Annotated in this window: 48 protein-coding genes (2 of these 48 only partly in view); 26 read left to right on the top strand and 22 right to left on the bottom strand. The window is 73.2% G+C overall.

The window, feature by feature from the left end; all coding sequences use genetic code 11:
- The 5 genes from U8525_RS15850 to U8525_RS15830 all read left to right on the top strand — a co-directional run.
- On the top strand, window positions 1-512 hold the end of the coding sequence (locus tag U8525_RS15850; protein WP_374266421.1) for a cytochrome c biogenesis protein CcdA. It extends 691 nt beyond the left edge of the window; 512 of the gene's 1,203 nt are visible here — the last part of the coding sequence; its start codon lies beyond the left edge, outside the window; its stop codon occupies window positions 510-512.
- Window positions 513-637: 125 nt separating this feature from the next.
- A complete protein-coding gene (locus U8525_RS15845; RefSeq protein WP_374266419.1) occupies window positions 638-979 on the top strand; it encodes a rhodanese-like domain-containing protein in 342 nt (113 codons plus the stop codon).
- 86 nt (window positions 980-1,065) lie between these two features.
- Window positions 1,066-2,682, top strand: coding sequence for a bifunctional UDP-sugar hydrolase/5'-nucleotidase (locus U8525_RS15840; RefSeq protein WP_374266417.1), 1,617 nt, complete (start codon window positions 1,066-1,068; stop codon window positions 2,680-2,682).
- Window positions 2,683-2,784: 102 nt separating this feature from the next.
- Window positions 2,785-3,246, top strand: coding sequence for a DsrE family protein (locus tag U8525_RS15835; RefSeq protein ID WP_374266415.1), 462 nt, complete (start codon window positions 2,785-2,787; stop codon window positions 3,244-3,246).
- 237 nt (window positions 3,247-3,483) lie between these two features.
- Window positions 3,484-4,314, top strand: coding sequence for a sigma-70 family RNA polymerase sigma factor (locus U8525_RS15830; protein WP_374266413.1), 831 nt, complete (start codon window positions 3,484-3,486; stop codon window positions 4,312-4,314).
- Between the two features lie 85 nt (window positions 4,315-4,399).
- Here U8525_RS15830 and U8525_RS15825 read toward each other — a convergent pair whose 3' ends face one another.
- Window positions 4,400-5,476, bottom strand: coding sequence for an aminomethyltransferase family protein (locus tag U8525_RS15825; RefSeq protein ID WP_374266411.1), 1,077 nt, complete (start codon window positions 5,474-5,476; stop codon window positions 4,400-4,402).
- 38 nt (window positions 5,477-5,514) lie between these two features.
- Here U8525_RS15825 and U8525_RS15820 point away from each other — a divergent pair, with 38 nt between their 5' ends.
- The 3 genes from U8525_RS15820 to U8525_RS15810 are packed head-to-tail and all read left to right on the top strand — an operon-like array spanning window position 5,515 to window position 7,633.
- Window positions 5,515-5,841: a cupin domain-containing protein gene (locus tag U8525_RS15820; protein ID WP_374266409.1), complete on the top strand. Its 327-nt coding sequence runs from the start codon at window positions 5,515-5,517 to the stop codon at window positions 5,839-5,841.
- A complete protein-coding gene (locus tag U8525_RS15815) occupies window positions 5,838-7,244 on the top strand; it encodes a thioredoxin domain-containing protein (protein WP_374266407.1) in 1,407 nt (468 codons plus the stop codon). The genes U8525_RS15820 and U8525_RS15815 overlap by 4 nt, the downstream gene beginning before the upstream one ends.
- A gap of 11 nt (window positions 7,245-7,255) precedes the next feature.
- Window positions 7,256-7,633, top strand: coding sequence for a translation initiation factor (locus U8525_RS15810; RefSeq protein ID WP_374266405.1), 378 nt, complete (start codon window positions 7,256-7,258; stop codon window positions 7,631-7,633).
- A gap of 63 nt (window positions 7,634-7,696) precedes the next feature.
- On the opposite strand, the gene U8525_RS15805 is transcribed toward U8525_RS15810, so the two are convergent.
- Window positions 7,697-8,704 (bottom strand): isocitrate dehydrogenase (NAD(+)), encoded by a 1,008-nt coding sequence (locus U8525_RS15805; RefSeq protein ID WP_374266403.1) that lies wholly within the window; start codon window positions 8,702-8,704, stop codon window positions 7,697-7,699.
- Between the two features lie 342 nt (window positions 8,705-9,046).
- Here U8525_RS15805 and U8525_RS15800 point away from each other — a divergent pair, with 342 nt between their 5' ends.
- Both U8525_RS15800 and U8525_RS15795 read left to right on the top strand, forming a co-directional pair.
- Window positions 9,047-11,230, top strand: coding sequence for a hypothetical protein (locus U8525_RS15800; protein ID WP_374266401.1), 2,184 nt, complete (start codon window positions 9,047-9,049; stop codon window positions 11,228-11,230).
- A gap of 93 nt (window positions 11,231-11,323) precedes the next feature.
- Entirely contained in the window at window positions 11,324-13,240 is a 1,917-nt protein-coding gene (locus U8525_RS15795) for a HEAT repeat domain-containing protein (RefSeq protein ID WP_374266399.1), read from the top strand.
- A 2-nt stretch (window positions 13,241-13,242) separates the two neighbouring features.
- On the opposite strand, the gene U8525_RS15790 is transcribed toward U8525_RS15795, so the two are convergent.
- Complete coding sequence (locus U8525_RS15790; protein ID WP_374266397.1) at window positions 13,243-14,019, bottom strand: DUF2270 domain-containing protein; 777 nt, start codon at window positions 14,017-14,019, stop codon at window positions 13,243-13,245.
- A gap of 173 nt (window positions 14,020-14,192) precedes the next feature.
- Between U8525_RS15790 and U8525_RS15785 the strand changes: the two genes are divergently transcribed.
- Together U8525_RS15785 and U8525_RS15780 are read left to right on the top strand one after the other, a co-directional pair.
- Window positions 14,193-16,241 carry a response regulator gene (locus tag U8525_RS15785; RefSeq protein WP_374266520.1) on the top strand — a complete coding sequence of 683 codons (2,049 nt, stop codon included), beginning with the start codon at window positions 14,193-14,195 and terminating at the stop codon, window positions 16,239-16,241.
- A 40-nt stretch (window positions 16,242-16,281) separates the two neighbouring features.
- On the top strand, window positions 16,282-17,523 hold the full coding sequence (locus tag U8525_RS15780; RefSeq protein WP_374266395.1) for a tetratricopeptide repeat protein: 1,242 nt from the start codon (window positions 16,282-16,284) through the stop codon (window positions 17,521-17,523).
- 6 nt (window positions 17,524-17,529) lie between these two features.
- On the opposite strand, the gene U8525_RS15775 is transcribed toward U8525_RS15780, so the two are convergent.
- From U8525_RS15775 to U8525_RS15765, 3 genes are all read right to left on the bottom strand, one after another.
- Window positions 17,530-18,861 carry a type II toxin-antitoxin system HipA family toxin gene (locus U8525_RS15775; protein WP_374266393.1) on the bottom strand — a complete coding sequence of 444 codons (1,332 nt, stop codon included), beginning with the start codon at window positions 18,859-18,861 and terminating at the stop codon, window positions 17,530-17,532.
- Between the two features lie 3 nt (window positions 18,862-18,864).
- Window positions 18,865-19,110, bottom strand: coding sequence for a helix-turn-helix domain-containing protein (locus tag U8525_RS15770; protein ID WP_374266391.1), 246 nt, complete (start codon window positions 19,108-19,110; stop codon window positions 18,865-18,867).
- Window positions 19,111-19,230: 120 nt separating this feature from the next.
- Window positions 19,231-19,848, bottom strand: a complete 618-nt coding sequence (locus U8525_RS15765; protein ID WP_374266389.1) for a DUF4230 domain-containing protein — start codon at window positions 19,846-19,848, stop codon at window positions 19,231-19,233.
- Window positions 19,849-19,943: 95 nt separating this feature from the next.
- Here U8525_RS15765 and U8525_RS15760 point away from each other — a divergent pair, with 95 nt between their 5' ends.
- Window positions 19,944-20,546, top strand: a complete 603-nt coding sequence (locus tag U8525_RS15760; RefSeq protein ID WP_374266387.1) for a 2OG-Fe(II) oxygenase — start codon at window positions 19,944-19,946, stop codon at window positions 20,544-20,546.
- Between the two features lie 115 nt (window positions 20,547-20,661).
- On the opposite strand, the gene U8525_RS15755 is transcribed toward U8525_RS15760, so the two are convergent.
- Window positions 20,662-21,198, bottom strand: a complete 537-nt coding sequence (locus U8525_RS15755; RefSeq protein ID WP_374266385.1) for a hypothetical protein — start codon at window positions 21,196-21,198, stop codon at window positions 20,662-20,664.
- 257 nt (window positions 21,199-21,455) lie between these two features.
- Between U8525_RS15755 and U8525_RS15750 the strand changes: the two genes are divergently transcribed.
- Entirely contained in the window at window positions 21,456-22,160 is a 705-nt protein-coding gene (locus U8525_RS15750; RefSeq protein WP_374266383.1) for a hypothetical protein, read from the top strand.
- A gap of 51 nt (window positions 22,161-22,211) precedes the next feature.
- Here the strand turns inward: U8525_RS15750 and U8525_RS15745 are convergent, their stop codons facing one another.
- Window positions 22,212-23,744 (bottom strand): hypothetical protein, encoded by a 1,533-nt coding sequence (locus U8525_RS15745; protein WP_374266381.1) that lies wholly within the window; start codon window positions 23,742-23,744, stop codon window positions 22,212-22,214.
- 161 nt (window positions 23,745-23,905) lie between these two features.
- Here U8525_RS15745 and U8525_RS15740 point away from each other — a divergent pair, with 161 nt between their 5' ends.
- A complete protein-coding gene (locus U8525_RS15740) occupies window positions 23,906-24,652 on the top strand; it encodes a hypothetical protein (protein ID WP_374266379.1) in 747 nt (248 codons plus the stop codon).
- A 52-nt stretch (window positions 24,653-24,704) separates the two neighbouring features.
- Here the strand turns inward: U8525_RS15740 and U8525_RS15735 are convergent, their stop codons facing one another.
- Entirely contained in the window at window positions 24,705-25,262 is a 558-nt protein-coding gene (locus tag U8525_RS15735) for a helix-turn-helix domain-containing protein (protein WP_374266377.1), read from the bottom strand.
- Between the two features lie 90 nt (window positions 25,263-25,352).
- On the opposite strand from U8525_RS15735, the gene U8525_RS15730 reads away from it, so the two are divergent.
- Window positions 25,353-26,069: an SDR family NAD(P)-dependent oxidoreductase gene (locus U8525_RS15730; protein ID WP_374266375.1), complete on the top strand. Its 717-nt coding sequence runs from the start codon at window positions 25,353-25,355 to the stop codon at window positions 26,067-26,069.
- Window positions 26,066-27,088 (top strand): S-adenosylmethionine:tRNA ribosyltransferase-isomerase, encoded by a 1,023-nt coding sequence (locus U8525_RS15725; protein ID WP_374266373.1) that lies wholly within the window; start codon window positions 26,066-26,068, stop codon window positions 27,086-27,088. Before U8525_RS15730 ends, U8525_RS15725 begins: the two co-directional genes overlap by 4 nt.
- Before the next feature lie 6 nt (window positions 27,089-27,094).
- Here U8525_RS15725 and U8525_RS15720 read toward each other — a convergent pair whose 3' ends face one another.
- From U8525_RS15720 to U8525_RS15710, 3 genes are all read right to left on the bottom strand, one after another.
- A complete protein-coding gene (locus U8525_RS15720) occupies window positions 27,095-28,318 on the bottom strand; it encodes a zinc-dependent alcohol dehydrogenase (RefSeq protein ID WP_374266371.1) in 1,224 nt (407 codons plus the stop codon).
- 161 nt (window positions 28,319-28,479) lie between these two features.
- On the bottom strand, window positions 28,480-30,000 hold the full coding sequence (locus U8525_RS15715; protein WP_374266369.1) for an HD domain-containing protein: 1,521 nt from the start codon (window positions 29,998-30,000) through the stop codon (window positions 28,480-28,482).
- 118 nt (window positions 30,001-30,118) lie between these two features.
- Window positions 30,119-30,706, bottom strand: a complete 588-nt coding sequence (locus U8525_RS15710; RefSeq protein ID WP_374266367.1) for a hypothetical protein — start codon at window positions 30,704-30,706, stop codon at window positions 30,119-30,121.
- A gap of 322 nt (window positions 30,707-31,028) precedes the next feature.
- On the opposite strand from U8525_RS15710, the gene U8525_RS15705 reads away from it, so the two are divergent.
- Window positions 31,029-32,042 (top strand): serine/threonine-protein kinase, encoded by a 1,014-nt coding sequence (locus tag U8525_RS15705; protein WP_374266518.1) that lies wholly within the window; start codon window positions 31,029-31,031, stop codon window positions 32,040-32,042.
- Between the two features lie 9 nt (window positions 32,043-32,051).
- Here U8525_RS15705 and queF read toward each other — a convergent pair whose 3' ends face one another.
- Window positions 32,052-32,417 (bottom strand): preQ(1) synthase, encoded by a 366-nt coding sequence (gene queF, locus U8525_RS15700; RefSeq protein ID WP_374266365.1) that lies wholly within the window; start codon window positions 32,415-32,417, stop codon window positions 32,052-32,054.
- Between the two features lie 203 nt (window positions 32,418-32,620).
- Between queF and U8525_RS15695 the strand changes: the two genes are divergently transcribed.
- Window positions 32,621-34,525 carry an ATP-binding protein gene (locus tag U8525_RS15695; protein WP_374266363.1) on the top strand — a complete coding sequence of 635 codons (1,905 nt, stop codon included), beginning with the start codon at window positions 32,621-32,623 and terminating at the stop codon, window positions 34,523-34,525.
- Here U8525_RS15695 and U8525_RS15690 read toward each other — a convergent pair.
- The 3 genes from U8525_RS15690 to U8525_RS15680 are packed head-to-tail and all read right to left on the bottom strand — an operon-like array spanning window position 34,512 to window position 38,479.
- Window positions 34,512-35,252 (bottom strand): carbohydrate deacetylase, encoded by a 741-nt coding sequence (locus U8525_RS15690; protein WP_374266516.1) that lies wholly within the window; start codon window positions 35,250-35,252, stop codon window positions 34,512-34,514. The two genes, U8525_RS15695 and U8525_RS15690, sit on opposite strands and share 14 nt — an antisense overlap.
- A 33-nt stretch (window positions 35,253-35,285) precedes the next feature.
- Window positions 35,286-36,296, bottom strand: coding sequence for a PHB depolymerase family esterase (locus U8525_RS15685; RefSeq protein WP_374266361.1), 1,011 nt, complete (start codon window positions 36,294-36,296; stop codon window positions 35,286-35,288).
- A gap of 8 nt (window positions 36,297-36,304) precedes the next feature.
- The gene (locus U8525_RS15680; protein ID WP_374266514.1) at window positions 36,305-38,479 is read right to left on the bottom strand and encodes a protein kinase; all 2,175 of its coding nucleotides are present in this window, start codon (window positions 38,477-38,479) and stop codon (window positions 36,305-36,307) included.
- A gap of 345 nt (window positions 38,480-38,824) precedes the next feature.
- Here U8525_RS15680 and U8525_RS15675 point away from each other — a divergent pair, with 345 nt between their 5' ends.
- From U8525_RS15675 to U8525_RS15665, 3 genes are all read left to right on the top strand, one after another.
- On the top strand, window positions 38,825-40,105 hold the full coding sequence (locus U8525_RS15675; RefSeq protein WP_374266512.1) for an amidohydrolase family protein: 1,281 nt from the start codon (window positions 38,825-38,827) through the stop codon (window positions 40,103-40,105).
- Window positions 40,106-40,162: 57 nt separating this feature from the next.
- Complete coding sequence (locus U8525_RS15670; protein ID WP_374266359.1) at window positions 40,163-40,726, top strand: peroxiredoxin family protein; 564 nt, start codon at window positions 40,163-40,165, stop codon at window positions 40,724-40,726.
- A gap of 225 nt (window positions 40,727-40,951) precedes the next feature.
- The gene (locus U8525_RS15665) at window positions 40,952-42,019 is read left to right on the top strand and encodes a glycosyltransferase (protein WP_374266357.1); all 1,068 of its coding nucleotides are present in this window, start codon (window positions 40,952-40,954) and stop codon (window positions 42,017-42,019) included.
- A 13-nt stretch (window positions 42,020-42,032) separates the two neighbouring features.
- Here the strand turns inward: U8525_RS15665 and U8525_RS15660 are convergent, their stop codons facing one another.
- Complete coding sequence (locus U8525_RS15660) at window positions 42,033-45,593, bottom strand: hypothetical protein (protein ID WP_374266355.1); 3,561 nt, start codon at window positions 45,591-45,593, stop codon at window positions 42,033-42,035.
- A 72-nt stretch (window positions 45,594-45,665) separates the two neighbouring features.
- Entirely contained in the window at window positions 45,666-47,777 is a 2,112-nt protein-coding gene (locus tag U8525_RS15655; RefSeq protein WP_374266353.1) for a chloride channel protein, read from the bottom strand.
- A gap of 177 nt (window positions 47,778-47,954) precedes the next feature.
- On the opposite strand from U8525_RS15655, the gene U8525_RS15650 reads away from it, so the two are divergent.
- Entirely contained in the window at window positions 47,955-48,395 is a 441-nt protein-coding gene (locus tag U8525_RS15650; RefSeq protein WP_374266351.1) for a peroxiredoxin, read from the top strand.
- 18 nt (window positions 48,396-48,413) lie between these two features.
- Here U8525_RS15650 and U8525_RS15645 read toward each other — a convergent pair whose 3' ends face one another.
- The 3 genes from U8525_RS15645 to U8525_RS15635 are packed head-to-tail and all read right to left on the bottom strand — an operon-like array spanning window position 48,414 to window position 51,298.
- Complete coding sequence (locus U8525_RS15645) at window positions 48,414-49,196, bottom strand: DUF1109 domain-containing protein (RefSeq protein ID WP_374266349.1); 783 nt, start codon at window positions 49,194-49,196, stop codon at window positions 48,414-48,416.
- A complete protein-coding gene (locus tag U8525_RS15640; protein ID WP_374266348.1) occupies window positions 49,193-49,816 on the bottom strand; it encodes an RNA polymerase sigma factor in 624 nt (207 codons plus the stop codon). The genes U8525_RS15645 and U8525_RS15640 overlap by 4 nt, the downstream gene beginning before the upstream one ends.
- A 54-nt stretch (window positions 49,817-49,870) precedes the next feature.
- Window positions 49,871-51,298 carry a site-2 protease family protein gene (locus U8525_RS15635; RefSeq protein WP_374266346.1) on the bottom strand — a complete coding sequence of 476 codons (1,428 nt, stop codon included), beginning with the start codon at window positions 51,296-51,298 and terminating at the stop codon, window positions 49,871-49,873.
- Window positions 51,299-51,395: 97 nt separating this feature from the next.
- Between U8525_RS15635 and dusB the strand changes: the two genes are divergently transcribed.
- Window positions 51,396-52,412, top strand: coding sequence for a tRNA dihydrouridine synthase DusB (dusB, locus tag U8525_RS15630; protein ID WP_374266344.1), 1,017 nt, complete (start codon window positions 51,396-51,398; stop codon window positions 52,410-52,412).
- Here dusB and U8525_RS15625 read toward each other — a convergent pair.
- Entirely contained in the window at window positions 52,391-53,710 is a 1,320-nt protein-coding gene (locus U8525_RS15625) for a glycoside hydrolase family 1 protein (RefSeq protein WP_374266342.1), read from the bottom strand. The two genes, dusB and U8525_RS15625, sit on opposite strands and share 22 nt — an antisense overlap.
- Before the next feature lie 347 nt (window positions 53,711-54,057).
- On the opposite strand from U8525_RS15625, the gene U8525_RS15620 reads away from it, so the two are divergent.
- Together U8525_RS15620 and U8525_RS15615 are read left to right on the top strand one after the other, a co-directional pair.
- Window positions 54,058-54,264 (top strand): hypothetical protein, encoded by a 207-nt coding sequence (locus tag U8525_RS15620; RefSeq protein ID WP_374266340.1) that lies wholly within the window; start codon window positions 54,058-54,060, stop codon window positions 54,262-54,264.
- Between the two features lie 122 nt (window positions 54,265-54,386).
- Window positions 54,387-55,583, top strand: the 5' portion of a protein-coding gene (locus tag U8525_RS15615; protein ID WP_374266338.1) for an NFACT RNA binding domain-containing protein. Its footprint extends 261 nt past the window's final position; 1,197 of the gene's 1,458 nt are visible here — the first part of the coding sequence; the start codon lies at window positions 54,387-54,389; its stop codon lies off the right edge, out of view.

Raw genomic sequence — 55,583 nt, 5'->3', positions numbered from 1 at the left:
CGGAGGAGGCGCCCGCCGCGGTGGCCGAGGTCGACGGCTCGGCCTCTCCCTCCACCCCGGCGGAGGCGGCGTGTACCTCCGAAGGGGGCGGCGCGTGCGCGCTCCCGGAGGAGGGCTTCGTGCTGTCCACCCGCGGCCCCTCCGCGCTGTCCCAGCTCGAGCGCCCGACGATGGTGGAGTTCGTGAGCCACGGCTGCCCCGTCTGCCAGCGGATGGAGCCCGTGGTCGCCCTGGCCGAGCACCATTGCGCGGGCCAGGGCGTCGGCGTCCTCCGCGTCGATGTCGGGACGACCGAGGGGCGGCAGGCCGCCGCCCGCCACGGCATCCGCGGCGTCCCCACGTTCCTCTTCCTCGATAGCGTTGGCCAGGAGGTGACGCGCCGGGTGGGCGAGCAGTCCCTGACGTCCATTCGCGAGGGCCTGGAGTCCATCGCGGGGACCCGCTGCGCCGGGCTCCTCCCTCCGGGGGCCTCCGGTCTCCCGTCAGCGGGCGACGACGGCTCGGGCTCCTGACCGAACCGCCGCGGAGCGCCTCGCGCGAGGCGGGGGCGAATCCTCTTGCCGCCTTGGGGGCTCTCACCCGCTGTACCGCATTTCCCCAGGGGCCAGCGGCCGCTGGGCCCGGTTGGAGCCACTCCGTGAGGTCCTTTCTCGCCGCCGCTGTCCTGTTCGCCGGGCTGTTCCTCGTCTCCTGTGTGCACGGGCGCTCCGTCGGAGCCGAGGCCCACCAGCGGGTGGCGGCAGGCGCGACCCTGGTGGATGTCCGCACGCCGGAGGAGTTCGCCGCCGGGCACCTTCCCGGCGCGGTGAACATCCCCGTGGAGGAGCTGCCCCGGCGGCTCGCCGAGCTCGGCTCGCCGGAGAAGCCCTTCGTCATCTACTGCCGCAGTGGCGCGCGCAGCAGCCGCGCCGAGCACCTCCTGAGGGAGCGTGGCTTCCAGGACGTCTTCAACCTCGGCCCCATGTCGGCCTGGGAGTGACGGGGGGCGCGGGCTCGCGCCGCGGGAACTTCGCGCGGCGCGCCTCGTGTCCCCTCCGCTGTCCCTCCCAATCAAGGTGCTCCACGATGATGCGTCTCCTCTCCCTGTTCGGCGCGCTGTTCGCGCTGGGCGGCCTGGGCTCCGGCTGTACCCTGGCGCGACCGGGCTCCCTCACCCCGCGGGCCGCCAGCGGTTCCGCGCCCCAGCGCAAGCAGCTCACCGTCCTCTACGTGGCGGACCTGCACGCGCAGCTGCGCGCCCACCCCGAGCTGTTCTGGCGCGAGGGGAAGGAGCGCATCGAAGAGGCTGGCGGCTTCGCCCGCGTGGCCGCCGCCATCCAGCGGATTCGCGCCGAGCGCGGCGGTGACGTGCTGGTGCTCGATGGCGGAGACACCCTTCAGGGCTCGGGCGCGGCGGCCCTCACCGAGGGCGGCGTCCTCATCGAGCCGCTCAATGCGCTCGGGCTGGACGCCGCGGTGCCTGGCAACTGGGAGGTGGTGTACGGCCCCAGGGTGCTGCGCCAGCGCGCTCGCGAGCTGAGGCATCCGCTCCTCGCCGCCAACCTGCGCGATGCGGCGAGCGGTGAGCGCCTCTTCCCGCCGTACTTCGTGAAGGAGGTGGGCGGGGTGAAGGTGGCTGTCGTCGGCTTCACGGACCCGGACGTCCCGCGCCGCCAGCCTCCCGGCTACAGCCAGGGCCTGCGCTATGACGGCCCGGAGGCGCTGCCGGCGCTCGTGCGCGAGGTGCGCGAGCGCGAGGGGGCCCAGGTGGTGCTGTTGATGACGCACGTGGGGCTCGCCAAGGCGGTGGGCCTCGCCGCCAGGGTGCCCGGGGTGGACGTCCACCTGTCGGGGGACACGCACGAGCGCACCTATGCGCCGATAGCGCGGACCGGGAGCTGGGTGGTGGAGCCCGGTGCCTTCGGCTCCTTCCTTGGACGGCTGGACCTGTGGGTGGAGGAGGGGCGGGTGGTGGAGCGCCGCTGGGAGCTCATCGAGCTGACCGCCTCGCGCTTCCCCGAGGACCCGGAGGTGGCCCGGCTGGTGGACGCCGCCCTCGCCCCATACGAGGCGAAGCTGGCCGCGCCGGTGGGCCACACCGACGTCGCGCTCGCGCGCTACGCGGTGGTGGAGAACCCGCTCGACAACGTGCTGGCCGACGCCATCCGCGCCGCCGGGGGGACGGAGATCGGCCTCTCCAACGGCTTCCGCTTCGGCACGCCGCTGCTGCCCGGGCCGTTGCGCGAGGCGGACCTGTGGAACCTCTTCCCCATCGTCAACAAGCTGAAGACGGGCAAGGTGAGCGGCCGGCAGCTTCGCGCCTTCTGGGAGCAGGAGCTGGAGAACGTCTTCGCGAAGGACCCGGAGGAGCGCTTCGGGGGGTGGCTGCCGCGTCCCTCGGGGATGACGCTGCGCTTCCGGGCCCACGCGCCCCGGGGCGAGCGCCTGCTGGCCCTCGAGGTCGGCGGCCAGCCCGTGGAGGACGACCGCCTCTACACCGTGACGGCCTGCGAGCGCGAGGGCGATGCCCCGGACATGGTGTGCCGGATTCCCGACGTCCAGGAGCCGCGTGTCCTGGACCTGGACGCGCACGAGGCGGTGCGCCGTTTCCTCGCCAGCGAGCCGCGCCTGGACGACGCGCTGCAAGGGCGCGTCGTGGGCGAGGACCTCCCGCCCGTGCTGCGGACCCAGCAGGTGCAGTGAGCCTCGTCCCGGCCAGCCCCGGAGCGCGAGAACCCCAGCTCGGGCTCCTCGTGTCCTCCCAGATGAAGAGTCCCCCCTCAACCTCGCAGTGGAGCTCCTCGAATGAATCGCAACCTGCTGCTCGTCCTCGCCGCGCTCGTCATCGTCCCTCTCGCCGCCGTCGCCACGGCGCCGTCGCAGGCCGTCGAGAAGAAGCCGCCCGCGCGCCAGGGCAAGCTCGTCTTCGTCTCCACCACGGGCCTGGAGGACCTCGGCACCCTCTCCAGCTCCTTCCGGCACGCGAAGACGGCCAGGGAGTCCGGCTACCTCTCGGACGTGGTGTGGCTGAGCTATGGCCGCGCGGTGGTGGCGTTGGACCCGACGGTGAAGGCCGTTCCGGAGGCGGTCCGCAAGGAGGCCCAGGCCGCGAAGGCCGCGGGCGTCCGGCTGGTGGCGTGCGGCCACGCGCTCGCGAAGTTCGACATTGATCCGAAGAAGCTCCAGCCGGAGGCGGAGGTGGTGGACAACGGCGTGGCGGAGCTGTCGCGCCTGGTGGCCGAGGGCTATCAGGTCATCCGCTACTAGAGGGCCTCCTCCGTCCCAGGGGGAGGGGGAGGAGAAGGCGGCCCCTGCTGTCCGCCGTCCGTGGCGCGACCTCCGGGGCCACGCCCCTCGCCCCCATGAGACAGTTCGGCGTGTCCCTTCAGCATCGGCGCCGGATTCCCGCTATGCAGCTCCATGCGGATGACCAGGTCGTCATCCTGACGACCGGGCGGTCTCCGCCTGCGACGTGACGGGGACACGTGGGGAGGTGACCGGGCGATGTCGACGCGAACCGATGAGCAGTTGATGGAGGCCGCGCGCGCTGGCGACGACAAGGCGCTGGATGAAGTCCTCGCCCGCCACGAGAAGCAGGTGTATCGCTTTGGCCTGCGCATGTGCGGCTCGGAGGAAGACGCCAGGGAGGTCCTCCAGGAGACGCTGCTCGCGGCCTTCCGGGGCATCCATGCGTTCCGGGGCGACGCGGAGCTGTCCACGTGGCTGTATCAGGTGGCCCACACGCACTGCTTCCGCCTGCGCCGCAAGCGCGCCGGCGCGCCCGAGGAGTTCCAGCCCCTCGACTCACCCGCGGCCACCCGCGTCGCCGCGGAGGAGGCCCCGCCAGACATGGTCTCCCATGCGCGGCAGCTGGGGGAGATGTTGCAGGCGGCCATCCTCGCGCTGCCGGAGGCCCAACGCGAGGTGCTCATCCTCCGGGACGTGGAGGGGCTCTCCGCGGAGGAGGCGGCGAAGGTGGTGGGCATCGAGGTGCGGGCGCTCAAGAGCCGGCTGCACCGCGCGAGGCTCCAACTGCGCGAACACCTCTCCACGCTGATGGGGGAGGGCGCCCAGGCGCAGGCCCCGGCGTGCCCGGAGCTTGCGGGGGAGCTCTCCGAGTTCGCCGCGCAGGAGGTGGATCAGGCCACCTGCGTGCGTCTGGAGGCGCATCTGTCGAGCTGCCCGCGTTGTCGCGACGCGTGCGACGCGCTCAAGCGCACGGTGTCCCTGTGCCGGCGCATCCCGGGGGACGAGGTGCCCGCGCCCGTGCGCGCGGCGGTGCGCCAGGCGCTGTCACGCGCGCTGCCCGCCCACCCCGCGGACCCTCCGGCCTGAGGGGGGCCCGCCGTCGCCGCACGGCCGCCGCGAGGGCCGGTCATGGGCGCACGTCGGGGCCGGGGGAGCCCCCGCGCAAGGCCCCCTACGCGGCGGTGAAGGGCAGGGCGGCCACGGTGACGGTGCCCGCGCCATCCCCCAGCGTCAGCTCCGTGCCCGGCTCCAGCGAGTCGCGGTGCACGTAGCCCAGCGCCACCCGCTGGCCCTTCACCGGGGACGTCACCACGCTGGTCACCCAGCCCACCTTCTTCTCCCCCTTGCGCAGCTCCGTGCCGGGCGCCGCGTCCGCTTCACCCAGCAGCAGCCCCGCCAGCTTCCGGTTCATGTGCCCGCGGAAGGTGGCCCGGGCGATGACCTCCTGCCCGATGTAGCAGCCCTTGTTGTAGGAGATGGCGTGGGTGAGGTTCGCCTCCAGCGGGATGGTGGTGTCCACCATGTCCTGCCCGTAGCGCGGCACCCCCGCCTCCACCCGCACCCGCTCCAGCGCGTCGAAGCCCAGCGGCTTCAGCCCGTGCGCCCCGCCGGCCTGGACCAGCGCCGTCCACACCGCCTCCAGCCCCGCGCGCGGCACCAGCACGTCCACGCCGGACAGCCCGCCCGGCAGCGCCGTCCCCAGCAGCCACACGTCCTGCCCGGCGATGGCCGCCTCGCGGCTGGCGAGCGGCGCCAGCGGCTCGAAGGGGCCGCCCAGGACGGCGGCCAGCACCTGGGCCGTCCGGGGGCCGAGCAGCTTCAGCCAGCCTGCCTCCGGGGTGCCGTCGTGCAGCTCCGCGTCCTCGGAGATGAGGTATTTGTCCAGGAACTCCCGCACCTTGGCGCCCAGGCCGGGCTCCAGGTCCAGGAGGAGGTCGTCCTCCCGCTTGAGGATGCGCGCGTCTCCCACCATGGCGCCCTTCACCGTGAGGAAGGCGGCGTAGGCGGCCGAGCCCACCGGGAGGTTCTTCACCTCCTGGGTCACCATGCCGTGGAGGAAGGAGGCGCGATCCTCCCCCGTTATCCGGAGGATTTCGCGGTAGGACGCATCGTGCAGTGCCACGGCGTCACGGGCCGCGCCATACTCCGCGCCCACGTCTCCATACCCGGCCACCACTTCGCGGCCCCCCACCGGAATGAAGCGGGCACCCACCCGCTCGTGAACAAAATGCAGCGTCAGCGGTTCCATGCCCGTCGCTATATAGAGGCGCAGGAGCGGATGCCACGATGGATGTGAAGCAGCTTGCGGCCTTCCAGGGCTTCTCCCCGGAGAAGCTCCAGAAGCACGCCGTCTTCCAGTCCGGTCGCTTCTTCCTCGACGTCTACTGCCTGACCCCGGGCCAGGCGCAGAAGCCCCACCGGCACGCCACGTCCGACAAGGTGTACCTCGTGCTGGAGGGGCGCTGCCGCTTCCGCATCGGCGACGAGGAAGCGACGCATGGCCCCGGTTCCACCCTCTTCGCCCCGGCGGGCACCGAGCACGGCGTCGTCAACGACGGCCCGGACAACGCCCGCCTCCTCGTCTTGATGACCCCGCCTCCGGAGCACGCATGAGCAAGAAGGCCCCGACCCCGGCCGCCCCCGTTCCCACCCGTGGCGCACTCGCGCTGTTGGTGCTGGGACTCGTCACCAGCGGGCTCGCCGTCTACCAATGGCTGGAGCTGCTCACGGTGCGCGCTGGCGGCACCACCGCGTGCAGCATCAGCGAGACCGTCAACTGCGCCACCGTCTGGAACTCGGACTTCGCCAGCGCCGTGCACGACGCGCTGGGCATCCCCATCGCGGGCCTGGGCCTGGTGTGGGGGCTGGCCGCAGTGGGGCTCGCCGCGCTGTACCTCGCCTGGGTGAAGGCGGGCCGCTCCGTGCGTCCGGCCGCCAACGGCCTGCGGCTCCTGGCGCTCGCGGGCGTCGTCTCCATCATCGTCTTCGCCGTCGTCAGCGCCCGGCTGGGCGTGGTGTGCCCTACCTGCATGGGCACCTACGCGCTGGTGCTCGTCTTCACCGGCGTGGCCTGGCGCGGCCTGCCCGGGCCCCTCCTGCCCCAGGCGGGCGAGTGGGGCGACACGCTGAAGTGGACCGTGGGCGTCGCCGCCGTCGCCTTCGTGGCCATGCAGCTGCCCGGCCGGGCCACGCCGCACGCGCCCAAGGCCGGCGCCTTCCTGCCGCCCGTGGCCTCCACGCCGGCGCCGTCGCAGGGCGGCTCCAGCAACACCCCCCCTCCGCCGCCCGCGCCGCCGGCCACCCTGGACGCGTTCCTCGCCAGCCTGCCGCAGGACCAGCGCCAGTTCCTGGCGGACGCGCTGGCCGTGTACCGGGCCGCCACGCCGAAGCTCGGCGCCTATCCGCCGCGCGCCCTCTACGGCCCCGCGGACGCGCCGGTGAAGGTGCTGGAGTGGACCGACAGCAAGTGCCCCCACTGCAAGGCGCTGGTGGAGGAGCTGGCCCTCATCAAGCAGTACGCTCCGCAGGGCACGCTGTCCGTGGAGGCGCGGCAGTTCCCGCTGGATGGCCAGTGCAACCCGGCCATCCCCAACCGCGGCGGGCCGGACGCGCTCAGCGTGCGCTGCGCCGCGGCCCGGGCCACGGTGTGCCTGGAGGGCGCGAAGGACTTCTGGGCGCTGCGCGAGCGGCTCTTCGCCGCGCAGGCCTTCCTGGACACCGACAAGGTGATGGAGATCGCCAGCTCCGGCTCCGTGGCGCGCCCGCAGCTGGAGGCGTGCATGACGGCGCCGGAGACCATCGGGAAGCTGCGCCAGGACGTCGAGTACGCCCTGCGCTACAACATCCAGGGCACGCCGCTGGTGCTGGTGAACGGCCGGGAGGTGCCCCCGTCCGCGGCCCTCATCTACGCGCTGGTGCTGGCGGGCGGCAACCCGGACGCCCCCGCCTTCAGCGCCCTGCCGCCCGCGCGCGCGCGCGGCGCCGCCGGGGGCCACGAGGGCCACGCCCACCCGTAGGGGACGACGCCATGGGCAAGCGCGACAAGAAGGAAGAGGCCCCGCCGCCGGGGCCGTTCAACAACCCCTTCGCCGCCCTGTCCGCGCAGCGGGACGCGCTGCCCGCGGGGCCGCCGCCCCCCGCCCCCCGGGAGAAGCCGGAGCCGAAGGGGCCCGCGCGCGCCGTGGTGCGCATGGAGCGCAAGGGCCGGGGCGGCAAGGAGGTGACGGTGGTGGAGCAGCTGGGGCTGCCCGCCGCCCAGCTGGACACCTGGCTCAAGGCGCTCAAGGGCGGCCTGGGCTGCGGCGGCGTGGTGGAGGACGACGCGCTGGTGTTGCAGGGCGACCAGCGCGAGCGGCTCCCCGCGCTCCTGGAGGCGCGGGGCGTCCGCAAGGTCGTGGTCGGCTGAGAGACACGAAGGGGGCGGAGGCGGACCTCCAGCCCCCCTCGGGCGCGCCGCGCGCGCGGAGGACTACAGCGCGGCGATGATGGCGTTGGTGAACTCGGCCGTGGTGGCGCTGCCGCCCAGGTCGCCGGTGCGGACCTTGGACTCGCCGCCGTAGACCTTCTGGATGGCGTTGGACATGCGCTGGGCCTCCTCCTTGAGGTCCAGCCACTCCAGCATCATCACCGCGGACATCATCAGGGCGGTGGGGTTCGCGATGCCCTTGCCCGCGATGTCCGGGGCGGTGCCGTGCACGGCCTCGAAGACGGCGGTGCGCTCGCCGATGTTGGCGCCCGGCACCATGCCCAGGCCGCCCACCAGGCCCGCGCACAGGTCGCTGACGATGTCGCCGTAGAGGTTCTCCAGCACCATCACGTCGAAGCGGGTGGGGTCCTTCACCAGCTGCATGCAGAGGTTGTCGATGATGACGTCATCGAAGGCGATCTCCGGGTACTCGCGGCTCACCTTGCGGCAGCAGTCCAGGAAGAGGCCGTCGGACAGCTTCATGATGTTCGCCTTGTGGATGGCGGACACCTTCTTGCGGCCGTTCTTCCTGGCGTACTCGAAGGCGAAGCGCGCGATGCGCGTGGAGGCCTTCTCCGTGATGACCTTGATGGCCTCCACGACGCCCGGCACCACGATGTGCTCCAGGCCCGCGTAGAGGTCCTCGGTGTTCTCACGCACCACCACGACGTCCACGTTCTCGTAGCGCGTCTTGACGTTGGGGACGCTCTTCACCGGGCGCAGGGACGCGTACAGGTCCAGCCGCTTGCGCAGGCCCACGTTCGCGGACGGCAGGCCGCGGCCCACCACGGTGCCCGTGGGGCCCTTGAGCGCCACGCCGCTGCGCAGCACCGCCTCCACCGTCTCGTCGGGGAGGTTGGTGTTGAACTTGGCCACGACCTCCGTGCCCGCGTCCTTGAACTCGAACTCGAGGGGGACCTTGAGGGCTTCGAGGACGCGGATGGTGGCCGCGGAGACCTCGGGGCCAATGCCGTCGCCGTTGATGACCGTCACAGTGCGCGTGTTCGCCATGGGGGCGGTTCACACCACAAATCCGGGAGGGCCGGAAGGGCGAAAGCGGTCGGGGTTCACCCCGGGGCATGGCCCCCATCAGCCCGGGTGGGGGCCGTCCGGCCGCCCGGCGGGGGGCCGTGGGCGCGCCCGGCGTGTGTCAAACATGTCTCGCGCCCGGAGGTCCGGGTGTCTGTCGTTGCCCCGCGGGCAACGGCGGAGCCCGCCGTTTGTGGCCTGTGTGTCCTCAGGGCCCGCGCGGCTCCCTCTGGCGCCCTCGGTGCAGGGCCCCGGCACGCGTCGTGCTCATGGCGGCGGTGTCCGGGCCGTGCCGGCCCGTGCGCTCCCGAGGTGAGGCTTTTCATGAGCATGCGCAGAACCCCGTTCCGGCTGCCGCGCCCCGTGCGCTGGGCCGTGCTGTCCACCGTGACGCTGGCGGCGCCCCAGGCGCTGGCGGAGTCGTGCCCCCAGCCCACGCTGACCGAGTGCTCCAACGTGGACTACCGCGCGTCCGCGTGCGGCCAGGAGCACGACGCGTACTGCCAGGGCCTGCTGGAGTCCGAGTGGAAGGAGCGCTACACGGTCGCGTCCAAGCGCGCCGCGCTGCTGCCGGAGAGCATGGGCGGCGGCGTGGAGACGGTGGCCGTGCAGCCCAACGCCGTCACCGACACGCTCTTCTCCGGTTCGGACGAGTCCATCGTGGGCCAGGTGCAGCGCGGCCAGGTGCTGGCGCGCAAGGACTACAAGAACCTCACCAAGGTGGAGCAGGCGTACTACAAGCAGCGCCAGGAGTGGGACGCCAACGGCGTGCTGGAGCGCTCGTGCCAGGAGTACGTGCACGAGAAGCACTACGACTACAGCCGCTTCGAGCAGGACGCGGGCCGCTTCGGCGACGACTTCCGCGCCGTGTTCGCCCTGGCCTACAGCTCCAGGGGCATCGCGGAGCGCACGCTGTACAGCAAGGACGGGGAGAAGCTGGCCCCCCTGTGGGACGGCAAGACGCGCGTGGCGAAGAACGCGTACTTCCGCTTCGCGCCGGGGCCTTACCCCAAGGGCGCCAAGGCCTACGCGTTCACCTCCGAGGCGGCGAAGAAGGCGAACAACGTGGAGGCCCGCCAGGCGGTGCTGCCCTCGGACGCGTGGCACCAGTCCATGAGCAAGGCGCTGAGCAAGGTCGCGGACGACGTGCTCGATGACTCGCAGCGGCGCCAGGAGGCCTTCTCCGCCCTGCTGGACCAGCGCGCCGCCGTCTACGCCGGCTGGCAGCGCGAGTCGGAGATGCTGCGCGGCCGCGACCTCCCCACGGCGGAGCTGGACGCCAGGGTGGCCGAGCGCCTCTACGGCCTGGACAAGGCCCTGGAGGAGGCGCTGGTGAAGGCCGACAGCGAGGGCTGCCTCGTCACCGGCAAGACGACGGCGTGTGACTGGAGCCCCCGCCGCTACAAGGCCATGGTGGACGAGGTCATGGTGCCCCGCCGCGAGGCGGACCTGCGCCAGTGCCTCACCGTCACCGGCAACGACTTCGGCGCGGAGAGCTTCATCCGCAACGCGGACCGGCTGAAGCTGAAGGGGCTGGAGCTGAAGGACTACACGCTCAACCCGACGCTGGTGAGCGCCTACGTCAAGGCGCTGGCGGAGTACCTGGCGTCGCAGTCGACGCAGGAGCAGCCGCCCACGAACCCGGTCACCATGACCAAGCGCCAGTCGCAGGACTTCTCCGCGGGCGGCTACTCGGGCGACAACAACTTCGGCGGCGGCTACTCGCTGCGCGCGGGCTGGGAGATCAGCACGCCGGGCTCCGCGTTCAGCGGCAACTGGTGCGACACCAACGCCGCCATCTTCAGCGAGCTGGGGCTCTACGCGAACGTGTTCAGCCCGACGCGCACGGAGGTCGCCTGGCTGTACGGCCGCGCGTCCACGCAGCCCTCCGCCATCCGCGCGGAGCTGCGCGCGCGCGTGCTCGGCAGGTCCATCTTCACGTTCGACCAGTCCTACCCGACGCGCTTCACCTTCATCGAGCGCAAGCCCTTCGTGGACAAGGACGCGGCCAGGGGGAGCGCCACCTTCATGGTGTGGTTCATCCCCGTGACGGTGAGCGGCGGCCTGTCCGTGGAGGTCGGCATCGCCACGTCGATGGGCGGCGCCCTGGGCCGTGACTGCACGCGCAACCTCATCACGCTGGACCTGCTGGGCAACATCGGGCCCTACGCGGCCGCCAACGGCTTCGTGGCGGTGGCCATCGGCGTCCCGGGCTTCCAGGTGGGCGTGCGCGGCACCCTGACCCTCGTGAACTTCAGCCTGCCGCTGGAGGGCCGCATCGGCGTCGCGCTCAGCTCGCCCACGCACCCGACGAACCCCAACACGCTGTTCCTGGGGCTGGGGACCAGCCTCAACATGACGCTGCGCACGCTGGACGGCCGGCTCTCGCTGTTCGGAGAGCTGGGCTTCCTGAAGGCCGAGTTCCCCATCGTGTCGTGGCAGGGCATCGGCACCAGCGCGCAGCTCTTCAACGACCAGCACTACCTGCCGCTCGCGCAGCTCTACTGAGCCGCGCGCTCGCAGGCCCCCCCGGGGCCGGCTCCAACGGCCCCGGGGGCGTGGTTCCCCGCTTCTTTCGACTTCTTGCTTCGGGAGTGTTTCATGCGTCGCTCGACCCTCGTTCGTGGCGTGGCCGGCCTGGGCGCCCTGGTGTGCCTGGGGGCGCTGGCCCTCTGGCTGTCCGCGTCGTCTCCGTCCGCCGCGACCGTGGAGGCCTCCGAGTCCTCCCACCGGCTGCCGCTCTTCCGCTGGCGCGTGGGCGAGGCGCACACCTTCCACCTCGTCTGGGACGACCTGACGCGCGTGGCGCTGCCCATGCCGGGGCCGGACGCGAAGGCGCAGGCGCTGGAGGGCGTGCTGCACCTGGACGGCGAGCTGACGCTCCAGGCGCTGGAGTCCCGCGCGACGGGCACCCGGCTGCGCCTGACGCTGCGCCGGCTGGCGCGGCACGAGGCCGTCCTCTCCGGACAGGCGCTGCTGCCCGACGCGGCGGCGCTCCAGGCCCACCTGCCGGACACCGCCAGCGCGTGGCTGGAGCTGGACGCGCGCGGCGCGCTCCAGGCGGTGCGCTTCTCCGAGGCGGAGCCCCCGCTGTTCCGCCAGCTCGCGCAGACGCTGTCGGCGGAGCTGTTCCCCTCGGAGCTGCGCGACGCGGAGTCCTGGACCGCCACGGAGTCCACGCAGACGGGCGAGGTGGCGGCCACGTTCGCCTTCGAGCCCGGGGACGCCTCGCGGCTCACGCGCCGGAGGTCTCGCTACCAGCGCCTGCGCGCGGCGGGCGCGTGGCCGGTGGCGAAGCAGGCGCTGGGCTCGCTCACGACGTTCGACCGCGACGCGGAGGGCCACCTCGTCGCCATCTCCCAGGACGAGGTGCTGGACGCGCTGGGCGCGGACGGGCAGGCGCTGGTGTCCAAGCGGCTGCGCCTGCGGCTGACGTACCAGTCGCGGGAGCTGCGGCCCCTGCCGCCGTCGGACGAGCAGAAGCTCGTGGTGCGCACGCCGTCGCAGATCGCCTTCGAGGCGGACGCGGAGCTGGGCCAGCTGCGCAGCCAGGCCGAGGGCATGACGGTGGACGAGCTCCTGGAGACGCTGGAGGACGCCACCAGCCCGGACTCCATCGCGGGGCTGGACGTGTTCGCGCGGCGGGCCATCGCGGCGCTGCAACTGGAGCCGAAGCGCTGCCAGGAGCTGGCGCGGCTGTTCCTGAAGCCGGGCACGCACCCGGGGCTGCGCGAGCTGATGCTGGACCTGCTGGTGGGCGCGGGCCACCCGCAGGCGCAGGCCACGCTGCGCGCGCTCCTCCTGGCGCCGGAGGCCCGTGAGCACGCGGGCGCCTACGTGATGATGGTGCAGCGCGCGGGCTTCGTGACGAAGCCGGAGCCGGAGCTGGGCGTGATGCTCAACGGGCTCCTGGACCGCGCCCGGACGGAGCACGACGTCCCGGTGGAGCGGGCCACGTCGTACGCGCTGGGGGCCTGGGCGTCGCGGCTGGACCCGGCGTCGGCGGAGGCCCGCGCCGCGCTGCGGACGCTGGAGAACGCGGTGGCCGACGCGTCGGGGGACGAGGCCCGGGCGCACGCGCTGCGCGCGCTGGGGGGCACGGCGGCGGAGCGGCTGGTGGACGTGGTGCCGCCGCACCTGCGCGCGGAGTCCCCGGACGTGCGGGCCGCGGCCGCGGATGCGCTGCGCCAGGCCCCGCAGGAGCTGGCCACGCGGCTGCTGCTGGACGCGCTGGAGACGGAGACCGACCGGGGCGTGCAGCGGGCGCTGCTGGACGCGCTCAACACGCGGCCCCTGGACGCCGTCGCGCTGGAGCACCTGCGGGCCTGGGTGGTGTCCGGGCGGCTGGCGCCTGGCGAGGAGCCCGCGCTGCTCGCGGTCGCGGCGCAGCACCTGGAAGGGGGCACGCCCGTCTTCCAGATGCTCCAGGCGCTCGCGATGCGGCCGGACCTCCAGGCCCCCACGCGCGCCCGGGTGATGGCGCTGATGGCGCAGGTGGGCGCGCAGCTCGGCGGCTGAGGTCAGTGGTCGAACGGGTGCGGCGCGCTGGCGCGGACGCCGGGGGGGCGCGGGCGCTTGCGGCGCTGGATGGCATAGGGCCGGTAGAAGGACTCCCAGAGCGCGGCCCGGCGCCCTCGCGGCCGGGTGCGCAGCTCGCCCAGCGGCGCCCGGATGAAGAAGGACGCGGTGAAGAGGTACGCCGCCGCCACGGTGAGGAACAGCAGCGAGGCCATCACCACCGGCCCCGGGAGCCAGGCCACGTGCGCCCGCTCCACGAAGTCCGCGAAGTCCCGCGGCGGCCGCGGGTGGCTGTAGACCTTGAAGAACCAGGTCACCAACAGGACGATGAGGATGGGCCCGTAGGCGCGGTTGAGCCGCGTCGCGATGGCGGACACCAGCGACAGCTGGATCTGCGGCCGGGACATCTCCACCGCCAGCTCGCGCAGCGCGTCCGGGTCCACCGGCTCGCGCCGCAGCATGGGCGCCCACCAGCCGTCCTCCAGCAGGCGCACGCGGCGGTTCCACAGGTCGTAGTAGCGGTAGCGCCGCGCCTCGATGAGCAGGAAGGACACCACCATCCAGATGCCCACCAGGAACGTGACGTGCGAGCTCTCCGGCGTCGCGAAGCCGAAGGAGATGACCGCCGCCGTCGTGGTGAGCGCCCAGTTCGTGGTCGTGTCCAGCCGCGTGCGCCACGTGTCCGAGCGGCTCAGCTCGCCACGGAAGAGCTGCGCCATGGCCTGCTGAGAGATCTCGGGCTGCTCCAGGTCGTTCTTCCTGTGCTCCTTGGTGCTCATCCGTGCATGCAAAGGTGGGGACGGCCGTTCGCGGTGGCCAGGGCGGCCGGGCAGGCAGGCGCTCGGGGCCCGTGATGGAGGTGCCCCTGTGGGGTGGCGGACAGGGCCGCGCCGCGAGGAGGCGGGGGCGGGTGGCTGGCGGGCAGGGGCGTGCGCATCGTGCGCCCTTGAGCGTGCCTTCCTCCAATGACGCCATCGCCGCGCTGTCGGGCCTGCTCTCGGACGAGGGCGAGCGCATCACCCGCCTGTGGTCCAAGCGCCTGCGCGCGGAGACGTACGAGGTGGAGGTCCCCGGCCGGGACCTGCGCGCGCCGCTGCGCCACCTGCTGGACGAGCTTGGCCGGCTGCTCGAGGACCGGGGCGAGGACGCGGTGCGGCTGTGGCCGGAGGTGGTGCGCTCGCACGGGGCCTTCCGGTACGACCAGAACTTCGAGCCGGAGGACCTGACCCGCGAGTTCAAGTCGCTCCAGGAGGTGCTGCTCTACGTCTACGCGCGCCGCAACGGGGGCGTCATCGACGCGGACGTGGCGGAGCTGGTGTCGGAGCTCATCTGGGAGGCGGACGCGTCCGCGCAGGCCTCCTACGCGCGCGTGCTCAAGACGGAGGAGGTGCGCTTCCGCGAGGCGGCGGTGATGGAGTCGGTGCTCAACCACGTGGAGGTGGGCATCCTCCTGGCGGAGACGGACGGCACGGTGTCCTTCGCCTCGCCGCCGGTGAGCCGCCTGATGGGCGTGCCCATGCGCGCGGTGGTGGGCGCGCGCGCCGCCAGCTCGCTGGGGCCCGTGCTCCTCCAGGTCAACGCGCGGCACCCCACGGGGGAGCCCTTCAAGGTGCACGACATGCCCTTCCTGCGCGCGCTGCGCGAGAAGGCCCCGGTGCGCGGCGTGATGATGCAGGTGGAGCGCGCCGGCGGCGGGGACGCCACGCTGGAGATGAGCGCCACGCCGGTGTGGGAGGAGGACAACGTCCTCGCGGGCGTCATCCAGACCTTCAGCGACCGCACGGAGGCGGCCGTGAAGACCAAGGCCCTGGAGAACGCGCACGACGAGGTGCGCAGGCTCCAGGGGCAGCTCCTGCGGCGCACCCGGCAGCAGGCCCTGGGACAGCTGGCGAGCGGCGCCGCGCACGCGCTCAACAACTTCCTCAACGTGCTGCGGCTGCGCATCACGCTCCTGCAGCGCGAGTACAAGCCCGAGCACCTGGAGGCGCTGGACAGGACGGTGCGCCAGATTGGCGAGTTGGTGGCGCGGCTCCAGGAGTTCAGCGTGCAGCGCACCGAGGAGCGCCTGGGCAACGTGCCGGTGGACCAGACGGTGCGCGAGGCGCTGGAGCTGGCCCGGGGCGAGCTGGAGCAGCGCGAGCACCCGGTGCACACGGAGCTGGACCTGGGCTTCCCGTGGGGCGTGAAGGTGGACGCGGGCTTCTTCCGCGAGCTCATCGTCAACCTGCTCCTGTCCGCGCGCGACCGCATGGAGGGGGGCGGCACGCTGGTGGTCCGCACCCGTCCCATGGGAGAGGACTGGCTGGAGATGCGCCTGGAGGACGGCGGGCGGCCCTACACGCAGGACGCGCTGGCGGGCCTGTTCGACCCGCTGCGCCGGGACCCGGGGGCGCCGCAGTTCTCGCTGTTCCTGGCGGTGGCGCGCACGCAGGTGCAGCGCTGGGGCGGAGAGCTGACGGTGGAGAACCGGCGCGACGGCTCGGGGGCGAGCTTCATCGTGCGGCTGCCGCGCTTCCGTGAAGCCGCGACGGGCGCGCCCCTGTCCCCCGAGCCGCAGCCGCCGCCGCGGGTGCCGGCACACCCGACGCGCATGCCGGTGCGCGCGCGCCGCGTGCTGGTGGTGGACGACGACCTGGACAACGCGCGGATGATGGCGGAGGTGCTGGGCGAGGAGGGCTACGACGTGCAGGTGGCGCACAGCCCGGACGTGGCCCTGCGCATGTGGGAGCGGCGTCCCTACGACGCCGCGCTGCTGGACGCGGTGATGCCGGAGATGACGGGCTGGGAGCTGGCGCGCGAGCTGCGGCAGCGCACGCCCCAGGCCCTGCTGGCCATCGTCACCGGCATGGACGTGCGGGGACAGAACCGCGCGAGCCTCGCGCAGGTGGACGCCGTGTTCCGCAAGCCCATCGACGTGGGCGCCCTGGACGACTTCCTCTCCCAGCACCGGAGCGAGGAGGAGCCCGCTGAGCCGATGGACACGCACGATGCGACGCACTGAGGGGCTGGGCGCTCCGGGCGTGGACCATTAGAGTCCGCGCGTGATTTCCCCGGCGGAACTGGAGCGCCTGCGCCGCAAGGTGGAGGCGGGTGAAGTGCTCGGCGGCGCGGAGCTGGAGGCGCTGCGCGCGGAGGCCGCGCGGACTCCTGGCCCCACGCTGCGCCTCACCGTGGCGCATGCGTTGATCAACGCGGACGCGGAGCGGGAGGCCCTGCCGTGGATGCAGGCCCTGCGGCGGGACTTCCCCAAGGACCTCCAGGTGCGCCTGGGCCTCGCGCGAGCGCTGCTGGGGCTGGAGCGGCACCGCGAAGCGGAGGCGGAGCTGCGCGAGGCGCTGGTCCTGAGCCCGGGTGACCCGGAGGCCCTCAAGGTGCTGGCCGTGCTCGCGCTGCGGCAGGGAGAGGGCGCGCGCGCCCGCGCCTACGTGGCCGAGGCCGTGGAGCGGGATCCCCTCGACGCGGAGGCGAAGCTGCTGCGCGCGGAGCTGGAGGCCGCGGACCTGCCTCCGCCTCCCGCGCCCGAGGAGCAGGTCCTGCGCCCGGAGTTCACGGCCGCGCTCACGGCCGCGCTGGGGCGTGCGGGCATCGCCTTCCGGCGGCAGGGCCGCGACCTGCTGGTGAAGCTGGCCTCGGGCGGGGTGGGCCGCGTGGACGTGGGCTCGCTGTATGCCGCGTATCAGGAGGCCCCGGGCACGCAGGGGCTCACCGCGCACGTGGAGGCGCTGGCCACGCGGCTGGGCGGGTTGTCCTCGGGGGTGTCGCTGGACGCGCTGCGCCCGGTGCTGCGGCCCTCGGGCTTCGTGGCGGGGGCCCAGGGCGCGCTGTTCCGCCCGGGGCCCGCGGGCCTGGAGGTCTTCTACGTGCTGGAGGACGCGGAGTTCGTGCGCTACCTGCCGGCCTCCGCGCTGGAGGACGCCGGGCTCACGCTCGAGGCGGTGGACGCGGCGGCGTGGCACAACCTGGAGGCTCGGCCCGTGGACGTGCGGCCCGTCGTCATCGACCAGGGCGAGGTGCGGCTGGCGGAGGCGTTCTCTGGCATCTGGGCGGTGGCGGGCGGCGACGGGCACGACGGCGCACGGCTGCTCACGAAGTCGCAGCGCCGCAGGCTGGATGCAGCCACGGGCGGAGGCCCGCTGCGCGTGAGCCTGGGCCGCCGTGAGCTGGCGCTCCTGTGCCGCGAGTCGGACGGCGAATCGGCGCGGAGGCTCGCGGAGCTGGGGCACGCGCCGGACGGCGTGCCCGGGCTGTTCGTGCTGGAGGGGGACGTGTTGCAGCCGAAGTGACAGCAGCTACTTGATGAAGCCGTCCTTCGCAGCCTGGGCCTTCTTCAGCAGACCTTCCAGGATCGGAGCACTGACGGTGTCCGGAAGGTCGTTGGGCAGAGAGGACCGCACCTGCTCGACGACTCCGGGAGTCTGCTCAATCAGCTCCTCGAAGAGCTTGGGCGCGGCTGCCCCGAGGCCGCACTTGTGTGCGGTTTCGATCCAGTGCGCTACGCGGATCCCCTTCCATTCGTAGTGCCGGTTCTTGCCGATGACCGCCATCGCCATCTTCACCCGATGGGGTGAGAGTTGATGCTGTTTGCGGCCCAGAAAGGGATAGGCGGAGATGACGTCGTACCGGGGCGTCAGCCTGAAGCGCCCTGCCGCTTCAATGAACACGCTGAAGTTCTTGGCATGGCCATCGATCGCGCACAGCAACCAGAAGAGGAACTGCGTCTTGAGGAAATCAAGGCGATCCTCCTGGGCCTGGGTCGAGCCCAGAAGCACCTCGAGGATCCTCGGTATCCCAGGACCTCCATCACGCTCGTATTTCTTGCCCGGTGGGGTCTTGGTCACCTGGCAGAAGTCCTCCTGCGGGAGACGCAGGATCCATTCGCCACTCGAAGCCACCTTGCGGTCGAAGCGCGTCACGACGAGCACTCGCTGGTCCCCGAAGCTCATGAGGTCGGACGACGCGCAGGGGATGCCGTAACCGCGAAGGAGTCGGGCGCAGAGCCATTCGTTCTCGACGGAGTTCGAGAGGTCGACACCTGGGTGCGCTGAAGCGGGGATGGGGAGCTTGAAGATGTGGGTCGTGGGCGTGGTGCCCTCGGGAGCCCACCATGCGTTGTCGTGCCAGAGGAGTGCGGTCTTCTCCTGGGCGCCCGCAAGTGAGATTCGGAAGTCATCAGCGTCCTGCGCACCCAGCGTGGGAGTCCGCACGCGGGCCAGGATGTTTCCGATCTCCGCGGGTGAAAGCTTGCGTCCACGAATGCGGTGGACGTCTGGCGCTGTGGCATCGGGCCGGAGAAGTTGGACGGCCCCCACGCAGTCACGCCCGACCTCCTCAAGCAGATCGAATGGTGAGGTCGAGGCGGCGCCAAACCGGTTCATCATCCGTCGGCGGATTTCGTCGCTGTCCGGCAGCAGGTTGTCGAAGAAGGGTTGGACCACGTCGGTCCTGTACGGCTCCCGCGAGGGCCGCAATGGCATCGAGAGCGACAGGGGCCGGGCCAGAGGCGAAAGGAGCCAAGCGTCCGCGTAGGCGAAGCGATGTTCGCCGTGGTGGACGGTCCATTGACCCACGCGCTCGCCATTCATCCACACGTCAAGGGCGCGTGTCTTGGAGGGGCGGGCCATGGGCTACCACTCCGATGCTGTCTTCTGGGCCCCACGGTCGCGCAGGACCAGCTCTACGTTCAATCCCGCGAGGATCCGGAACAGGCGCTCGACCCCTATTCGGTCTGGGTGCGTTTCGGCGAAGGAGATCGCGCTTTGGGCGACTCCGATGGTTGCCGCCAGTTGCCCCTGGGTGAGCCCGCGTTCCCGACGGTATCCCCGGAGGATCGAGCCGAGCTGCTCTGGGGTCTGGACGAGAAAGGGGCGCACGCGTTCTCCGGTGGATGAGCCGGGAAATATACCGGTTAGCAGATATCCTTAAATTATCTTCTCCATAGGATATTTGTTCAGTATCCGCTCGGAAAGATAATGGCGCGGTCTCTCCCTGGGTCAGCCGGCCGCTCCCACAGGGAGGGTTTCAACAAAGCGCACCTCGCGAAAACCCAGCGTGAGCAGCAGCCCCCGCAGCGAGCGCTCCGCGGACTGACGCGCCTTCTCTTGGAGGCGCGTGTCCTGTCGCACCTCCCTTTCAAACGCCAGCCGGGCCTTCTCCAACAGCTGCGCTGTCTGCGCGCTGTCCAGGTTGGAGTCGATGACCTCCGTCTCCCCGGGCCGCAGGGCCACCGTGACCTGGAGCGGCGGCAGGAGCACGTCCACGCGCGTGCCCACGGCGCGCAGGTGGCTCGAGTCGAAGCGCTGGAAGTCAAAGCCCAGGTGCGCGTCCGCGAACACGATGGCGCGGCCGTGCGGGTCCTGGAGCGTGTAGCTGGCCCAGAGCAGCACGTCCTTCCACAGCGCGTCCGTGGCCTGCGGCTCCGGCGTGAACGTGACCTTCTTGTAGAGGGACACGTCCAGCGTCTCCAGCCGGGCCACCTCCCGCATCTGCTCCACCACCGCCGCCGTGTCCGGCAGCCGGGGAGCCGCGGGACGCAGCAGCACCCAGGCCCCGAGCGCGCCGAGCGCGACCGCGGCGAGGAGGGAGAGGGTTCGCGAGGCGTTCTTCTCCATGGGCCGGAAGTCTACCCACTTCCGGAGCGGGGGCGTCCTGGTGCAGCGTGCGGATGCGGGCTTCCGGACGGGTGCCCGAAAAGGAAAGACCCAAGGTGGAGCTGACGGGCTCGGAGGTGGAGGCCCTGGGCTCGCATGGGTACTTCGTGCGGGATGGCTTCCTGGGCGAGGCGCTGGCGCTGAGGGTGCGGGCCGTGGCGCTCGCGCGCGTGGAGGCCCGGACGCTGAGACCCGCGGGCATCCGGCGCGGCGCGAACCACACGCTCGACACCTCCGTGCGCGGGGACCACATCGAGTGGGTGCTGCCCGGCGCCTCTCCGGAGCTGGATGCCCTGTGGCACCGCTTCCAGGCGCTGGGGGAGGTCGTGTCCACGGGCGCGTACCTGGGGCTGGGCCGCTTCGACGTGCAGCTCGCCTGCTACCCTGGCGGCGGGACGCACTACGCCCGCCACCTCGACGCGTTCCCGGGCCAGTCCAACCGCCGCCTCACCGCTGTCTGGTACGCGAACGCGGATTGGAAGCCGGAGCACGGCGGCGTGCTGCGCCTCTTCCCGGAGGGCACCGACACCCCGGTGGATGTGCCGCCGGTGCTGGATCGCGTGGTGGTGTTCCTGAGCGAGCGGCTGGAGCACGAGGTGCTGCCTGTCCATGCTTCACGCCTGGCCCTCACCGCGTGGTTCTCCGGCCAGGGCCCGTAGCGGCGACAGCCTCACCCCTGCGCCGAGCATGTCGTGGGCGCGCGGCTTCCCCCACCCGACCACGTCGAGCCGCACAGCCGGGCCACCCCGCTCCCCGCAGGACCTGTCGCGGCGGCTAGCCCGCATCGTACACGCCCGCGTCGTACACACCGGCGTCTTGGGCCGGCCCCGGTCCCGCGTCGTAGCCCGCGTCCCAGTCCGGACCGGAACCCTCCAGCGTACCGATGATGTAGATGTCGCCCGTCCCCGTGCCCGGGCAGTTCCGCGAGTTGCGCATCAGCTGGAGCTGCGCGTACGCCACGGAGCCCTGGTACACGTCCACGGTCGTGCCGCCGGCGTACACCTCCAGCCCCATCCGGTTGTAGGCCTTCACCTCCACGAGGCGCCGGGGCCCGACGGGGATGTTGCTCAGGTAGCCCTCGATGTAGCCGTTGCCCACGTACAGGGACTGGGGGGACGGCGGCGGGAGGTCCTGCGCGCTCACGGTCGCGTAGGCCGCGACGACACCGCACGCGTCCCCCGCGAGCGAGATGCGCATCTTCACGGACTCCGTGCTCTCGGGGTCGCCGGAGTCCTCCGGCCCGCCCCCGCAGGCCGCGAACAGCAGCGCGCAGCCCGCTCCCAGCGCGACACTCCATCCGGCTCGCTTCATGAGGTCCCTCTCCCTGGTGGCGCGTCCTTCGCGCGACCTTGAGACACGCGGCCCGTCCGGCTTGGGACATGCCCCCGTGACGGAGCGCGCGGATGGCAAGGACACCTGGCGGAAGGGGCTCGGGGCCTGCCTGCTCCACGGCCGGCCCGGACCCGCGCGGATTCCAGGAGGAGCGGCGGCGTCCGTGGCACCTGTCGCGTGACGGAGGCGTGTCTACGTTCTTCCCCAGTCATCTCTTTGGACGGGGGATTGAGAACATGTTCCAGAACAGGACGAAGCGTCACTGGGTGGTGGGACTGGCGTTGGGGGCATCCATGGCGTTCCTCGCCGGGTGCGGCAGCTCCAGGTCCGCGCGCGTGGACGACGCGATGATGGCCCGCATCCCCGAGGACCAGCTGGGCGACGTGCGTGAAGCCCAGCTGTCCCGCACCAAGGCCGCGGACAACGTGACGCGCGCCGAGGTGGCGGTGCGCGACGCCGAGCGCGCCGCGGAGGTGGCCCGCCGCAACGGCGACGCCGCCAAGAGCCGCATGGAGGCGGAGAAGGCCGCGGTGAAGGCCGCCGAGGCCACCGGCCAGCGGGCCTCCATCGCGCAGGCGCAGTCCAGGCTCCAGGGCGCTGATGCGGGCCGCGCCGCCGCGGACGCCGAGGTGGCCTGGCACGACCGCAAGGTGGACACCGCCAAGGCGGAGAAGGACGTGCGCGCCGCGGAGCTGAAGGTGGCGGACGCGGAGCTCAACCTGGCCCAGTACCAGGCGCTGGAGAAGAGCGGCGACGTGCGCGCCAAGGACATGTCCGAGGCGAACTTCATGTCCGCCGTCGCCGAGGCCAAGCGCGAGGTGGAGGACGCCCGGCGCCGCGTGGACGAGCAGAGGCGCGTGGAGCGGGACGCCCGCGCCGAGTGGCAGCGGCTGCGCTCGCAGGCCCCGCAGGGCTACGGCGGCAGCGGCGACGCGAACTGACGCGCCCGTGTGAAGGGACGGGCCCCGGGCGTGCACCCGGGGCCCGTGGGGCTACTCCACCTTCAGGGTGGCGGTGCCCTTCAGGTCGCGCTGGAGGGTGAGCCAGAGCGCCTTGCCCTCCGCGTCGACGGACGCGAAGTAGTCCGTGTCCGCGGCGAGCGGCTGGCCGTCCAGGGTGACCGCCTTCGGCGCGGCGGTGGCGGTGTAGTCGTGCACCACCAGCATGGGGTGCGCGAGCGTGCGCCCCGCGGTGTCGAAGGTCAGCGTCACGCGGTTGGAGGCGGCGTCCGCCTCCCACGTGGCGTACACGGGGTTGTAGCCGGCGACGTCATACGCGACGGCGTCCGAGCGGCCCACGCCTCCCGGGCCCCGCGTGCGCACGGTGCCCTCGGAGGCGGTGAGCTTCACGCCCTGCCAGGCCTCCACCTCCGACACGAGCGACAGCACGGGGTTGTCCGTGTGCGTGCCCAGCACCATGAAGACGGAGTAGCTCTGGTAGGGGTGGCCGGAGAGCATCACGCCGTCGTCGCCCAGGCGCGGGTACTGCGACAGGCCCACCGCGCCGAAGTTGCTGCCCCACGCGAGCCGGTGGGAGTTGGTGACGGCGGGCAGCTCGTACTGGTTGAGCTGGTAGGGCCAGTTGTAGTCGGTGGGCATGGGGCCGTTGTCGTGGCGCGTGCCCCACTCCGGGTACAGCCAGTAGCCGCCCGCGGGCTTCTGCTCCCACGTCTGGGTCTGCACCGCGCCCATCTCCGCGTCCGGCGCGGCGGTCCACATGCGCGTGTAGGGGACGACGTTGGGCTCGCGGTAGTCCCAGCCGGTGTTCATCGTCACGGGGGAGGAGAGGGTGGTGAAGCGATAGCGGTCGCCCCAGCCCAGGCCGGCGATGTCCGTGTTGGCGTTGCCGTCGAAGCCCAGGTCGCCGTAGGGCGAGCGCACGTCGGCTTCAATCTGGTTCGCGGGGAAGCCGGACGCGTCGTGGGTGATGGCATACAGCGGGTGGTCCCGGCCGGTGGCGAACAGGTACTGCACGGTCACCTGCACCACGTGGCCGTCCAGCGACAGGGGCCACTTCAGCTCGTGCAGCGCGTGGTGCGCGCCCTTGAAGACGACGCGGCCGGTGCCTCGCACGTCCTGCGTCCAGGCACCCCACGTCTGGCCCTCCTTGAGGTGGCTGGTCACCATGCCCCAGCCGGGCACCTGCGGGTTCTGGCCGTCGCAGACGCGCTCGGTGCCCGCGACCTCGTAGGTGTAGCGGCGGATGTAGCCGCCGTGCCATCCGGCGGGGTCCGCCGCGTCGTTGCGAACGAGCGACACGGAGCGCACGTGGCAGTCGCCATCGCGCCAGACGTAGCGGTCCGTCTTGAAGTCGCCCAGGTCCCGGGCGCACTGCAACCGCAGCGGCGCGCACGTCCCGCTGGCCGGGTCGGGGGTGTCACTCTCCTCGCACGGGTCGGTGACGGGGGTGGGGTTGGGGTTCTCATCGTCGTCGGGGCGCACGTCCTTGCCGCCACAGGCGGCGAGGCCCAGGGCGAGCAGGGCCACGGTGTGTCGAGCGAAGGGATGGGCGGGCTTCAAGGTCATGGTCGTTGTCCGGGGTGTGAGCCGGAGGCTTTGCCACCTTCACGCACGGTGATGCAAGCCGCCACGCTGGGACCGAGGTCGCCAGAGCGGGCAGGCAGCCGGGCGGCGGAGGGCCCGGAGGGGAGGCTCCGGTGCGTCGGGGCCGTGCCCATCCTGTTCGCATGGCGAACGGACGGCAGCTCGTCACGGTGGGACTTCTGGGCCTCGTCGCGATGCCGGCGCTGGCGGCGGAGGGGGTACAGGGGCGGGTGCAGGAGTTCTTCCTGGGGGACGGGGCGCCACCGCAGCAGCGGGGGCAGGTGGAGCTGGGCACGGGGCTGGAGTGGACGCGGCGGGACGACGAGACGCGCTTCGAGTTGCCCGTGCGCGGCGAGTACGGCCTGAGTGATCGCGTGCAGGTGGAGGCGAAGGTGGCGCTGACGACGCCGGAGGAGCCGCGCGGGCTGGACACGGCGGAGGCGGGCATCGGCCTGGCGCTGGTCAATGACCGACGGCGAGGCTTCACGCTGAGCCTGGGCCTGGACCTGGAGGCCACGCGCGACATCGAGGACGAGCGCTTCCGCCCGGGCTTCGAGCCGTACCTGCTGGCGTATCAGGACGTGGGGCCGGTGGGCTTCAACCTCCAGCTGAAGGCGGAGCAGCTGCCCGGGGTGCGCGGGCTGGAGCGCGAGCTTCATCCGGACCTCGCGGCGGGAGCGGTGCTGGCATTGGGCCCGCTGCGGCCCCTGGTGGAGGCTGGCTGGCGGAACGAGGCTGGCGCCTCCACGGTGCTCCTGTCACCAGGGCTGCTGGCGCGCCCGGTGAAGTCCTGGGAGCTCGGTGTGGCGGTGCCCTGGAGGTTCCGCGCCGGTGGCGCCCGGGATGTGGGCGTGATGGGGATGCTGACGTGGCAGGGCGGTGGGGCGTAGCCGGCGGGTTCGCCGCGCTTCAGCGCTTGCCGTGCCTCGACAGGCGCGCACTTCAGAATGACGGCGCGAGCAGCACGACGGAGTAGCCCACCGCCGTGCGCGTGCCGTGATTCTCGTAGGAGTGCTTCTGGTCTCCCCGGAAGACGACGACGTCGCCGGCCTCCAGCACGAAGCGCTCTCCACTCGCCACCAGCGCGAGGGTGCCGGACTCGCAGGCCAGGTACTCGCGGGTGCCCGGCGTGTGGGGCACGCCGGTGATGCGCGCGCGCGGCGGCAGCTCCATCCGGTCGAACTCCATGCCCGGCAGCGGATCCGGCAGGAGCTTGCGCAGGAGGGCCGCGCCTCGCTGGCGCATGGGCAGGCTGTCGCGCCGGTAGTGCCGGGCGCTCGCCTTGGGGCGGGCGAGCAGCTCCTCCAGGGACACCTGGAGCGCCCCCGCCACCCGGTGCAGCACCGACAGCGTGGGGTTCGCCGCGCCGGACTCCAGATGCGCCCAGGTGGCCCGGGGCACGCCCGCCAGCTTCGCGAGCTGCACCTGCGTGGCCCCTCGCGTCTCCCGCAGGGTCCGCAGGTTGCGCGCCAGCCTGCCCGGAAGGTCCTCGTCGCTCATACGCTGGCATTCTGCCAACGCATTGGCGCCCATGCCATCCCGTCGGAACCCGCCCGCTATCCCTGGCCCAAGGAGACACCTGCCATGGACATGCGGAATCAAGCAGTGCTGGTGACGGGCGCGAGCCGGGGGCTGGGCCGGGCCCTGATGGAGGCCTTCGCCCGCCGGGGCGCCCGGGTGGTGGGCGTGGCGCGCGACGCCAGGGCCCTGGAGGCGGCGGTCGCGCCCTTGAAGGCCCAGGGGTTGGCGGTGCACGGGCTCGCCTTCGACGTGGGCGACAAGCAGGCCATCTACCCGCTGGTCGGCGCCGCCACCGCGCTGGTGGGCCCGCTGGACGTGCTCATCAACAACGCGAGCACCCTGGGGCCCACGCCCCTCCCGCTCCTGCTGGACACCGCGTGCGAGGACGTGTCGCAGGTGCTGGAGGTCAACCTGCTGGGCCCCTTCCGCCTGACGAAGGCCGTGGCGGGGAGCATGGTCGTCCGGGGGCGCGGGCTCATCCTCAACATCACCTCCGACGCCGCCGTGTCCGCCTATCCCCGCTGGGGCGCCTACAGCGTGTCGAAGGCCGCGCTCGAACACCTGACCCGCCTCTGGGCCTCGGAGTTCGAGGGCAGCGGCGTGCGCCTGCTCACCGTGGACCCCGGCGACATGGACACGCGCATGCACCGCGACGCGCTCCCGGACGCCGACCCCTCGGCGCTGGCGAAGCCGGAGGACGTGGCCGCGCGCATCCTCGCGCTCGTGGAGGCCCGCGACGCCGCGTCCGGCCAGCGCTTCGAGGCCGCGAAGTGGGAGGCCGCATGAACGCCGCCCGCTGGCCCCGGGAGCACCCCGACTCCGCGCGGCTCCTGCACGTGGAGCCCCGCCGCGAGCGCTTCTCCGACTCCGTCGCCTCGGCGCTGCCCGACCTCCTGCGCGAAGGCGACCTGCTGGTGATGAACGACGCGGCCACGCTGCCCGGCTCGCTCATGGGCCGCACCGCCGCGGGCGCCGCCATCGAGCTGCGGCTGCTCGCCCAGGAACCGGACGACACCTGGACCGCCGTCCTCTTCGGCGCGGGCGACTGGCGCCGGCGCACCGAGGACCGGCCCCCACCGCCCGAGCTCCCCGCGGGCGCGCGCCTCGACGTCGGCGGGCTCTTTGCGCGGGTGGTGGAGGTGCTGCCTCCCTCGCCGCGTCTCCTGCGCGTGGCCTTCGACCGGCGCGGCGCGGCGCTCTGGCAGGCGCTCTACACGGCGGGCCGTCCGGTGCAGTACGCGCACACGGCGGGGCCGCTGGCGCTGTGGCACGTGCAGACGCTCTACGCCTCACGGCCCTGGGCCGCGGAGCCGCCGTCGGCGGGCCTGCCCCTCACCGCGTCCGTGCTGCTGCGGCTGAGGGCGCGCGGCGTGCGCTGGGCCTCCCTCACGCACGCGGCGGGGCTCTCCTCCACGGGCGACGCGGCGCTGGACGCGGCGCTGCCCCGGCCCGAGCGCTCGGACATCCCCGAGCGCACGGTGTCGCTCGTGGAGGAGACCCGGGCTCGGGGCGGGCGGGTGGTGGCGGTGGGCACCACCGTGGTGCGCGCGCTGGAGGGACGCGCGACGCAGCACGGGGCGCTGGTGCCGGGCGAGGACGTGACGGACCTGCTGCTCGGGCCCGGCTCCGTGCCCCGCGTGGTGCACGGGCTGCTCACCGGCGTGCATGCGCCGGGGAGCAGCCACCATGCGCTGCTCCAGGCCTTCGCGCCGCCTCCGCTCCTGCGCCGGGCCTCGGCGCACGCGGAGGCCGCGGGCTACCTGGGGCACGAGTTCGGTGACACGTGCCTCCTCCTGGACTCCTGACGCGCGTCACTGGAGCGTGGCGCCCGGCTCCAGCTCCACCTTCACCCAGCCCGGCTTGCGCAGGTCGAAGTTGCGGTACGCGTCGATGGCGGAGGCCATGGACTTCACGTGGCTCAGGATGGCCGTGGGGTCCACGGTGCCGGTGCGCACCAGCTCCAGCAGCTTGGGGATGTACTTGCGGTGGTTGCAGTTGCCCATGCGCAGGGTGAGGTTCTTGTTCATCGCCTCGCCAAGGGGGAACGCGTTCATCGTCTGCGGGTACACGCCGATGATGGACAGCGTGCCCGCCTTGGCCAGCGCCTGCACCGCCCACTGCGCGACCTGCGACGGCCCGTCGCCGGGCACCCAGTTGGCGCCGTCCGGCTTCTGCCTGGGCGCGACCTGCTCCACCTCGCGCTTGAACTCGGGCTTCTCCGCCCTGGCCTTCCTGGCGGCCGGACCGTGGTGCGCGTGCTGCGCGTCCACGCCCACCGCGTCGATGACCCGGTCCACGCCGATGCCGCCGGTGAAGCGCTTGAGCGTCTCCACCGGATCCTCCTGCTCGAAGTGGATGACCTCCGCGCCCTGCGTCCGCGCGAGCGCCAGCCGGTCCTCGTGGCTGTCGATGGCGAAGACGCGGCCCGCCCCCAGGAGCTTCGCGCTCACGATGGCGAACAGGCCCACCGGCCCGCAGCCGAACACCGCCACGGTGTCACCCGGCTTGATCTCCGCCAGCTCCGCGCCGAAGTAGCCCGTGGGGAAGATGTCGGAGACGAGGATGGCCTGGTCGTCGGTGACGCCCTCCGGCACCTTCACCATGGTGACCGCCGCGTGCGGGATGCGGGCCTTCTCCGCCTGCATGCCGTCGAAGGGGCCCGTCATCTCCGGGCCGCCGAAGAACGCGGTGCCCGCGCCCGGCCCGTGGGGGTTCGCGTCGTCGCACTGGGCATAGTAGCCCGCGCGGCAGTACGAGCAGTTGCCGCACGCGATGGTGGAGCAGATGACCACGCGGTCGCCCACGTTGAAGTTGCGCACGTCCCCGCCCAGCTCCTCGATGACGCCCACGCCTTCGTGGCCGAGGATGGTGCCGGGCTTCATGCCCGCCAGGGTGCCGCGGATCATGTGCAGGTCCGTGCCGCAGATGGCGCTGGCGGTCAGCCGGATGATGGCGTCCGTGGGCTCCTTCAGCTTCGGCTCCGCGACGTCATCCAGCCGGATGTCCCCAATGCCGTGGAAAACGACTGCCTTCATGTTCCGCTCCTTGCCCCCGCCGGGCGCCCTGGAAGACGTGGAGATCCACGGCGCTCGAAGCGCGCGGGACCTGTTCGTCTGGACTCTGGGCATGGCCGTGGAGTCGGGCAGGACCGGCGCCGCGCTCCCTCCGCCGGGGAGCGGGCGGAGAGGCCCGGGGCCTAACGTCCGGTCGTGTGGAGCTGGAAGGCGAGCCGCTTGCCGAACACCTTGCGGAAGGAGGGGGCCTCGCGCTCGGCGTTCCACAGCTCCAGGTCGAGCGGCTGGCGGGCGTGCAGGTGCAGCGTCACCGCCTCGCGGCCGTCCGTCACCTTGAAGTCGCGGATGGGCTGGTGGTGGCTGTGGTCCAGCGCGTTCGCCACGCGCAGCAGCGTGGCCAGCTTGCGCACGCGCCGCGCCTCCGACGGCGTCAGCCCGGCCATGCCGGAGTGGGTCAGCTCCGGCGGGGAGCGCCGGTGGTAGCGGGCGACGCGGGCGATGATCTCCCGCTCGTGGTCCGCGAGGCCCGGGAGGTCCGCGTTGTGGAGGAGGTAGTACGTGTGGCGGTGGTGGCGCTCGTAGCTGACCGCCGTGCCGATGTCGTGCAGCAGCGCGGCGACCTCCAGGTGCGGGCGCACGGACAGGGGCAGCTGGTGCAGCGCGGCCAGCCCGTCGAAGAGGGCCAGCGACAGGCGGGCCACCTGGCGGGCGTGCTTCTCGTCGAAGCGGAAGCGCTGGCCCATGACGAAGGCCGCGTCCGCGAGGCTGTGGTCCTCGCGCGTCTCGTCCTGGCGGTAGAGCAGGTCCACCAGCACGCCGTCGCGCAGGCCGCGGTTGACGACGCTGACGGACTCCACGCCCAGGTGGCGCGCGACGCCCTCCAGGATGACGGCGCCGGCGACGATGATGTCCGCGCGGCGCGGGTCGAAGCGCTTGCGGCGGCGCTCTGGCGGCATCTTCGCCAGGGACTCCACGGTCTGGGTGAGCTGGCGCACGGTGGCGTTGCCTCCGTTGTCCGCGGCGGCGAAGCCCACCACCGCGCCGATGGTGCCGGACGAGCCCAGCGCCACGCGGGGCAGGGCGGGGAGCTTCTCCGGGAGCGTCTTGTGGAGGACCTCCTCCACGAAGCTCCGCATCAGCCGCAGCTGCTTGGGAGTCACGGCGCGCGACGTGTCGAAGACCTCGGTGAGCCGCACGGAGCCCAGGGCGAGGCTCCAGAGCTCGTCGGGCTTCTCGCCGGTGGCGATGACGACCTCGGTGCTGCCGCCGCCGATGTCCACGAGGAGCGAGCGGGCGTTGGCGGGCTTGCGGTGCAGCACGCCCAGGCAGATGAGGCGGGCCTCCTCCTTGCCGCTGACGACCTCCAGCTCCAGGCCGGCCTCCTCGTGCACGCGGCGCACGATGTCCGCGCGGTTGCGCGCCTCGCGCAGGGCGCTGGTGGCGACGGCGCGCACCTGGGCCTTGTGGCGGCGGCAGAGGGCGGCGTAGCGGCGCAGGGTGGACAGGAGCCGGTCGGCGGTCTGCTGGGGCATCTCGCCGCTGGTGAAGACGCCCTCGCCGGGGCGGATGGGGTCGCGCTCCTGGTGGAGGGTCTCGAGCGAGCCCTCGGCGTCCGGGCGGGCCAGCTCCAGGCGCACGGCGTTGGTGCCCACATCGATGGCGGCGAGGACGGGGATCGAGGAGGGACGTGCGGGAAGGGCCATGGGCTCGCGAACGGAAAACGCCTGGAGGGGCGCGGTCCTTCCGGGCCGCGCCCCTCCAGGTGGGGGCGTTCCTAGCGTAGTCGCGTGACAGCCGCGTGGCGTCGGTGAAGATGGGGTTTCACGAGGGGGAGGCGCCCTGCGCTTCGGGGGAGCCCTCGGCGCGGATGCGGCGGGAGCGCTCCACCAGCTCGCGCCAGTTGGCCTCGTACTGGTCGCGGGCCGTCTTCCAGACGTGGCCGCGGCTGTGGCGCAGGTTCTGGAGCATCTCCCTGGCGTTCTTCATGCCGCGGGTGAGGAAGTCCAGCTCCTCGCGGGTGAGGAGCGAGTCCTCGGCCCGGCTTTGCTGGTGGGAGGCGATCCAGCCGTCCAACTGCGCGCCCAGCTCCTTCAGCTCGGCCTCGCGCTGGCGGCGGTAGCCTTCGCGCAGCTGTCCAAAGTGGGTGTCGGCGCGGTCGAGGCGCTCATGGAGGCGGCGGCGGGCCTTCTCCGCGCCGTCCTTGAGCCGGTCCCAGTCTTGCTCGTCAGAGCGGCGCAGCGCCTGGAGCTCGCGGTTGACGTCGTCGTTGAACTCCCGGACGCCGGTGAGGGTGTCGAGCGCCTCCTCGTTGTCGGCGAGGTCCGCCTGCGCTTCGATTTCACGGAAGCGAGCGGTCGCCTCGCGCTGCTCGGCCTCCAGCTTCTGGATGTATGCGTCCCGTTCCGTCATGGCGTCCTCCTGGATGGGAGAAGCATGGGAACGCGCGTGGGACGGTGCAGCGCGGAGAGGGACAGGAGGCGGAGCGCTCCGTACTGCGGCGGGGCCCGGCGCGGCCGCCCAGCCCCAGGTAGGCCTCCTGGCGTGAGACAGCGACACCGCGTCTTTTCATCACACCTGTGCGAATCCGCCCCGTATGGAGGCCCCATCGACGCATGGGGCGTGAATCGGTACCCTTCGCCCCGTGACCGTCGCCGCCGCAGAGAAGAGTGAGAGGATCCGCCACCGCAAGATCGGCGCCTGCCGCGTGCTCGGCGAGCTGGGCCGGGGCGGCATGGCGCTCGTGTATCGCGGCCTCCATGAGCTGCTGCAACGCGAGGTCGCCATCAAGGAGCTGCTCCCCGAAGGCCAGCGCGACCAGGAGGCCCTGTCCCGCTTCCGGCGTGAGGCCCTCGCGCTCGCCGCGTTCCGCCACCAGAACATCGTCACCCTCTATGACCTGGTGGAGAAGAACGACAGCCTCTTCATGGTCATGGAGTTCGTGGACGGCCCCACCCTCCACGGCCTCATCAAGGACGGCCCGCTGCCCCCGGACGTCGCCGCCGTCATCGGCGCGCGCATCGCCAGCGCGCTCGACCACGCGCACTTCCGCCGCATCATCCACCGCGACCTCAAGCCCGCGAACGTCATGCTCACCAAGGCCGGTGAGGTGAAGCTCATGGACTTCGGCATCGCCAAGGACGTCAGCCTCGAAGCCCTCACCCAGCAGGGCATGGCCGTGGGCACGCCGTCGTACATGTCCCCGGAGCAGGTGACGGGCGCGCCCATCGACGCGCGGACCGACATCTTCTCCCTGGGCGTGCTGCTCTACGAGGCCCTCTCCGGCACCCGCCCCTTCGTGGGCAAGACGGCCGGGGAGGTCTTCGCCCGCATCCGCGACGGCAAGTTCACGCCGCTCCAGAAGGTGGCCCCGAACGTGCCGCCGCCGCTCGCGCGCATCGTGAAGCGCGCGCTGTCGGTGAAGCCGGAGGCCCGCTTCCCGGACGCCGCGGCCATGCGCCGGGAGCTGGACCTGTTCCTCGCCCACGAGGTGCGCGTGTCCCACCCCGCGCTGCTCGTGGCCTTCCTGCGCTACCGCGAGAAGCTGACGGAGACGGAGGCCCTGGCCCACCTCACCCAGCAGGAGCTGGGCGTGCTGGACGTCTTCGCCACGAAGAAGCCCGCGCGCGCGCCGGGCAGGCGCAAGTGGGTGCTGGCCGCGCTCACCGCCGGCATCGCGGCGGCGGGCACCGGCCTCTACCTGTCCCAGTCCCAGTGGGCGCCGCTCCTGGAGCAGCTCACCCGCTGAGCCAGGGCCTCAGGCCCGCGGCTTCTTCTCGTGCGTGACGGTGACGATGGTCCCGATGCCGCCGCGCACGAAGAAGTCCCCCACCACCGTGAGCTTGCGCGGCTGGATGGCCTTGATGATGTCGTCCGCGATGGTGTTGGTCACCTTCTCGTGGAAGGCACCCTCGTTGCGGTAGGACCACATGTAGAGCTTCAGGCTCTTCAGCTCCACGCACAGCTGATCCGGCACGTACTTGATGGTGAAGCGCGCGAAGTCCGGCTGGCCCGTCAGCGGGCACAGGCAGGTGAACTCCGGCACGTCGAAGGCGATTTCATAGTCGCGATCGGCGGCGGGGTTGGGGAAGGTCTGGATTTCCTTGGACGGCTGAGAGGGCATGCGCTGTCGTGTAGCACACGTTCGGCGCGTGTCACCGCCCTCCACGACGTCGCCTCCCCGGCTGCCCTGCGCCGGCTCTGTTCGGGTTCCAACGTGCCGCGACCCTCCGGGACAGGAGAACGTCCGGGGGTGGTTGGCGATCATGCTCGGGGATTCCTATCTCCCTCCGGCGACCCCTGTAGCGAGCGCGTCCCGCCCCTCCCATGCTGCTACCCAACGACGTCGAGGATGTCCTCTCGTGCCTGCCCCAAGCGCTCCTGCGCGTCGGGGCTGATCTGCGCGTCCAATGGTGCGAGGAGGGCTTCGCGGCCAAGACGGGCGTGATGCTCACCCCGGGCAGCACCCTGCTGGACGCGCTGGAGCCCGGCCGCAGCCTGGATGCCCTGGAGCGCGCCATCCGCGAGCAGCGGGTCCACTCCGGCCACGTCATCACCCGCGCGCTCCGGCAGGTGCGTGTGCAGGTGAAGCCCACCCACACGGACGGCTCGGCGAGCGCGTGGCTGGTGGTGGAGCCGTCCGGCGTGGACGACGAGGGCGTGTTTTCACAGGCCGTGCGGGAGATTGCCCGCGCGGTGGGGGAGTCGCTGGAGGTGGACCGCGTCTGCTCGGCCGCGGTGGTGGCGCTGGTGCGGTGCGCCCAGGTGCGGCGCGCGGAGGTGTTCCTCTACGAGGAGGACGACGCGACGCTCAAGCGCATGGCGGTGTCGGACCTGGAGGGCCAGGACGCGCCCCAGGACGCGTTCGACCCGTCGGAGGACCCGTACCGGCAGGCCCTGGCCCTGCGCCAGCCGCAGCTGGGCATCCAGCGCGGCTACGGCGACGCGGTGGGCTCCGTGTTCGCGGCGGTGCCGCTGTGCGCCCCGCGCCGCACGGTGGGGCTGCTGCTCATCTACAAGGAGCAGGGCGCTTCGTTCTCCGTGCGCGAGCTGGAGATGTGGAGCGCGGCGGCCAGCCAGCTGGCGGTGGCGGTGGAGAACGCGCGCCTGCTGCGCGAGGCCCAGGCCGCCCTGCGCGTGCGCGAGGAGTTCATGTCCATCGCGTCGCACGAGCTGAAGACGCCGCTCACGCCGCTGAAGCTGGGCCTGTACGCCATGGAGCGCCGCATCGCCGCGGGGCAGCCGGTGGCGCTCGCGAGCGTGCTCAAGTCCAAGCGGCAGGTGGACCGGCTCGCGGGGCTGGTGGAGGACCTGCTGGACGCGAGCCGCCTGGAGCTGGGGCGGCTGGCGCTGGACTCGGCGCCGCTGGAGGTGGGCCAACTGGTGGCGGAGGTGGTGGACCACTTCCGCCATGCCTTCGAGCGCCCCTTCACGGTGGACGTGCCGCACGACGGCGTCTGGGTGCTGGGCGACAGGGACCGGCTGGAGCAGGTGCTGGTGAACCTGCTGGAGAACGCGCACAAGTACAGCCCGGCCGGGGCGCCCATCTCGGTGCGGGTGGGGCGCACGGCGGAGTCGGCGCGCATCCAGGTGCAGGACCACGGCATCGGGATTCCGGGCGCGGACCAGGCCCTGGTGTTCCAGCGCTTCTACCGGGCGCGCAACGTGTCGCACCGCAACTTCGGCGGGCTGGGGCTGGGGCTGTTCATCAGCCACGCCATCGTGAAGATGCACGGCGGCGCGCTGGCGCTGCGCAGCCGCGAGGGCGAGGGCTCCACGTTCATGCTGGACCTGCCGCGCATGCCCGCGCACGAGGTGCGCAGGCTGCCCCGGCGCGTGCTGGTGCTGGACGAGGACGCGCACCAGGAGGCCGCGGCGGAGCGCACCCTGCGGGCGGAGGGCTTCGAGGTGTTCACGGTGCAGAGCGGCGCGGAGGCGCTGCGCAAGGCGACGCACCTGCCGGTGGACCTCATCGTGCTGTCGACGAGCGCCACGCAGTCCCCGGTGGGCAGCTTCCTGGAGACGTTCGCCACGCTGCCGCGCGCGCGGCCGGTGCCCATCCTGCTGGCGGGGGATGCGCGGCCGTGGTGGGCGCAGGAGAACGCCGCGCTGTGCCGCCGGCCGTACCGCGCGGAGGAGCTGCTCGCGGGCGTGCGCACCGTGCTGACGCGCGAGCAGCACCGCACGCTGACGCCGGTGGAGTCGGAGCTCCCGGTCGTCACGCCCGCGTGAGCCCTGCCGTGTGGAGGATGCGGAAGTCCGTGGGGCGCACCCCTGCTTGTTCCAGGGACTCGCGCGCTCGGGCGTCCACGAAGGTGGCGCGCTCCACCTCGCGCTGCGCGGCGTAGCGGGTGGTGACGAGCCCGGGCAGGTGGCCCGGGTGACACATCCACTCGGTGACGCCTTCAGCGGGCAGCGACGCGAGGGCCTCGGCGAAGCGCTCCGGCGTCCAGTACGCCGCCTCGCCGGACTCGCCCACGAAGTGGTCGTTCGTGGCCACGCCCCGGGCCCTCAGCGCGCCGCGCATCTCCGCGTCGATGGAGCGCACCGGCAGGCCCGCGCGCCTCGCGACGCGCGCCACTCCCTCCAGGACGCGAGGATGCCGGTGCAGGTGCTTGTGCACGTCGAGGTGCGTGGCGGCCTGGCCCAGCAGCCGCTCCAGCCGCTCCAACTGCGCGAGCGCCTCCGCCTCCACCACGTCCGCGGGGAGCGCGGCCACGCGCGCACCGTCGAGGCCTCCGTCCCCGGTGCGCCACTCGCGCGGGAAGCCGGGGGCCACGGGCGCGCCCCGGTCCAGGTTCAGGTGCAGCCCGATGGCGAGCCCCCGCGCCTGTCTCGCGGCGGCCTCGGAGTCCGGCGCGTTCACCAGCAAGGTCGCGGAGGAGACGACGCCCTCGCGCAGCGCCTGGAGGAGGCCCCGGGTGATGCCGGGGTCGTAGCCCAGGTCATCGGCGTTGATGATGAGGGCGCGGGGCGGCGAGGCGAGCCTCCTTCAGGGGCGGGGACGCGCCTGGAAGAAACGCCACATCTGGAGGGTCGCGTCCAGGTCCGTCGTGCCTTCATTGTAGAGGGGCTGGCCGGGCCACGCGTGCTTGCCGCCGGTGATGGTGCACAGGCTCGCGGTGGCGCTCTCCGGCTGGCAGCCCGTATACGCCACGCAGGTGCTGTCGCCCTGCTGATACGTCTGCTGCTGCGGGCCGGTGCAGCCGTTCAGCTCCGCGAAGCGGCGCACGGACTCCGGCGCGGACGGGTAGCGCTTGCCGCCGGCGACGTTGTCGCCTCCGTCGTAGAGGATGGTCGGGTCCGCGCTGCCGTGGAAGTGGAGCACCGGGACGGGCCGCGACGGGTGGCAGTCCGTCAGGCCCTCCATGCCCGACACGGGCGCGATCGCGGCGATGCGCTGGGCGCGCTCACAGGCCAGCCGGTAGGAGAAGAAGCCCCCGTTGGAGAAGCCGTTGGCGAAGACGCGGCGCGGGTCGGTGCACACGCGGGTGTCCAGCTCCGCGAGCAGCGCGTCCACGAAGCCCACGTCATCCACGTCGGCGAGCTGCGCCGGGCCACAGCAGGCCTCGCCGTTCCAGCCCCGCGTGTCCGCGTCGCCCCGGCCGTAGATCTCCAGGAAGTTGAGGCCGCGCGGGTACACCGCGATGAAGCCCTCCGCGTCCGCCAGCGTGGAGAACCCGGTCAGCTGCTCCTGCTCCTCTTCATTGGAGCCGAAGCCGTGGAAGCTGAGGACGACGGGCGTGGGCTTCGTGGCGTCGTAGCCGGTGGGGACGTGGACGCGGAAGGCGCGGGTGTGGCCGCCGTGCTCGACGGTCCAGTCGTAGGTGCCGGGCGCCGCGGTGAGGCCCGAGCAGGCCGTGCGGTCCGCCGGGGCCACGTCCCCGGAAGACGCGCCCGGGAGCTCCGAGCCGGGACCCTGCGCATCGTCGGACGTGGAGCCGCACGCGGCGGCGGTCAGCAGCAGGCTGGACGCGGCGAGGGCGGGGAGGTGAAGGCGCATGGGCAAAGCTAGTTCCCTGGACCGCACTCCGCCGCGAGCGCCAGCGCCCGGTCCGGGAACCTTTTCGCCAGCGTACGTTTCACCTCTTCCACCCCGGCGGTGTCGCCTTCGTGCGCGTGCAGCTGGCAACGCGCGGTGAGGGCGCGGGGATCGTCCGGAGCCAGACGCTCGGCCTCGCGATATTCGCGCTCGGCGCCGCGCAGGTCGCCCTGCCGGAAGAGGACGGCGCCCAGGTACGAGTGGGCCACGGCGAGCGTGGGGGCCTTGCGCTGCGCGCGCTTGAGCAGGCTGACGGCGTCGTCCAGCTTCTCCTGGCGGAAGCGCACGAAGCCCAGCTCCGCGAGGGACTCGGCGTCGTCGTGCTGGCGCGTCCAGGCGGACAGCACGGTGGCGGCCTCGTCCAGCCGGCCGCCCTGGGACAGGAGCTGTCCGTAGCGGGGGGCGACGTCCGCGGAAGCGGGCGCCTGCGCGTAGGCCTTCGCGAGCGCGGTCAGCGCGCCGGGCACGTCGCCCTGGCGGGCCCGCAGGTCGGCCAGGGCCAGGGGCGCGCGGACGTCCTTGGGGGCCAGGGCGGTGGCCTCGTCGATGGCGCGCTCCGCGCGCTTGCCCATGCGCAGCTCGGTGGCGGCGCGCGCGGCGAGCAGGTGCGCCTCCGCCTCCTTCGGGAAGCGCGCGACGTAGGCCTCCGCCAGCGCCAGCGCCTGCGAGTGGGCGCCCGCGTCGAGCAGCAGCGTGCCCGCGCGAGCCAGCTCCGCCGCGGTGGCGCGGACATCCTTGCCCAGCCCCTCCAGCGCGGACACCTTCGCCTCCGCCGTCCTGGCGGCCTCCGCGGCGGCGAGCCTCGCGGGGGGCGGCAGGTCCGGGCGCCGCAGGTACCACGCGGCCCCCGTGCCCAGCCCGCCCAGCACGAGCGCGCCCGCGACGAGGGCCAGGGCCCGGCGCGAGCGGGGAGCCCCCCGCGGCGCGGCGCCGCGAGCGCTCACCGGAGCCTCGCCGCGCCCCGGCTCCTGGGACGCCGGGGCCTGGGGTCCGGCGGAGGCCACGCCCTGCGCGGCGCCCTCGGCGGCGGGGCCCGAGGTCGAGACGGGGACCTCCGCCGTCACGGGCCGGGTCGAGCCGCGAATCGACACGGTGTGGGTGCCCAGGGGCGGGAGGGGCCGGGAGACCCCGGGCGCGGCGACGGGCGGAGGCACGGGCCAGGACGGAATGCCCTGCACCCCGAACGGCGGCAGCACGTCCCCGCCCGGTGCCCCGTTCGCGCCCGAGTTGGACGGATCCGCGAGCCGCGCGTTGCGCAGCGCCAGCCGCTTGGGGTCGCGGTCCGGCGGAAACAGCGCGTCCAGGTACGCGGCCACCTGCGCCGGCGCGGCGACCTCCGCGGGGCCGCCCAGCCGCTCGATGGCCGCGATGAAGGTCTGGAGGCTGTCGAAGCGCGCCTCCGGCTCCTTCGCGAGCGCCTTGAGGCACACCGCCTCCAGCGCCTGCGGCACCGACGGGTCGAACGCCGTGGGCGGCTTCGGCCGGCCCTCGGAGATGCGCGTGAGCACCTCCTCGGTGGACATGCCGGTGAAGGGCCGCCGGCCGCACATCTGCTCGTAGAGCATCACCCCCGCGGCGAACAGGTCCGCCCGGTGGTCCACGCTGCGGCCGGCGATCATCTCCGGCGACATGTAGAAGAACTTCCCCTTCAGCGTCCCCGGCTCCGTCCCCGCCCCCAGCGCGTCCGCCTTCGCGATGCCGAAGTCGATGACCTTCACCGCGCCGTTCACCCCGACGTGGATGTTGTCCGGCGTGAAGTCGCGGTGGACGATGCGCAGCGGCCGTCCCGCCTCGTCCACGGCGCGGTGCGCGGCATCCAGCCCGCGGCACGCGTCCACCAGCACGCGCAGCGTGATGCCCAGCGGCACGCGCTGGCCGCGCTCGGCGGCCTCCTGCCGCACCTCCGCGAACGAGCGCCCCTCCAGGAGCTCCATGGCGATGAAGGGCTCCGCGCCCTCCATGCCCAGCTCCAGGATGGACACCACGTTCGGGTGGCGCACCTGCGCGGTGATGCGCGCCTCGTTGAGGAACATCTGCACGATGCGCCGGTCCGCGACGAGGTGCGGCATCAGCCGCTTCACCGCCACGGCCGGGCCGCGCTGCCCCTCCGGGCCGATGGCGCGCGCCAGATACACCTCCGCCATGCCGCCCGTCGCGATGCGCGCGCTCAAGCGGTAGCGGCCTGCCCAGGAGACGCCGGGTTCCGACACCAAGGTGTCCACAGTCTACGGGCCCGCGCCCCCGGCGCCCAACGTCCTGACGGGCTGCCTGCCCGCTTGTCACACCCCGCGCGACGGACGTCGCTCCTGACCCGGGCACGCCCCGCGTCTTGAAAGGGCCGGGACGATGGGTGTGGGTGCCGGGAGGTGTGGAGCCGATGACGGCGGACCACCTGGGAGTGCTAACCTGCCCGGCCTCACGCGTGACCCCTACGGGGAGGGGGCCGCCTTCACGAACCGCGCGCACCGTCGCGGATACTGGGAGGGATGTTGGGCACCGTCCTCAAGGGTGGTTTCGTCGTCGAACTGGAGCCCGCGTCGGTCGAGCGGGTGGACCTGCGCATCGAAGGCGAGCGCATCGTGGCGCGGGGCGAGGACCTGACGCCCGGCCCCGACGACGAGGTGGTCGCGCTGTCCGGCAAGCTCGTGTTCCCGGGGCTCGTCAACGCCCACCACCGGCTGGCGACCGTGCTGGCTCGCGGCCTCAACCATCCGCTGCCCACGTCCTACCAGGCCCTGCTGGAGCAGGTGCGCTGGCCCTTCGAGAACGCGCTGGACCTGGACGCGGTGCAGGTGTCCGCCACCGCGGGCGGCCTGGAGTCCATCCAGTGCGGCACCACCACCCTGTTTGAGCTGCACGCCTCGCCCAAGGCGGTGACGGGCTCGCTGTTGCGCGTGGCGCGCGGGCTCCACGAGGTGGGCGTGCGCGGCGTGCTGTCCTACGCGGTGACGGACCGCATGGGCGCGGTGGGCCGCGAGGAGGGCCTGGAGGAGACGGTCAGCTTCGCGCGCAAGGCCCGGGGCCGCTTCCGCGGTCAGGTGGGCGCGGGCCCCTGCTTCACCCTGGGGGACGACGCGCTCCAGGGCCTGGGCGAGGCGCTCAACACCACCGGCACGGGGCTGCACTTCCCGCTCGCGGAGGATCCGCTGGACGAGCGGCTGTCCACCGAGCGCCACGGCAACCCGCCGGTGACGCGGCTGCTCAACGGGAACCTCCTGTCGCCCCGCGCCATGGCGGCGCACGCGGGCCACCTGGCGTGGGCGGACCTGGCGCAGGTGCTGGCCACGGGCACGTGGCTGTTGCACACGCCGCGCTCCAACCAGGGCCAGGAGGTGGGCTACGCGCCCGCGCTGAAGTTCGGGGCGCGCGCGTCGCTGGGCACCGACGGCACGTCGCCGGACCTGTTCGCGGAGGCGCAGGCCGCGTACCTGCGCTCGCGCGAGGCGGGGCAGACCATCGACGTGCTGCGCTACCTGGCCAACGGCCACCGGCTGGCGTCGCAGGTGTTCGAGGCGGCCATCGGCCCCATGCGCGAGGGCGCGCTCGCGGACCTGCTGGTGCTGGACTACCAGTCGCCCACGCCGCTCACCGCGGAGACGCTGGCGTGGCACGTGGTGCACGGGCTGGGCAGCCGCCACGTGGAGGCGGTGATGGTGGACGGCGTGTGGCGCGTGTGGGCGCGCAGGCCCCTGTCGGTGAACCCCACCGTGGTGGCCGAGCAGTCGCGCGAGGCCGCCCAGGCGGTGTGGGCCCGCATGGCGTCGTCGTAGGACGCGCCTGGGGGCGCGGAGCTTGTCGCGGTGCCCGGGGCCCGTTAAGTCCCGGGCATGCTCAACTCCCTGCTCGTCGTCGGATGGCTCAGCGCTGCGATTCCCCAGGTGGGCGACACCGCCCCGGACTTCACGGTGAAGGACACCGCGGGGACGACCTACACGCTGTCGGAGATGGTGAAGAAGGGGCCGGTCATCGTGGCCTTCTTCCCCAAGGCGTTCACCAGCGGCTGTACGAAGGAGCTGACCGCCTACCGTGAGCGCTACAAGGACATCGAGCAGGTGCGGGGCCAGGTGCTGGCCTTCTCCACGGACGACGCGGAGACGCTGACGCGCTTCAAGACGGAGCTGAAGGCGCCCTTCGTGTTCATCCCGGACCCGGACGGCAAGGTCGTGGGCGCGTACGACGTGAAGATGCCGGTGGTGACGGTGTCCAAGCGCTACACGTTCGTCGTGGGCGAGGACCGCAAGGTGCTCAAGGTGAGCGAGGGCAAGGACGCCATCGACCCCACGGGCGCCATCGCCGCGTGCCCCCTGCGCAAGGGCGGCGCCGAGGCGAAGCCCGCGGCGGCTCCGGCGGGCACCACGCCGCCCACCCAGGCCGCGCCCGCGACGAAGTAGCCGTGATGTGGCCCCGGGGCACTGGTTCTGGGGACAAGGGCACGGTCCACTCGCGGACGTCCTCGTGACCAGCGCGGGCCGGACGCGGGCCGTGCCGTTGAGGAGTTCACGCGGCACGGGGGCTGCTGGCTTGTCCATCCCCGCGGGGAAGCGGTAGCCCTGGGGCTGGCCGCGCGCGGAGCTTCCTCCCTCCGCCGGTCGGGGGGCGTGAGGAGGCCCGCGTGGATGGACATCGTCTTGCTGGGCCCCGCGTGCCGGCCCACCACCGAGGCTCGGGCGGGCACGGCTCCGAGGCAACTCGCGCAGGCGCTCCGGCGGCGCGGCCACACGGTCCTCCTCCTGGAGCGCGCGGCGTCCGGGGCCTGCGCCGAGGGGCGCCCCGATGTCGCGTCGTACCAGGACCTCGCGGACCTCCACGCGCGCTTCCATTCACGGGTGCGCCGCGCGGACCTGGTGCTGGTGGACGCGGAGGTGTCGCAGGTCTCGGACGTGAGCCGCTGGGCCACGAACGCGGCGGGTGGGCTCACCGTCTTCTGGGACCGGGACACGCCCCGGACGCTGGCGCGGCATGCCCTGCGCGAGGACCCGGGCTGTCTGACGCCGGCGCTGCTCGCGGGCTACCGGCTCTATCTCTGCTCCAGCGGAGGCCCGGTGCCCCGCCAGCTCGAGCGAGAGTGGGGCGTGCCGCGGGCGCGCGTCTTCCCGCCGGGCGTGGACGCGGAGCACTTCGCGCCCGGGGGCGGGAGGACGCGCTGGGACCTGGGGCACCTGGGGCCGCTGCCGCCGGAGCGGCGGGGGCTGCTGAAGCAGTGGCTGCTGGGCGCCGCGCGCGGCTGGCCGGAGGGGCGCTTCGTCCTCGCGGGGGCGCTGTCGGCGGTGGATGACACCTGGCCCGCCAACGTGGCGAGGCAGGCGGCGCCGTCGCTCCAGGAGCACGTGGGCTTCCTGGGGGCGCAGCGCTTCACGTTGGCCCTGTCCCAGGCGGAGCACACGCCGGGCGCGAGCCTCTTCGAGGCCGCGGCCTGCGGCGCGGCGCTCATCTGCGACGCCTGGCCGGGCCTGGAGGACGTCTTCTCGCTGGGCGAGGAGGTGATGGTCGCCCGCACGGAGCGGGACGTGCTGCACGCCCTGCGCGCGATGCCGGAAGCGGACCGGCGCCAGCTGGGCATCCGTGCCCGAGCGAGGGTCCTGTCCGAACACACCGTGGCCCACCGCGCCATGCAGTTGGAGCAATACGCGAGCGAAGCGGAGCGCGGGGCCGCGTGGCTGGCGCCGGTGCGCTCGCTGAGCTGAGCTTCGGGGGGACCTACGCCCCCTCCGGGACCTTCACCATCTCGCGCGGCGGGAACACGAACTGCGCGGCCCCGGCCACGAGCGGCGAGTCATCGCGCTGGAACGCGGCGAGCATCGCCAGCCGCTCCCCCGTCCAGCCTCGCCCGTCCCCCGCGTCGCGCACCAGGCAGTGCAGGGCCACGCGCCGTGCCTCGGGGCTGGGGCTCCGCGCCAGCCGCCGGCCGACGTCGTCCAGCGTCTCCACCGGCAGGTGGGACACCGCCGCCTGGGCCGCCATCAGCGCGTCCGCGTGGAGCCATCCCTCGCGCCCCATCGTGTCCAGGTGGTTCGCGAAGGCCGGCGGCGCCAGGGCCACCGCCGCGCAGCGCACGCGCAGCACCGCCAGGCGCGGGTCCTTCGTGAGGAACCCCGTCACCATTCCCTGCACCGCGTGCAGGGGCACGGGCCGCATCCGCCCCCGAGGCTGGAGCAGCGTGTCCAGCGCCACGCTCAGCGCGCGCCGGTCCTCCGCCACCGCCTCCAGCATCCGGTCCAGCAGCGCCACGTCGCGCTCGTCGGCGCGGTACACCAGCGCCTCCATCGCCGCGCGCACCTCGTCGTCATATGGGGAGGCCAGCCGCGCGCCACACGCGGAGAGGAGCACGCGCTCCCGGTCCTTCACGGACAGCCAGGCCGCGCGCCGCAGCAGGTCGATGCGCGCCTCCGGCTCCGGCCGCGCCAGCACCTTCGCGAGCAGCCCGGACAGCCGCGCGTCCAGTCCTTCCGTCAGCCGGTCCGCCGGGAGGTCCCCCACGCGCGCCGCCATGATGGCGTCCTCGCCGGTGACGGCGCGCTCGAACACCGCCCACGTGGGCTCGCGGTCCAGGTGGTCCCACAGCGCGCGCAACAGCGCGATGCGCACGTCGCGGTGCAGGGGCTTCGCGTCCAGCTCCAGGAGCCGCGCGTAGCCCGCGTCCGAGCGCAGCTCGCCCAGGAGGCGCACCACCTCCTTCGCCACCGTGACCTTCGTCAGCGGCACCTCCGCCAGCAGCGACAGCACCCGCGCGACGGGCATGCCGTTGAACGCGCGGCGCAGCCCGTAGATGGCGATGCGGGCGCGCGAGTCCTCCAGGGCGCGTAGCAGCGTGGGCACGCCCTGGCCCTGGTCGCACCGCGCCATCACCCGCAGGGTCCGCTCCTGCACCGCGGGCCGCTGGTCGTCCGCCAGCGCGAGCAGCGCGTCCATGGGGGCCCAGTCCAGCGCCGCCATCCGCGTCACCGCCGCCAGCAGCGTGGGCGTGTCCCGCTCCATGTCCTCGCACAGCCGCGCGAGCGCGCGCGAGTACGCCTGGCTCTGCTCCACCGTCCACCGGAAGAACCCGGAGTCGAACGGCAGGAGCCAGTGCGTCGCGCCCGTGGCGAACTGGCCGGTGATGACCGGCGCGCTCAGGTACGGCCCCAAGAGGTCCTGCCGCCGCCGGTGCAGGTACTCGCGCACCACCGGGATGGCGATGGCGCTCTCGTCCCGCTTGAGCAGCGCGGGCAGCATCCGGTCGAAGTCCTTCACCGCGCGCGAGCGCAGCACCCAGAGCGCGCTCCCGGACGGCTTGCCCAGCCGCAGCGCCACCCGCTCCAGCTCCTCCACCAGCTCCCGGTGCAGGGGGCGCCCGCGCTTCTCGGCCGCCGCCAGGGCCACCACCTCGTCGTCCCAGCCCCGGTCCCGCCAGCGCCGCAGCGTGGCCGCGAGGGTCCACTCGAAGCGCTGCGGGTCCTCGTGTGACAGCCACGAGGTCAGCGCCAGCGCCAGCCGCTTGTCGGGCGTCGCGTCGCGCACGGAGACGAGCCAGTCCGACAGGCCGGGCACCAGCGCCGCGCGCTTGCCCAGGCTCGCCGCCAGTTGGAGGAGGGGAGCGCCGCGCTCGCGCTCCGCCCAGACCTTCGCCAGCGCCAGCAGGTGCGGCGCGGCCCGGCGCACCTCGTCGTCCGTCAGCCGGTGGCCCAGCGCCCCATCCTGGATATGCCCGCGCTCCTGGAGGAAGGTGCCCAGCCACCGCGCGCCCCACGCCGGGTCCGCGCCGAAGGCCCGCACCAGCAGCCGCTCCGCCGACTGCGCCGTCCCCATGGACAGGTCCGCGGCGTCCAGCGCGTCGCGCAGCATCCGCCCCAGGGCCTCGGTGTGCTCGGCGCGCCACATGCGCCGGGGCCAGCGGGCCAGCGCCTGGAGCATCACCCCGCGCACGGGGTCCTGTTCGTTCTTCCGGGCCAGCACCACCGCCAGCGCGGGGGCCACCCACGCGGGCTCGTCCGGGCGCAGGCCGGGCAGCGCCAGCAGGGCGCCCAGGCCCTCGCCGCGCATCGCCGCGTCCGGGTGCCCCAGGGCGCCTCGCAGCGCGGCCAGCGCTTCATCCCAGGGCAGGTGGCGCGCGTAGGCGAGCCGCGCTTCGGCGCGGGTGCCCAGCGCCACCACCTCGTCCAGGTGCCGCCGGGCTTCGCGCTCGCGCAGGTCCACCGGCAGGTGCCGCAGGGCCTCCAGCGGGATGACGCCGTCGCGGTTGCGCGCGCCCACGGTCCAGCGCGCGTAGACGCTCTCGCGCTCGGCCGGGTCCGCGATGCGGGCGATGAGCGGCGTACCCCACGCGGGCGCCCGCTCCACGGACGAGGCCCAGGCCCGGGTGAGCGCCGCGCGCAGCGGCTCCGGCAGGTCCTCCAGCACGTCCTCCGCGCGGCCCAGCAGCGTCGGGTCGCGCTGGACGATCCACGTCAGGGACTCGGCGTCCAGCGCTGACAGGGACTCCGCGAACAGCAGGTGCGGGAGGAACGCCGGGGGATGCTCCCGCAGGAGCGCCACCATGCGCACCGGCCGCTGCTTCACCAGGAGCCGCACGGCGCGCTCGTCCGGCGGGATGCCGCGCTCCAGGAGCAGCGCCAGCAGTGCCTCGGCCACGTCGGGCGCCCGCTCCGCCACCCACGCCAGGCCCCACGCCAGCTGCTGCCGGGTCACCGGGTCCGGCTCGCCCGTCACCGCGCGCAGCCGCTCCAGCAGCACCTCGCCCAGGACCTGGGGGACATGCCGCGCCAGCCGCGTCCAGAAGCGGAGGCTGGGCCGCTCCAGCGCCCGCGCCAGGTGCTTGCGCAGGCCCGCTTCGGAGGCCATGGGCACCGTGTCCGCGAAGGTGGCGTGCTCGCCTTGCTCCGCCAGCCCGTCCAGGAACGCGTCGAGGACGGCGCGCCGCTTCCGCTTCACCAGCTGGTGCACCACGTGCTGCTCGCGGCGCATCCCGTGCGCCATGCGCAGCGCCTCCAGCGCCTGGGCGTCGTCACAGGCGAGCGCCACCAGCTCGAACGCCAGCGCGCGCACGCGGAAGGACTCGTCCGCCGTGGCCTTCAGCACCGCCGCGCCATCCCGGCGCGTGAACTGCGCGGCCAGGGCCAGCCGCCGCTCGAAGGCGTTTCCCCGGGCCAGCGCGTCCAGCCGAGCCTGCGCCTCCGGGTCCGTCCGCGCCCTGCGCCCCAGCTCCACCATGCGGTGCACCCGGGCATCGTGGAAGGCGGCGTTCAGCTCGGAGCGCAGGGCGGACAGGGCGGGGTCGGACATGGCGCCCAAGGATGCCCGCTCCCCGGGATTCCTGACAGACCCACCGCCCCCGGCGCGGCCCCGCTCCGTGGCTCAGTGCGCCGCCTCGGTGGGCGTGATGGGGTAGTTGCCCGAGGCGTGCGCGCGCGTGTGCTGCGCGAAGAGGAAGCGCCGGACGGCGGCGCGGGTGATGAGCCCGCAGGGCGCCAGCCCCAGCACGGGCGCCACCGGCAGCGCGTCCACGTCCTCCTGGTCCATCACGCGGAGCGCGTGCGCCAGGTCCGAGTCCGGCGCCAGCGCGGGCAGCTTGCGCGCCATGTCGCTGGCCACCAGCAGCGGGTACATGGACTCGTCGCGCCACACCTCGCGCAGCTGCTCCACCTGCACCGTGCCGTAGAGGTTGCCCTCGGTGTCCAGCACCGGCAGCGTGCCGGCCTCGGACGTGAGCAGCTGGTCCGTCAGCGCGCGCAGCGGCGTGCCCGCGGGCACCGCCGGCACCTCCGTCATCAGGGCCCGCACGTGCGTGGCCGCCAGCAGGTCCTCGTCGCTCTGCACCTTGGGCGTGGTGCGCTCCGTGAGGTAGTGGCACAGCGCGGACGCGATGGTGCACGTGACCATCAGCGGCAGGATGATCTCATGGCTGCCGCTCAGCTCGTACAGCATCATCATGCCGGTGAGCGGGCCGCGCGTGAGCGCCGCCACCGCGCCGCCCATGCCCACGATGGCGTACGCGCCGCTGGGCCCGGTGGTGTGCGGGAAGAAGTAGTGCACCAGCGTGCCGAACGCGCCGCCCGCCATGGCGCCAATCACGGCCGCCGGGAAGAACGTGCCGCCGGACCCGCCCGAGCCGATGGTGAGCGACGTGGCCACGAGCTTCAGCACGCACGCCGTCACCAGGAAGAGGAAGGGCAGCTGGCCCGCCGCCGCCATGTTGATGAAGTCGTGGCCGCTGCCCCACACCGTGGGGCTCAGGAACACGAGCAGCCCCGTGCACAGGCCGCCCAGCGCGGCGCGCACCGGCAGCGGCTTCCTGCCCAGCCACGGGGACAGCGTCCCGCCCATGCCGCCGTGGAAGAAGTGCTCCACGCCGTGCAGGAGCTTCACGAACGCGAACGCGAGCAGCCCGCACCCGATGCCCAGCGCCGCGTAGGCGAACACCTCCGAGCCGCTGACCAGCTCGTAGTTCACCCGGTGGATCATGGGCGCCTCGTCCAGCACGCCCCGGCTCACCAGCGTGCCCGCCACGCTCGCCAGGATGATGGGGGAGAAGACCCGCAGCTCGAACTCGCGCAGGATGATCTCCATCGCGAACACCGCGCCCGCGATGGGCGCGTTGAAGGACGCGGAGATGCCCGCGCCCGCGCCGCACGCCAGCAGGATGGACAGCTCCTTGCGGCTGAAGCCCAGCACGCGCCCCACGCTGGACGCGAACGCCGCGCCGCCATAGACGATGGGGCCCTCGCGGCCCGCGGAGCCGCCGCTGCCAATGGTGATGGCGGACGCGATGAGCTTGAGCAGCCCGCGGTCCGCCGGCACCACGTTGGCGCCGCTCTTCACCGCGCGCACCACCTCCGGGAGGCCGTGGCCGTGCGTCTCCGGACGGTCGCGCAGGAGCCGCCCCACCGCCAGGCCGCCCACCGTGGGCGCGAGCAGCAGCAGCCACCAGGGCAGGTGCGGCAGCGCCGCCGGCATGTTGTGCGAGTGGCCGAACACGGCGTTCACCGCCGCTAGGCCCACCAGCGGGTAGTAGAGCGACAGCGCGCCCAGCGTCAGCAGCGACAGCAGGCGCAGGCGGCGCTTCACCTCGTCGCGCGGGCCGCCCGGGTCTATCACCCGCGCCAGCAGGAGCGCGCCCAGCGCCAGCGGCACGCCCACCAGCGCGTATTCCAGGTGCCAGCGCGCGGAGGCGAGCGACTCCATCAGCGTGTGCAGCCGCTGCGGCTTCAGCGTCGCCGCCAGCTCCGCGGCGCTGAACGTGACGCCGCTCATCACGCCAATGAGGTTGGAGAAGATGCCCGCGGCCAGGCCGCTGTAGAGCCCCACCACCGCGCCCGCGATGGGCAACACCGAGGGGCTGGGCAGGCGGATGCGGTTGGACGCACCCAGCAGAAGATAGATGAGGCGTGAGAGGTTCTGACGCGCCCTGAGGGTGAGCGCGGCCATCCGCTGCGCTTGGGCAGGCGGAGGTTCGTCGGAGTCATTCATTTGGTGTACCTACTAAAGGGAGGACGGCGGCGGGTTTCAAGCCTCTTGATGGAGGCGCCGCGCGCGCGCCGTCCGCCTGCACTCCACTCCACAGATTGCCGGGAGGGTGCCCGGCCCCTCGCCCCCGGAGCGTGCTACGACGCCCTCGGTTTCCACCCGATGAAGGAGGCATCGCACATGCTGAAGCAGGGAGACGTGGCGCCGGAGTTCGCCGTGCAGGACTCGACGGGGAAGACGCACCGCCTGTCGGACTATCGGGGCAGGAACGTGGTGCTCTGGTTCTACCCGAAGGCGGACACGCCGGGCTGCACGGCGGAGGGCTGCTCCTTCCGCGACCACAAGCCCCAGTACGAGGCGAAGGGCACCGCCATCCTGGGTATCAGCTTCGACACACCCGCGGAGAACCAGGCCTTCGCGGAGAAGTTCGGCTTCAACTTCCCGCTCCTGTGCGACGTGGACCGCAAGGTGGGGCTGGCCTACGGGGCCGCGGATGACGCCTCGGCCCCCAACGCGCGCCGGGTGGGCGTGGTCATCGGGCCGGACGGCCGCATCAAGGAGTGGCACGCCAAGGTGGACGCGCGCGCCTTCCCCCAGGAGGCGCTGTCGCGGCTCCAGTAGGACTCCGGGCGCCCGGCCTCAGGGCGCGAACGAGCGGGACGGCAGGCGCGAGCGGATGAACACCGCCACGCCCGCCAGCGCGAACCACGGCAGCACGTGGCCCAGCATCAGGTGGCCCGCGCTGCCGTCCGGGCAGTGCACGTGCAGCACCAGCAGGCTCACCCCCGCGGAGGACAGGCCCGCCGCCAGCGCCCGCACGGGCTGGAAGGCGGAGCGGCACAGGAGGACGAGCGCCAGCGCCAGCGGCACCACCGACAGCGCCACCTCCGCGCCCATGCACCCCAGGGTGCCCGCGAGGAACGGCCGGACCTGCGCGCCCGAGCGCCCGGCCAACTGCGCCAGCGCCACGGCGAGCGCGCCCGCGGCCACGAGCGTGAAGGGCCAGGCGCGCCGCGCCGGAGCCAGGGCCACCATCGCGCCGCCGCCCACGCCCACGGCGATGAGCAGCGCCACCCCCGCCACCGCCAGCGGCGACGCGGCGTTGAGCAGCATCCCGTGCCGGCCCACCACGAGCAGCCCCGCCGCGCCCACCACCAGGTAGGTGGCGAGCAGCACCGCCACCTCCTTCCACCACGGCGTGGGCCGGGGCCGCGCGGCCAGCTCCGTCAGCGACTGGCGCCGCGTCTGCTCCAGCCGCGCCTCGTCCACGGGCGCGGCCGCGGGGACGGCGGTCGGGGGCGCCAGGGCGTGGAAGCCCTCCAGGAGGGCGCGGCAGTCCGCGCAGCCCGCCGCGTGCGACGCCAGGTCCGGAGGCAACGGGCCGTCCAGCTGGTCCAGGACGCGCTCACACTCGGGCGTCATCTCGACGTCTCCTGCTGAAGGGGGGCGAGCAGCTCGCGCAGGCGCGCGTAGCCCCGGTGGGCGCGGACCTTCACCGCGCTCTCGGTGAGGCCCAGGGCCTCGGCGATCTCGGCGAAGCCCATGCCCTCGAAGCGGTGCATGAGGATGGGCAGCCGCTGGCCCTCGGGCAGCTGCGCCAGGGCGTGCTGCACCGCGCGCTCCAGCCCCACGTCGCGCGGCTCCGGGGTGTCCGCCGCGACGGTGACGGGCAGCTCGCCCTCCGGCGTGAGGTCCTCCGGGCGGCGGTGGCGGCGCGCGTGGTCCCGCGCGGCGTTGGTGGCGATGGCGTACAGCCACGGACGGACGCGGGAGCCCGCCTGGTAGCGGCCCCGCGCGCGCACCAGGGACAGGAAGGTGAGCTGGGCCAGGTCCTCGGCGGTGGCGGGGCTGCCGGTGAGGCGCGCCAGGTAGCCCTGGAGGGGGCGCGCGTAGCGCTGGAAGAGCGCGTCGAACGCCTGCGCGTCTCCCTGGCAGAACCGCTCCATCAGCACCTCGTCCGGGTCGCCGGGGCCTCCCGCGGAGGCCGGCCTGTCCCCGGTACGCGCGGGCGCGGCGGAAGGTTTCACGGGCGGAGGGCTCACGGACGGGGACGGACTCTAGGCCCCCCAGGCGCCGCGCGGGAGAAAGTCACCCCGTCAGGACGAGGCGGCCGGCCGCAGCCGGGCCAGCCACTCCTCGAAGGCGGGGTGGCCGTGCAGGTGCGCCAGGTCCTCGTCGGAGGCGGCATAGGCCGCGTCCTGGAAGCCCAGCCCCTCCGCCCGCTGGAGCAGGCGCACCGCGTCCGGCGCGTTGCCCGCGCGCGCGAAGGCGCACGCCGCGTCGTACGCGATGCCCGGGTCCGGCACGTGGCGGAGGGCCGCCTCGCCCACCGCCGCGGCCTCCGAGTAGGCGCCCCGGATGAACAGCGCCCGCTCCGCGCACCGGAACGCGGACGCCGGGTCCACGCCGGGCAGCCGCAGCGCCTCGCCCACCTGGCCCAGCCGGATGAGCGCGCCCGCGTACTCGTGCATCACGGTGCGGTCCTGCGACTCGGCCCACGCCTGCTTCCAGTAGCCCACCGCCCGCGCGTCATCCCCCACCAGGGAGAACGCCGCCGCCACCGCGTGCATCTCCACCGGCTGGCCCTGCACCTGGGAGAAGTGGTCCAGCGCGGGCCGCCCGTGGCCCTGCTTCAGCGCCACCCAGCCCAGCAGGTAGTGCGCCCGGCTGGTGAGCCCCGGGGACAGGCCCTCCGTCTCCAGGAGCTGGTTGCCCTGCCGCCACGCATCGTCCAGCCGGTCCTCGCGCAGCGCCTGCTGGGCCTCGCGCAGGACCTGGGCGTCGGGGCCCTCCTCCTCCTTCGCCGCGTTGCGCGCGCGCATCACGTCCGCCAGCACGCGGAAGGCCTGGAAGCCGAACATGGCGAAGAGGACGCCCATGAACAGGGCCCCGCTCTTGATGCTGAGCAGCACCACCCCCACGCACAGCCCCAGCGCCAGCACGTGCGACACGATGAAGCCCCGCCGCCCGAACATCCGCGTCGCCAGCGCCGTGCTGATGTGCCCGCCATCCAGCGGCGGCACCGGCAGCAGGTTCAGCACCGCCCACACCATGTTGGCGAAGAAGAAGTTGCCCAGGAAGAAGTCCGCCACCTCCCAGCGGCCCTGCACCTGCATCAGCACCGCCCAGCACAGGACGCCCAGCGTCAGCCCCGCCAGCGGCCCGGCGAAGCTGCTCACCACGTCCTTGTGCCAGGGCAGGGGCGCGTCCGTGTTGGGCCGGGTGACGCCGCCCATGAAGACCAGGTCCACGCTCGGCCGGTAGCCGAAGAAGCGGAAGGCCACCGCGTGCCCCAGCTCGTGGATGAGCACGGACACGAAGATGATGAACATCCACGCCAGCACGTAGGCCGCCACCGCGCCCATGTGCCCGGGCGACGAGGGGTCGGCCAGTTGGTCTCCCAGCCACCCGGCGCCCGAGTGCCGCCCCGGCAACGGCAGGGACTGGTAGGCGAACACCGCGGAGAAGAGCAGGTGACTCGTGTGGACGTGGACGGGGACGCTCCCGAGCCTGAAACGGAACATGGAGGGGGACCTTAATCGTTGGTTCCCACCCGCGCAGGGCCGTTCTCATGGCCCGCGCGCTTCTGTTCCCCTTGCGGGTATAGGGTGTCCTCACGCCATGCCGAAGCTGGGTCCCTACACGCTCCCCAACCCCTACATCCTCGCGCCCATGGCCGGCGTGAGCGAGCGCCCCTTCCGCGTCATCGCCTTCCGCCTGGGCGCGGCCCTCTGCCCCACGGAGCTGGTCAGCGCCCAGGGCCTGATGCGGCAGAACCAGCGCACCCTCAAGTACCTGCGCTACGACCCCCAGGTGGAGAAGCCCTACGCGCTCCAGATCTTCGGCGGCGAGCCGGAGGCCATGGCCCGGGCCGCGCAGGTGGGCCAGGCCGCGGGCGCGCAGCTCATCGACATCAACATGGGCTGCCCGGTGAAGAAGGTGGTGCGCAACGGCGCCGGCAGCGGCCTCCTGTGCGACGTGCCCCGCGCCGCCGCCATCGTCCGCGCCATCCGCGAGGCCACCGGCCTGCCCGTCACCTGCAAGATCCGCTCGGGCTGGGACGCGCGCACGCTCAACTACCTCCAGGTGGCGGAGGCCCTCCAGGAGGCGGGGTGCGCGGGGCTCGCGCTGCACCCGCGCACGCGCGAGCAGGGCTACTCGGGCCAGGCGAACTGGGCCCACATCGCGGACCTCAAGCGCCACTTCCCGGAGCTGCCCATCATGGGCAACGGGGACGTGAAGACGGTGGCGGACGCCCACCGCATGCTGGACAGCACCGGCTGCGACTTCGTGATGATGGGCCGGGGCGCCCTGGGCAACCCGTGGCTCTTCCGCGAGCTGACCGGCGGCCCGCCCGCCACGCCCGAGGAGCGCTGCGAGCTGGTGCTGGAGCACGCCCGCAGCCACGCGGAGTTCGTCGGGGACGCCTTGAGCGCGGTGCGCTCCTTCCGCCGGCACCTGGCCTGGTACGCCCACGGCCTGAAGGGCGCGGCGCACTTCCGCGCGGAGGTGAACGGGCTGGACTCGCCGGAGGCGGTGGAGGACAGCGTGCGCCGCTTCTTCGCGGGCGCGGACACGGACCCCACGGCCCTCCTGGAGGAGCCGCCGGAGGTGGACTACCGCGCGGCGCTGGGCTGAGCGCTGGCCACGGCGGACGGCGGCACCAGCACGCGCCCGGTGGCCACCGCGCGGAAGTAGTCACACGCCGGGGTGGGGCGGCGCTCCAGCGTGTCGAAGTCGACGTGGTAGAGGCCGAAGCGCGGGCCCCACCCCTCCAGCCACTCGAAGTTGTCCAGCAGGCTCCAATAAAGGTAGCCCCGCACGTCCACGCCCGCCTCGCGCGCGGCCAGCACCTGGCGCAGGTGCGCGTGGAGGTACTCCGGCCGCACCGTCCCCTGCCGGTCGTCGATGCCGTTCTCCGTCACCCACACCGGCTTGCCGTAGCGCTTCACCTCCTGGAGGAGCTGGAGGAAGCCCTCGGGCCGCTGCTCCCAGCCAAGGTCGGTGAGCCCGCGCCCCTCCGGGTCGCGGTACCGGAAGTCGATGAACGGGGGCCGCGGAATGAAGCGCAGGTGCGCGCGCGTGTAGTAGTTGACGCCCACGAACTCCACCGAGTCGCGCGCCCCCTCGATGCGCACGCGCGCGGAGGCCACGCCCGGCATGAACACGCGCAGGTGGCCGGACGACAGCGCCTCGTGGAACGCGTGGTTGTAGGCGGGGGCCGCCAGCCCCACCAGCAGGCGGTCCAGGGGATGCCACGCGCGGTCCGGCGCGAACGCGAGCATGTTCTGGGAGATGCCCAGCTCCACCCGGCCCAGACGCTGCCCCAGCTCCTCGCGCGCGATGACGTGCGCGCGCACCAGGTTGGCGAGCGCGGCCGTCAGCTTCCCCCCGTCCGCGATGCCCGGCGGCATCAGGCCCTGGAGGTAGCCGCCCAACAAGAGGACCATCGGTTCGTTCAAGGTGATGATGAGCGCGTCCAGCCCCTCCAGGAGGGGCGCGCACCGGCGCACGTACTGGCGGAAGGCGTCCAGGCTCTCCGGAAGGTGCCAGGGCGTGGAGGCGTGGAACCACGTGGGGTGGGTGAAGTGATGGAGCGTCACCACCGGCCGCAGGCCCTCCGCGCGCAGCCGCAGCAGCCGCTCGCGGTAGGCCTCCAGCGCGCGCTCGTCGAACCGGCCGCGCTCCGGCTCGATGCGCGCCCACTCCAGCGACAGCCGGAACGCCGTGGCCCCCACCGCCTTCGCCAGCGCGTAGTCCTCCGGGTACCGGTGCCAGTGGTCCACCGCGCGGCCGCACCGCGCGGCCGGCTCCTTCAGCTTCCCCTGCCGCTCCCACTGGGCCCAGTCGTTCTCGATGCCGCCCTCCACCTGGTACGCCGACGTGGCGACGCCGAAGGTGAAGGACGCGGGGAAGGTCAGCGCGGTGGAGGTCATGCGGGCGCGCACCGTAGGCCGCCGCTCCCGGGACGCAAAGCGACACGACGCGCGCGCGCCGGATGCACGGCAGCGGACATCCAGGTCCGCGGCCCGGACCGCCGGAGTGCGTCCGGAGCCGGAAAGTCGGCCCCGCGCGCGACGCGCCGGACCCCCGAAATGACCACCACCCACCGTTCGAAGCGCCCGGAGCCCAAAAATCGGCCTCGCCGCGCACTGCAATACATCACCATGCGTTGACACACTGGCATGTCGCCCGTACCATTCATTTCAAGCACTCACGTTCAGTTCGAAGTGGGTGCAGGGCTCGCGTCCTCGCGGGCCTCAACACTGAACGGAGGATTCCGATGGCCGCGAAGAAGAAGACCGCGAAGAAGGCCGCGACGAAGAAGACCGCGACGAAGAAGACCGCCCGCAAGGCCCCTGCCGCGAAGCGCGGCACGGCCAAGAAGGCCGCCGCGAAGAAGCCGGCCGCGAAGAAGGCCGCGAAGAAGAAGACCGCTTCCCGTCGGAAGGCCGCGGCCCCCGCGGCCCTGGCCACCCCGGAAGCCTGAAGTAGCGGTGTCATCTCGGACGTCGGTTGACGTCCGGTGAACGGCTCGGCGAAACCCGCCGGGCCGTTTTTCTTTTGCGGGCCAGGGGTTACGTCCGCTCGCATCCGCTCCCGGGAGGGGCCATGTCGCTGCGTCCGGTGGAGTTCGGGGAGGTCGTGGCGGAGGTCGCGGCCCGGCTGGTGGGCGCGGTGGCCCAGAAGGCGTGGTGCCCGCTGCCCCGCCTGGCCTACCTGGAGCTGCGCGTCCCCGGCAGATCGGTCGTGCTGTGCCTGTGCGCCGAGGGGGAGCTGTCGCGCCTGTCCGTCGCGGAGGACCGCTTCCCCACGCCGGGCGAGCCCGCCCCCTTCCAGCGCTGGCTGCGCCAGGAGCTCACCGGCTTCAAGCTCCAGGCCGCGCGCTACCTGGAGGACTCGCGCGCCGTGGTCCTGGAGTTCGAGCGCGAGGAGGTGCGCCGCCGGCTGGTCCTGGAGGTGGGCGCGCCCGGGGGGCTGCTGCTCCTCAGCGACAACGGCCGCGTGCTGATGCTCTCCGGCGAGGGCTTCGGTCCGCGGCGCAACCTCTATCCCGGCGCGCAGTGGTCTGCGCCGGAGCCCGTGTCCCCGGAGGCGCTGGCGAAGGGGCGCGCGCAGCCCTCGCGCCTGGAGCCGCGCGAGGGGGACGCGCTCCCCAGGTTGCAGGCCGCCGAGCGGGTGCTCGGGCGGAAGGACCGCGCCAGCCGCGCGGACGCCATCCGCCGCCGGCTCGCGCAGCCGTACCGGGCGCGGCTGAAGCGCTCCTCGCGCACGCTGGAGAAGGTGCGCGCGGAGGCGGAGCGCGGCCCGGAGGCGGAGAAGCACCGGCAGGTGGGCGAGCTGCTCGCGCAGAACCTGCACCGGCTCCAGCGCGGCGCCTCGCAGGTGACGCTCACCGCCTATACAGAGGAGGGCATGGAGGAGGTCCAGGTGAAGCTGGACCCGAAGCGCACGCCCAGGGAGGAGGCGGACTGGCACTTCCACCAGTACCGGCGCCTCCTGCGCGGCGTGGAGCAGGCCCGCCACCGCGAGGCGGAGCTGGCGCGCGAGGTGGCGCACGCGCAGACCGCGCTCGCGCAGATCGAGGCCATGGACGACGCCGCGCTGCTCGCGCAGGTGGAAGTGCTCCAGGTGTCCCAGGCGGAGGAGGGCCCGAAGGGGGGCCTCCCCTTCAAGGAGTACGTGGGCCACGGCGGCGCGCGCATCTGGGTGGGGCGCGGCTCGGAGGACAACGACGCGCTCACCTTCAAGGTGGCCCGGCCCTGGCACCTGTGGCTGCACGCGCGCGGCCTGCCGGGCAGCCACGTG

The organism is Corallococcus sp. RDP092CA (assembly GCF_041903675.1).
Lineage (GTDB): Bacteria > Myxococcota > Myxococcia > Myxococcales > Myxococcaceae > Corallococcus.
The sequence above is the reverse complement of the archived record's forward strand: the minus strand, read 5'-3'. Positions and strand labels throughout refer to the sequence as shown.

Excerpts from the sequence above, each read along its gene's own strand:
- U8525_RS15840 (WP_374266417.1), top strand. The coding sequence starts at position 1,066 with ATGATGCGTCTCCTCTCCCTGTTCGGCGCGCTGTTCGCGCTGGGCGGC.
- U8525_RS15835 (WP_374266415.1), top strand. The coding sequence starts at position 2,785 with ATGAATCGCAACCTGCTGCTCGTCCTCGCCGCGCTCGTCATCGTCCCT.
- U8525_RS15830 (WP_374266413.1), top strand. The coding sequence starts at position 3,484 with ATGTCGACGCGAACCGATGAGCAGTTGATGGAGGCCGCGCGCGCTGGC.
- U8525_RS15825 (WP_374266411.1), bottom strand. The coding sequence starts at position 5,476 with ATGGAACCGCTGACGCTGCATTTTGTTCACGAGCGGGTGGGTGCCCGC.
- U8525_RS15820 (WP_374266409.1), top strand. The coding sequence starts at position 5,515 with ATGGATGTGAAGCAGCTTGCGGCCTTCCAGGGCTTCTCCCCGGAGAAG.
- U8525_RS15815 (WP_374266407.1), top strand. The coding sequence starts at position 5,838 with ATGAGCAAGAAGGCCCCGACCCCGGCCGCCCCCGTTCCCACCCGTGGC.
- U8525_RS15810 (WP_374266405.1), top strand. The coding sequence starts at position 7,256 with ATGGGCAAGCGCGACAAGAAGGAAGAGGCCCCGCCGCCGGGGCCGTTC.
- U8525_RS15805 (WP_374266403.1), bottom strand. The coding sequence starts at position 8,704 with ATGGCGAACACGCGCACTGTGACGGTCATCAACGGCGACGGCATTGGC.
- U8525_RS15800 (WP_374266401.1), top strand. The coding sequence starts at position 9,047 with ATGAGCATGCGCAGAACCCCGTTCCGGCTGCCGCGCCCCGTGCGCTGG.
- U8525_RS15795 (WP_374266399.1), top strand. The coding sequence starts at position 11,324 with ATGCGTCGCTCGACCCTCGTTCGTGGCGTGGCCGGCCTGGGCGCCCTG.
- U8525_RS15790 (WP_374266397.1), bottom strand. The coding sequence starts at position 14,019 with ATGAGCACCAAGGAGCACAGGAAGAACGACCTGGAGCAGCCCGAGATC.
- U8525_RS15775 (WP_374266393.1), bottom strand. The coding sequence starts at position 18,861 with ATGGCCCGCCCCTCCAAGACACGCGCCCTTGACGTGTGGATGAATGGC.
- U8525_RS15765 (WP_374266389.1), bottom strand. The coding sequence starts at position 19,848 with ATGGAGAAGAACGCCTCGCGAACCCTCTCCCTCCTCGCCGCGGTCGCG.
- U8525_RS15755 (WP_374266385.1), bottom strand. The coding sequence starts at position 21,198 with ATGAAGCGAGCCGGATGGAGTGTCGCGCTGGGAGCGGGCTGCGCGCTG.
- U8525_RS15750 (WP_374266383.1), top strand. The coding sequence starts at position 21,456 with ATGTTCCAGAACAGGACGAAGCGTCACTGGGTGGTGGGACTGGCGTTG.
- U8525_RS15745 (WP_374266381.1), bottom strand. The coding sequence starts at position 23,744 with ATGACCTTGAAGCCCGCCCATCCCTTCGCTCGACACACCGTGGCCCTG.
- U8525_RS15740 (WP_374266379.1), top strand. The coding sequence starts at position 23,906 with ATGGCGAACGGACGGCAGCTCGTCACGGTGGGACTTCTGGGCCTCGTC.
- U8525_RS15735 (WP_374266377.1), bottom strand. The coding sequence starts at position 25,262 with ATGAGCGACGAGGACCTTCCGGGCAGGCTGGCGCGCAACCTGCGGACC.
- U8525_RS15730 (WP_374266375.1), top strand. The coding sequence starts at position 25,353 with ATGCGGAATCAAGCAGTGCTGGTGACGGGCGCGAGCCGGGGGCTGGGC.
- U8525_RS15725 (WP_374266373.1), top strand. The coding sequence starts at position 26,066 with ATGAACGCCGCCCGCTGGCCCCGGGAGCACCCCGACTCCGCGCGGCTC.
- U8525_RS15720 (WP_374266371.1), bottom strand. The coding sequence starts at position 28,318 with ATGAAGGCAGTCGTTTTCCACGGCATTGGGGACATCCGGCTGGATGAC.
- U8525_RS15715 (WP_374266369.1), bottom strand. The coding sequence starts at position 30,000 with ATGGCCCTTCCCGCACGTCCCTCCTCGATCCCCGTCCTCGCCGCCATC.
- U8525_RS15710 (WP_374266367.1), bottom strand. The coding sequence starts at position 30,706 with ATGACGGAACGGGACGCATACATCCAGAAGCTGGAGGCCGAGCAGCGC.
- U8525_RS15705 (WP_374266518.1), top strand. The coding sequence starts at position 31,029 with ATGGCGCTCGTGTATCGCGGCCTCCATGAGCTGCTGCAACGCGAGGTC.
- queF (WP_374266365.1), bottom strand. The coding sequence starts at position 32,417 with ATGCCCTCTCAGCCGTCCAAGGAAATCCAGACCTTCCCCAACCCCGCC.
- U8525_RS15695 (WP_374266363.1), top strand. The coding sequence starts at position 32,621 with ATGCTGCTACCCAACGACGTCGAGGATGTCCTCTCGTGCCTGCCCCAA.
- U8525_RS15685 (WP_374266361.1), bottom strand. The coding sequence starts at position 36,296 with ATGCGCCTTCACCTCCCCGCCCTCGCCGCGTCCAGCCTGCTGCTGACC.
- U8525_RS15680 (WP_374266514.1), bottom strand. The coding sequence starts at position 38,479 with ATGGCGGAGGTGTATCTGGCGCGCGCCATCGGCCCGGAGGGGCAGCGC.
- U8525_RS15670 (WP_374266359.1), top strand. The coding sequence starts at position 40,163 with ATGCTCAACTCCCTGCTCGTCGTCGGATGGCTCAGCGCTGCGATTCCC.
- U8525_RS15665 (WP_374266357.1), top strand. The coding sequence starts at position 40,952 with ATGGACATCGTCTTGCTGGGCCCCGCGTGCCGGCCCACCACCGAGGCT.
- U8525_RS15660 (WP_374266355.1), bottom strand. The coding sequence starts at position 45,593 with ATGTCCGACCCCGCCCTGTCCGCCCTGCGCTCCGAGCTGAACGCCGCC.
- U8525_RS15655 (WP_374266353.1), bottom strand. The coding sequence starts at position 47,777 with ATGAATGACTCCGACGAACCTCCGCCTGCCCAAGCGCAGCGGATGGCC.
- U8525_RS15650 (WP_374266351.1), top strand. The coding sequence starts at position 47,955 with ATGCTGAAGCAGGGAGACGTGGCGCCGGAGTTCGCCGTGCAGGACTCG.
- U8525_RS15645 (WP_374266349.1), bottom strand. The coding sequence starts at position 49,196 with ATGACGCCCGAGTGTGAGCGCGTCCTGGACCAGCTGGACGGCCCGTTG.
- U8525_RS15635 (WP_374266346.1), bottom strand. The coding sequence starts at position 51,298 with ATGTTCCGTTTCAGGCTCGGGAGCGTCCCCGTCCACGTCCACACGAGT.
- dusB (WP_374266344.1), top strand. The coding sequence starts at position 51,396 with ATGCCGAAGCTGGGTCCCTACACGCTCCCCAACCCCTACATCCTCGCG.
- U8525_RS15625 (WP_374266342.1), bottom strand. The coding sequence starts at position 53,710 with ATGACCTCCACCGCGCTGACCTTCCCCGCGTCCTTCACCTTCGGCGTC.
- U8525_RS15620 (WP_374266340.1), top strand. The coding sequence starts at position 54,058 with ATGGCCGCGAAGAAGAAGACCGCGAAGAAGGCCGCGACGAAGAAGACC.